Here is a 55,645-nt window from a genome sequence, read left to right as displayed (position 1 = left end):
TGGCCAGCTCGGCGCTGAGCAGGTCGAACACGACGGCACCGGTCGGCAGCGGCGCGTCGCGAGGGACGAGATCGAGGGAGCGCAGGCTGTCCCAGCGGGCGAACACGACCGGTTCGAGCCTGCGGATATCCACGTCGGGGGGTTGGAACCGGGCCGCTGCGGCGAGCTCGCCGATGTCGAAACCCGGGAAGAACGGGAGAGCGTGCCTGAGAGCGCCGATCGCGTCCCGTGCGATCAGCTTCTCGGCGCGCAGCATGGCCCGCAGCGCCGCGCGCACCTCGTCGGGGCGGTCCCGCAGGAACCTCGCCGAGGCGACGAGGACGGTGTCGGGGAACGGGTCGCCCCACAGCTCGGTCCCGTCGGAGAGCGTCCGGGCACCCTCGCCGCGCAGCCGGTTGGCGAACGGCTCCGCGAGCGTCAGTGCGGCCAGATGCCCGGAACGCCAGGCACTGACAGCTTCGTCGAGTATGTCGAAGTAGCGCAGATCCACGTCCTGCATACGCATGCCGGCCGCGGCCAGGGCGTCGTGCAGCAGGACCTCCATCGGGTCGGTCCGAAAGGTGCCGACGGGCCGTCCGGCGAGTGCTGCGACGTCGGGGATCTCCGGCGCCGCGAGCACCGCGATGCCCATCAGGCCGCTCCCGCCGACGAGCACCGGCGGATCGGGGCGGAACGCGTCGATGAGCGGCTGGGTGAACGCCGCCGTCCCGAGATCGGCGGCACCGGTGGCGAGCAGCTCCGCGGTCGAGGTGATGTCGTTGAAGTAGGGGGCCTCGACCTGGAGGCCCTCGTCGGCGAACAGCCCCTCGCCCACCGCGACGAAGAGCGGCAGGTTGGACAGCGAACAGCCGTGCGTCAGGACGAGCGGCTCGCTCATGCGGCCCACCCGGCCGGATGGTCATGGACCACGCCTGGCCGTAGCGGAACCGACGCCACCCCGTCGGCGACGACCCGCCAGCCGTCGGACGCCCGGACGGCATCCTCGGCCCGGGAGCTGGGCTCCGCCAGCACCGCGATGGTCCGGACGAGCAGCCGGTCGCCGCCCGCGGCCTGGAGCAACACGGCGGCGTCGGCGAGGGTGATCGCGACGGCCCCACCGTCGCCGAGATCCGCGCTGCCGGTGACGCGGATGTCGACGCCCGGCATGGCGATCCAGCCGCCTACCAGCTCGCCGAGTGCACTCCCAGCGATCGCCCCACCGGGAACCAGCTCCCGCAGGGCGGCACGCGCGCGGCCGGGCAAGGACGGGTCGGTGCGCGCGACGCTGACGAGCGCGACCGCAGCCGGGTCACAGCAGCGATGCGCCCGATCGCCCACCTCGATGGTCAGGCGGCACGCGACGAGCGATGGGAGCGCCGCAACGGCGGTGTCGGGGGCGAGGCCCTCCCACTCGAGTGCCGTGAACTGCGGCCGCCGCTCAATTGTGTCCTGTACACATTGCACGCGGCTCATCAGATAGGCGGCGGATGTCGTCGACGTTAAGCCGGTGAACCGCGTCTGTAACCGGCCGACGCGAGAATCCGACATACCGGGCCACCGCCATCACCCGGCCATGGCGAGAGGTACCGCGGCGAGAGGCAGGAGCTGGTCGACTTGGCGGCGACGCCGCGCACGCACTACTGCAAGCACTGCTGATGTCCCGGCTGCTCCCGAACGGGTTCGTCAACCGCGACCTACGCCGCCTGCACCACGCCTCAGCAAGCTAGGACAGGCCTGGCAATTCGAGATGTGACTCCGCCCCCTCGGCATGCGCGTGAACGCGAGCACAGGACCGATGTCGGTCTCCGAGCAGCCGCCACTCCCGGTTCAGAGGCCCAGGATCACGGACGGGGGGCGCGGCGGGAGCGGCGTTCCTCGAGCTCCTCGGGACTCACCGGGATGAGCATCGGCTGGCCGGGGACGGCGAACATGGTCACGACGAATCGGGTCTGGGCGTCGGCGAGGTTGTTGCCGTCCTGGTAGTGGATCACGTCGCCGCCGGGTTCCCAGAACGTGTCCCCGGCGCGCACGACGCGCTCGGGATCACCCTCCAGTTCGAAGATCATCTCCCCTTCGATCACGTAGCCGAAGGCCGGACCAGAGTGCCGGTGCGGCGGGCTGCCGGCACTGCCCGGGGGCAGGGTGACGAGGAGGGTCATGGCCTCGGACGGGTCGGGTACCGGCGGAGTCGGCACCGACAGGACGACCGCGATCTGCGGCGGAGGTGTCGTCGCGTTCGGGTCCTCGATGTGATGCGAGTGGTGGTCGGCAGTCATGAGTACTCCAAGCTGGTCGGTGCAAAGTTTGGGGTGCCGCCGGCGCCGGGTCGGCCGCCCGGCGACCTACCGGCTTGTGCTCACTGCTGGGCGAGCCACGTGTCGAAGGTGATCTCCCCGAGCTGGGCGTCCGGACCCGGGACCAGCGTTCGGTCGCTGAGCCGCGCGCCGGAATAGCGGGCCTGTTCGTCGGCGACGACCTCGCGCGGGTCGCCCTTCGCCGCGAGGCCCTTGCGCACCAACTCGTCGAGCCGGAACTGCTCCGGGCCGCCGATCTCGCGGATCCCGTTCAGCGGCTCCCCCACCGCAACCCGGCCGACCCCGGCCGCGACGTCGTCGGACGCCATCGGCTGGATCAGCGCCGGGGGGAGGTGGACCTTGCCATCGACCATGCTGAGATCCGCGATGCCCTTGACGAACTCGAAGAACTGAGTGGCGTGCACGATCGAGTACGGCCGGCCCGACTCGCGGATCAGCTTCTCCTGCGCGATCTTCGCCCGGAAGTAGCCCGACTCCGCCAGCCGGTCGGTGCCGACCACCGACAGCGCCACGTAGTGCCCGACCCCCGCCTTCGCGGAGTACTCCAGCAGGTTGGTGGTGGAGGTCCGGAAGAACTCCATCACCGCGTCGTCGGCGAACGACGGGGAGTTCGACACGTCCACCACGACCGCCGCCCCGTCGAGCACTTCCGCGAGCCCCTCACCGGTCAGCGTGTTCACCCCGGTGTTCGGGGCAGCGGGCACCGCGTCGTGGCCGTGCTCGCCCAGCTTGGCCACCAGCTTCGACCCGATCAGCCCTGTCCCACCGATCACAACGACCTTCACGAGGTATCCCTTCATCCGAACGGCCCGGGCCGTCCCCACTGCGTCGCGACCGACAGGTCGATCGGCCGACCACGGTTTCCTTACCGGTGCCCCGGCTCATCACCCGCAACGGGTGAAGTACCGCTCGGCCGCACCGGGTCGAATGCAGAACGCGGTCCCGCCGCCCGCGGTGGTGGGGCGGCGTCGGAAGCGAGAACAAGGCGGCCCGCGGATTTGTGACGGCGGACAGAGAAGGCAGTGACGACCGCCATGTCACGGGGCGGGCGCCCGTCCTGTCCTTCTCGCGACACACCGACGCTTCGCGAGGAGGACACATGGACACGACGTCGCTGGCCAACACGGCGCAGGCCCGCATGGGACACGCGCGGTACGCGGTCCACGGCCGTAGCGTGCGCGGTCGTGACGCAGCCCGGTCCCGGAGTGGCCGAGGGCCATGCGGCGGACGTCATGGGGCCGTTCCTGCGGGTATTCTTCGCCATCTGGTGGGCCTGGATGAACTTCACCTGGTTCGCCTCGTCCTACGACACAGATGATGTGCCATACAGGCTGCTCACCTTGCTGCAACCGGCAAACCCAGCCAGGACGGCAAGTGACGCTGCGTGCGTGACGCGGGACCGACCGCGCCGATCCCCTTGCTCTGGCCGAAACCGTCCTAACATTTACTCGACATGGATGGAGCGAATCACATGGAAACGGATGATCTCAGGAACCGCTGGGCCATTCACGGTGATCCGGCCCGGCTCACGGAAGCGGCCGCAGCGCTGCGCAGCGCCCGAGCTGAGCAGATCTTCGGGGCTAGTTTCCCCGGCGAGTACGTCATGTCGGGAATCGCCCGGCTACTCGATTCCATCGCTCGTGAGATGCACGACAACGACACCCTCAGCCACGATGTGGTGAGGGCGGCAACCGAGATGTCCGGGCACGTACTCGCGTATCTCCCCAGAATCCGGGAAGCAACGATGAGCCGGCCCGCCGCCGCAGGAGCCGATCACGCCCAGCCGCGCGCCGAGCAACCTTCAGATCCGTAGTCGGAACGCCCGCGTCTCCCCAGCTTGCACCGGGCAGAGCAGTGATCGTATGCGCGGCATTGGCGGCAGCGGGTCGGTCAGGCCATGCCGGTAGCGCCAGAGCAGCCGGACCGCGCGGCGGGCGTTCTCGAGATCCGCGCCGCCGCGCACGGCACTGCTATCGGCGCCCGGTCGAGGCGACAGGGACGCCCATCCTGCCGAAGAACTCGACCATGCCTCGGGGGGCGTCGTCGGCGAAACACAGGTCGAGCCCGCGGGCGGACCGCCGGGCCGCGTCGGCGGAGCGCGGGAACATCGCCGTCTCGTACTGGCGCAGCGCGGCCTCGACGTCGTCTCCGTGCTCGATCAGCGCCAGCGCCAGCTCACAGCCGTCGAGCATCGCGGCATTCGCGCCCTCGCCGGCGAACGGCGACATCAGGTGGGCGGCGTCGCCGACCAGGGTCACGCCCGGGGTGCGCGGCCACGAGTGGCCCGTGGGCAGGGCGTAGATCCGGCGGGCCACGATCTCGTCGTCGCAGTGGCGGATCAGGTCGGTCAGCGCCGGGGTCCACTCGGCGAACTCTGCGAGCAGGGCGGTGCGGGTGGCGGCCGGGTCCGCCCAGTCGACGCCGCGTGTGTCGAGCCAGTCCTCGGCGGCCCGCAGCATGGCTCCGAGATGCAGGTCGCGGCCTCCGTGCCCGCCGAGGTTCTTGTTGTCCGACAGGGCGAACAGGCTTCCGGTGCCGACCAGAGCAGCGGAGGCGGGCACCGTGGTCGGCGCATCGGTGAGGTGGAGTTCGAAGTAGCTGATCCCGGCATACTCCGGGGAGGCGTTCGAGAGCAGGGGACGGACTCGCGACCAGGCGCCGTCGGCCCCGACCAGCAGATCGGTGGTCCGGCGCGAGCCGTTGGCGAAGGTGAGCTCGTACCGTCCGTCGCCCAGGCGATGGGCCCGGATGAGCTTGTGGCCCCAGACGACGCGTCCCGGGTGGAGCGAATCCAGCAGCAGAGCGCGCAGTTCCGTCCGGTCGATCTCGGGTCGCCCGCTGTCGCCCGAACTGTCGGGGGAGGCCTGGTCGATGAAGACGGTGCCCGCCTTGTCCATCACCCGCATGGCCTCTGCCTGCGGCCGGGTGAGCCGGCGGAACTGCTCATGCAGTCCCGCTTCGCGCAGGGCCAGCTGGCCGGACTCGACGTGCAGGTCGAGTAGTCCGCCCTGCCTGCGAGCGTCGGCGGTGGCGTCGAGTTCGTAGACGGTGCAGGCGATGTGGTGCTGCTGCAGGATGCGGGCCAGCACCAGCCCGCTGAGACCGCCGCCGACGACGGCGATGGACGGGGAGGACGAAGAGGGCATGTCGACACCTCGAATATGATCGATGGGTTAGACGTGTACGGCGTATGCGTCCAGACATATACACCGTATGCTGCCCGTACGACGAACGCAACCGACGCGAGGAGCGCTGCCGTGGCCGACGAACCGCCGCCCGTCATCTGGGCGCGTCTTTCCAGCCAGGGGCGTGGGCCGGTGCGCACTCTCGACTACGCGGCCATCACCGCGGCCGCGATCGCCCTGGCTGACGAGGACGGGGTCGACGCGGTCTCGATGCGCAAGATCGCCGGGCGGATGGACCACAGCCCGATGTCGCTCTACCGGCACGTCGGCAGCAAGGACGACCTGACCGAGCTGATGTACGACGCGGTGCTGGGCGAGCTGGACCTGACCGGGATCCCGTCCGGGAACTGGCGGGCCGACGTCGCCCGGCTGGCCCGGGAGATCCGCCGGCTCCACCACGCCCACCCCTGGATCGCCCGGTTCGGGCACCGGCCGACCCTCGGACCCAACGCCCGGCGGTTCCTCGAAACCGGTCTGGCCTGCGTGGACGGGCTCGGTCTCGACATCGACGCGATGATGGACCTGCTGTCCACCGCCCTGCAGTTCACCCGGGGCTTCGTCGAACAGGAACTGGGAGAGGTCGAAGCGCAGCGGCGCACCGGCCTGGACTTCGCGGGCTACCAGCGCCAGACCGGGCCGTTCATCTCGCAGTTGCTGCAGGAGGGCGAGCTCCCGTACCTGAAGCGGCTGATCATTGAGGCGGAGGACGCCCCCGATCCGGACGTGGTGTTCGAACGTCGCCTGGCGATGGTGCTGGACGGGTTGACGGCCAGGATCGGCCGTCCGAGCTGACGTGGACACCCAGCTCGATGGCCGGAGACCGGCGCTTGCGCTTGATGCGTTCGCGGGGGTGGTTGGGCCTGCAGATCTACTGTGTCGACCGCGATCGTCCTGGTCATTCGGTGACCGAGGTGCGGCGGCGTGCGTGGCGGTGGTCGGCTGTGACCCGCAGCGCGATGAGGGCCAAGACGGGGGCGCTCATCGCAACGACCGCCCAGGGCAGCGTGAAGCCGGCCGTGGTTGCGGCCGCGACGCCGACGAGGACGGCGCAGGCGGCGAGGACGTAGCCGAGCTTCCGGCAGGGCGCGGCTTCGAGTGGCGCGTGCAGCGCCCACACGAGCAGCAGGAACACACAGACGGGTGTCGCGACCGCGAACCCCACCAACCCGGTGGGTGCGGCGACGGGATGGATGAGCGTCTCGGCCACTACCTCCAAGGCGGCGCCGAGCGCCGCGAGCGCAGCGAAGATGCCGTAGTGGCCGTAGCCCCACCAGAACGAGCGCTCCCGATGCTGGGCGAGCCCGGCGGCGGCAGGAGCCAGGAAGTACAACCACCAGCACCCGAACAGCAGAAGCAGACCACCGCCCCCGACGAGCACGATGTCGAGGTCTACGCCCTCCGCTACGGCCGGGGTGAGCGCGCGGGAGGCGGCGAGCACACACTCGCCCAACACGATGATCGTGAACAGGCCATAGCGTTCGGCAATGTGGTGCGGATGCCAGGTCGTGCCCGTGCGCCGTTCCGCCCATACCGGAACGGCCAGCTCCGCGGCGACCAGGACGAAGAACCCGACGAAGCCGGCCAGCTCCGGTAGCGCCAGCCGGACGAGCCATCCGGCCTGCACCGCCGCGGTGCCAGCGGCGTAGCGATGCGCCGTCGCTCGGCGGACGGGGTCGTTGTGCGCTGCGCGGAGCCACTGCACCAGCATCGCCACGCGCATGATCACGTAGCCGATGGTCACAGCGGTGAAGTTCTGCTCGTTCAGCGCGGCTGGGACACCCGCGGCGAGCACGAGCACTCCGCCCATCTGCAGCAGCGTCAGCAGGCGGTAGGGCGCATCGTCAGGGTCGTAGGCGGAGGCGAACCAGGTGAAGTTCATCCACGCCCACCAGATCGCGAAGAACACCATCAGGTAGCCGAGCAACCCCTGTGCCGCGTGATCCTCCGCGATCGCGTGTGCGAGCTGCGCCGCGGCCGCGGCGACCGCGACGACGAAGGTCAGGTCGAACAACAGCTCCAGCGGCGTCGCCGTCCGGTGGCGCTCGCCGGCGTCCCGGGCCACCATCGGCACCCGCCACTGACGGCCACCGCTACTGGGCAACGCCATGGCTGAACCGTCGCTCATCGTGCACACCGACCTTTCCACCAGCAGGGGCACACCTCCCGCCATCAACCTGTTCCCAGCGAGTGCCAGCACCAGGCGCGATCGGAGGCGGGTTGGCGCGGCTCAAGACTGCACGGGCCATGCGCACTCCGTGGGGGCGCACGGTCAATCCGGCAGGCCGCAGCCCGGTGGCGGACCGGCCTCAGCGGAGCGCTCGTCGAGCGTGGTCCCCCGCTCGCGCAGCAGCGCAGCCAGGTCGCGCTTGCGGATCTTCATCGACGGCGTGCGCGGGAGCTCGTCGAACCCGACGACGGCCACGAGCCGGGGCACCTTGTAGCTCGACAGCCGCTCGCGGAGCGCGGCCCGCACAACGGATAGGTCGAGACGGGCACCGTCCCGCGGCACTATCGCCGCGCCCACGAGTTGCCCGCGCTCGGGATCGGGCACAGCCACCACGTGCGCGGAGGCGACGTCGTCGAGGGCGACGATCTCGCGCTCGACCTCAGCCGGTGCCACGTTCGCGCCCGACGTCTTGATCATATCGCTCAGCCGGCCGAGCATGAGAGCTTCCCGCCCTCGACGACGCCCTCGTCACCGGTGCGGTAGAAACCGTCGAGATCGAACACGTAGGACCGCTCGACTTTCTGCAGGCCCTTGGTGACCGACGGCCCGCGGATGACGATCTCACCAGGCTCACCCTCCGCGCACTCCTCGCCGTCGGGGCCAACGACCTTCACCGCGTAGCCCGGTTCGAATACCTCCAGCGGCACGCAGAGGGGGCGGTCGGCCCGAGGCAGCTCGTATCCCCACGAGTAGACCGCGAACGTCTCGCTCATCCCCAGCCCGGCCCGCAGACCGGTCACGGGTTCGCCGGATGCGGACGGGCGACGGCCCCGATGATGCTGCCCCCCATCGACGTGGCCCGGTTGCCGCACACGACGGTCCCGCCCGCCTCCAGCGTGCACATCAGATCCAGCGCGAAACCGCCGACCCAGAAGAAGGGGCATCGTCGCGGCCTGCCGCACGCCGTCCGGGTTGTGGTACATCGAGGCGAGGTAGTGGAACCTTGCCGATCATTCCCGCGTGGAAGTGGATCACGCCCTTGGGATCGGCGCTCTGGCCCGAGGTGGGTCCTCACCTCGGATGGGATGGCTACGTCGCCTCCTGGAGAGCTCGCGCACCCGGCGAGCACACAACCACCGATCCTGCCGGGCGTGATCACGGTTCACACGCATCACGATGCTGCTTCTGCAGCGCCTGCCATCTCAGAGTGTCAACGCACGCGGGCGTGGTGCGCGGCGTGGTCATCGGCGGACGGTGGATTCCCCGCCGACCGCCTCCACCACATCGACCAGCCCCCACTCCAGCGCCATAACCGCGTCGAGCGGGCGTCCGCTCAAGGCCAGGTACAGGGCGCGCCAGCGCCCGATCCGGCGCGGGATGCTCACCGTCCCGCCCGCACCCGGGATAAGGCCCATACCCACCTCCGGTAGCTGGAACGTCGCATCGCCGCGTGCGACGACACGACCTGCGAACGCCGGCAGCTCGATCCCCGCACCGACGCATCGGCCGTGCACCCTCGCCTCGACGCGCTGCGCCAGCCGGTGCAGCAACCGCCCCGCTCCCCCGCGCGTGCGCACCAGGTGCGCCGTCGCCAGGTCCGGGGCGGTGCCGAACTCGGCGAGATCACCACCCGCCGAGAACAACGGACCGGCACCGTCGAGCACCACCCGGGCCACCCCGGGATCGAACACGGCGATCTCGAGCGCGGCGACCAGGCCGTCTCGCACCTCCCGGCCGTAGGCGTTGCGCCGTTCCGGCCGGTTCAGGGTGATCCGCAGCTCGTCCCCGTCCCGCGCCACCAGTACCGGGTCGGCGGCAGGTGGAGGCGACGCCCGCGGGCCACGCCGCTCCAGCCAGCGCCTGAACTCCCGCCCACCCAGCAGGGTCGAGTACGCCAGGGACTCCGCATCCAGGGCATCCGGCACCCGCAACGATCCCGACCAGCGCAGCAGACCCGCCAGCACCGTGGCCGCCTGCGGGTTCGCCGCCACCGCTGCGTGCAGCTGGGCGGCCGCCGCCACCGGATCCTCCACCTCGACCCGTTCCCGAGGCTCCCCGGCACCCGGCGGCACGAGCGTCAGGTCGAGCGCACCGACCAGGCAGTCCATCGCCGGATCCACGGGACCTCCGGTCGCGACCCCGACGATGATCCCGGCTACGTCGGCCACCGCATCCGCCACCGCAGCCGCCGCCGCAGCCACCGCTGCTGACTCCGCCGGCGCGTCCAACCGCACCAGCAGCACCGGGGCACGGACCGAACCGTCGACGTCCAGCGCACCGACGGGACCGTGATCCGCGAGGTGCCGCACGTCGACCCACGGCAGCGACCCGTCCGTCACCGTCGGGACGATAGCCGCACCCGGCGTCCCGCCCGGCATGTCTCGGTCCGGTGGCTCAGACCCGCGTCGCCGCCTCGATCCCGTCGGCGTGGGCGAGCGTCGTGGCGCGGTCGGCCGCCCCGACGAGCGCGCGGTAGCGCGGCGGCGCCGAGCCCGGCGACGGCCACGAGCGTGTCGCCGGCGAGGTAGCCCACGACCGTGCCCCGGACCGGCCCGCCGTCGAGCCCCGCGCCGTGCAAGGGCACAGTCTCGTCGGCGAGATCAGGCGGCCGACCGAGCACCTGGATCTTGAGTCCGAACTGGTCGGACCACACGTACGCCGCGACGCCCATCGTCCCGACGACGGCCGCCGCCGCCAGCGGTGTCGCCGCGCCCAGCACCAGCGCACCGCCCGCACCGATCTCGACGGCAGCGCTCGCGGTCGCCTGCAGCCGCGGCTGCCGGAAACCGATCGAGCCGAACCAGCCGGCCGTGCCGTCGAGGGTGCGGGGCGTACCTCGAGCTCGGCAAGGCGATGTACGCAAACGACGCGGTCCCTGCGTGGCTGATCTTCGACGACCAGTTCCGGCGCCGCTACCCGTGGGTCCGCAATCTGCCGAAGCTCCGCAACATCCTCTCGGTGCTCCCGGGGCGGATGCCACCGCAGTTGGTGACCAACGGCTGGATCAAGAAGGCCGCGACCGTCGAGGAGTTGGCCCGCCGAATCGGTATCGAGCCGGAGAAACTGTCGGCCACGGTCCGCCGCTTCAACGAGCATGCCACGATGGGCCGGGACCCCGACTTCGGGCGCGGAGAGTCGCAGTACACCCGGCTGCTCGGCGACCCGGGGAACACGCCGAACCAGGCCCTCGGGCCGATCGACACGGGTCCGTAGTACGCCACCGAGATCTATCCCGGTGATGTGGGCACCATCGGCGGCGTCGTCAGCGACGAGCACGCCCGAGTGCTCGACGAGTCGGATGCGCCCATACCCGGCCTCTACGCGACGGGCAACATGGCCGCAACCGTGATGGGCCGTACGTATCCCGGTGCCGGAGCCAGCATCGCGAACACGATGACCTTCGGCTACGTCGCCGCGCGGAATGCCGCCCGAGAGTGATCACGGACAGAACTCTCGGCAAGCTCCGCCCTACCTGGCCAAAGGCACCTTCTGCTATCAGGATCACTTCCACCCGCCACGGCCATGAAGAACCGGAGCTAACGTGTCGGCATGACTGACCTAAGACTCAGGGTAGCCGCGTCATCGTGAGCGGAGGAGGTTCTGAAGTCGGCTTGGCTGTTGCGGCGGCGTTCCTGCGCGAGGGCGCGAAGATCGGAACATCAGTAGGACTGAGCAGACGGTTGAGCGGGCGTTGGCCGGCGCCCTTGCCGACTCTGACGGTCTTGCCTTTGCCACGGTGGCCGACGTCCGCGACGAGAGCAGTTGTCCTGACCCGGAAGGACGAAAATGCCACTCTTTACTGTCACAATGCGTGCCGGGATGACGGCGGAAGAAAAGGATGTGATATCTGCTGCCCTCCATGAGGCAAGCGTCAGTGCAGGTTATTCGGAGGATGACCTCTTCCAGAGGTTCATCTCATTGGGAGAAGCTGATCTTCGCATCAGTCCTCGCTATCCCGATCTGCGAAAGCCGCGCAGCAGGAAAGTCGTGATGATCGAGGCCCTACTGTCGTCAGGGACTGCGGAAGACAGGAAGCGCCTGCTTCTCTCCGCGATGGTGTCTCGGCTACAGGCGGCAGGAACGGACCCAGAGGACGTCATGGTCTTCTTTGGCGAGATCGACCGTTCCAACAGTTCCTTTGGCGGCGGCCGGCTGGCCCCGCCTGTCGACGTGCAGACCACAACGTAAAGGTCGAGAAGTATCCACTCTGTGGATCAGGAGCAGTTGGGCATCGTCGACGTTCAACTGCCTGTCAGGGTCGTAGCGCAAGCCGGACAGGTCCACGATCACCGGCGCAACTCTTGCGGTAGCGAAGCCGAGCCCGAACGGGCGGACGGCCGGTCCGCTCGGTGCCTCATTGTCGGGTTCGACCATGCCGAGGCTGCGGCCGAGCGGCATTAGATCAGCGGCACGAAACAGCGGTTCGAGCCCTGGCGTGTAGCGGTCATGTTCGCGTTCCTTCCCTTCCTCGATATTCCTAGCGCCCGGACGGGCGCAGGTTCAGAAACCGACAGCGGCCTTTGAGGTAGTAGGCGAACGTGTCATGCACGACGCAGGGAACACGGCGGCGCGGCCATACGGAGTTACGCTGGTGGCGACAGGCCACGCATCGCCCCCGATCATCGACCGGGTGTTGGTCAAGGATCTGCGACGCTGCGCCCAGAACGCGCAGCATGTGCTCGGCGAGCACTCGATCACCGAACGACCCGTTCTCCACCGTCGTGGTCAGGGAACGTGTCACCGCGACGAACTCGCGGTGTTCGCGTTCCGGTTCTGACCTGCTCATGGGCTCCGCATCTCCCTCGTCGTCTTCCGTCATGTGCTCTATGTGTTGGTGTCGGCGCTATGTGGACGGGTCAAGCCGGCGGCGGCTCCGGGGCGCAGCACCGCCGGCCCGACCCAGCTATCGAGGAGGTTGGTCACAGCGCCGCCAAGTTGTGCTCGGCTTCGGCGGCTGGCTCGCACGGCCACACGGCGGCACACTGCGCACCACCGTCGTTGGGGTGGGTGTTGAGCGCGGTCACGGCCAGCGCCCGCAACCCCCTCCAACCGGGCCGCAAGCGACTGCGAAACCGATGGGATGGATGTTGGGGGAACGACCATGGCGCCTACCTCCTGGTGACAGCACACGTGCTGATCAAGACGGTAAGGCGATTACTGGCCGGTAACCCGAACTGCCAGTTCGGGTGGTGTGCCGGTTCTGGTTCCCTAGACGGGTAGCCCGATGCGTAGCGCCAGTTGCGAGGCTTCAGCAGCGACGTGCCGGCGCCCTCGGTGCGCAACAGTTCGTAGGACGGCGTGCGCGGCTGGCCGGTACTGCATGTCCTCGGGCGCTTCCCGCTCGGCGGTGGTGAGGAGCGTGAGGGCGCTGGCGAAGTCGCGCCGCTGCTCGTAGCCCTTGGCCTGATCGACAAGGAACGCCACACGGCGTTCGATCGATGGCGAGCGGTCATGGTCGACACGCTCAGCCAGGCGCAGGCCTTCCACGGCCTCACCGGACTCGAACTCGATGCTGACGGCGTACATGGCGACGTTGGTGGGGCCGAACGCCGTCCACATGGTGTTGCGTTCGCCGGTTAGCTTCGCCAGCGGCGCGGCGCGGCGTATCCGGTCGCGGGCGGTCCAGGCATCGCCGTTACGGGCGGCAGCGACCGCCCCCAGCAGAATGACCGAGCCGTACATGGCAGCCATGTCTGCCGTGCCACCTGCCATCAGCGGTTCCATCCGCTCGGCGGCTCTCATCGCCACGGCCTCGGCCGCCTGCGGCTCACCGTCGGCGAGTAGAACCTGAGACATGTTCCAGTGAGCGGCGGCGAGCCGTAGCGGGTCGCCGGCTGCCTCGGCGCAACGGACCGCCCGGTCGGCGGCCAACAGCGACAGATCAACCCGGCCGATGCGCTTGGTCACCGTGCGCAGCAACCCGTACAGGTCAGCAGCACAACCCAAGTGCTCTCGCTGCATATCGGTCTGGCCGGACGCGCTCACGGTACGCACAGCGTGCTCGATGTCGGCGATCAACGCAGGTAACCGCTCGGTGAGCTGGCTGTAGCGGTGCGGCGATGTCTGCCAGGTCGTCCACGCTTCACGCACACGACGCTGCAGAGCGGGCAACGCGACAGGCGCGTCACGGGACTGTGAGCGGCTGGTGAGCGCCTGGTAGATCGCACCACCAGCGGCGGTCTTTCCCCGCGCTGGGTTACGAGCTGGCTGACCGCATAGCAGCTCACCAGCCGGCACCCCGAGCACGTCGGCGAGCTGAGTCAGCACAGCGACCGTGGGGATCTTCTGACCCCGCTCGATCTGATACAGGTAGTCCGGCGTGATCCCCGTCAACCCCGCCACGACCGTCTTAGCGCGCCGGGAAGCTGTCCGATAGAACTGGACCCGCTCTCCGATAGTCCGCGCCAAGTCGTTGTCGGCCATGCCTCCCCGTCCCCCATCGGTCACCAGGAGTGATGCTACGCCGCGACAAGTAGACGATCATGGGCAATGGCAAACTAGCCGGATGCAATCGGCCGAACCTCCCCGCGTGCTGGTGCTGTGGGACATCGACCACACCCTGATCGAGACACGGGGTGTCGGCTTCGCTATCTACCAGCGCGCTTTTCCCACCGCGACGGGTCGGCCACTGGACCAGCTCGCACAGATTGCTGGCCGCACTGAGCTGGACATCATGCGCGAGACCCTGCGTGTCAACGAGATCGAGCCCACCGACGACGCAATCGACTCGCTCGCAGCTGCTCTCATCCAGGGCTACAACGATGCCCGCAACGAACTCGCCACCATCGGACGCGCTCTACCAGGAGCAGCGGCAACGCTACGACAGCTCGCCACCGATCCACGCGTGCACCAAGCCGTGCTCACCGGGAACCTGCGCGACGTCGCCCGCATCAAGCTAGAGACGTACGGACTCGACACCTACCTTGACCTTGACGCCAGCGCCTACGGCGACGACCACGCCGACAGAACACAGCTCGTCGCCATCGCCCAACTCCGAGCAACCGGGCGCACGGGCATCACCTTCGATAACGCGCACACCGTGCTCATCGGCGACACCCCCAACGACATCAAAGCCGCCACCGCAGCCGGCGTACACGTCATCGGTGTAGCCACCGGAAAAAGCACCGCAGACGACCTCATCGCAGCCGGCGCCCCCGTTGCACTCACCGACCTCACCGACCCAGCCCGCACCGCCGGCCTGATCCTCAACCCTCCTGGGGTGGTTTGAGGCACTGAGTTGATCGCCTTACCACAGTCATCTCTCGACGACAATCATGCGGAGAACCGGGTCGACGCAAAGTGTACCCCCACCGCCAGGAACGCCCTCCACGCTACCTGCAGACACAGATGGAGAGGACAATTCCATTGACTCCTTTGGCCTCATTGGGAAATGACAGGGAAAGCGGCGACGCGGGCGCGTCGTCATTCGGCTCAGCATGGCTGCAGCCGCCTCAGGTCGGCGAGGACGATCTTGAAATCACCTCGTGACTGCGTGGCTCCGGCGCCACTGGCAGCCGCGCGGGGACCGGCCGGAGGCCGCACGCCCCGCGCGAGAGCTTGCGGCTGCATCGGACCACAGCGCCGCGCGCCGCCCGGAGGGCGACGCCTTGAACAAGCAGGGAAGTCTGAACGCACCAGGCTCTCAGCGGCTCTCGGCGGCTGTCGGACGCCCCTCGATCGGTAACGCTGGCTCCGCTTGATGGGTGACGCTCCCGCCCCCGGATCTGCTTCCCGCGGCTGCTACGCGTGGGGTGGCTCGGTCTGCTCCGCGATCCAGGCCAAGTAGTAGTCGGGGTTCCCGTCGTAGATCGGGCGGGCACTGATGCCCGGAATTTGGTACGGGTGGCGGTCCTTGGCGTGCTCAACGATGGCAGCGACGAGCTCGCGTCGGGTATGGAGCGAGGCGCGCCCTTCGGTTCGCTCGTGGACCTCGCCCTGCCACCGGTAGATGGAGTGGACCGGAGAGAAGTTGTGGACGCTTGAGCAGAGGCGTCTGTCGACGAGTTCGCGGGTGAAGCGGCGAAGCCAGTCCGAGTCTGGCGCAGGGATCACGACCTCGCAGAGTTCCGTCATCGCGCGGCCTCCCTCTCACGGATGAGATCGGCCCTCGCCTGCTCGGAGTCCTCGCGCGTCTTCCCCATCGTCGCCCAGCCGAAGGATGGAAAGTCTGAACGCACAGCTCCTGGGCGGACCTGGGCGGACCCACAGGTGCAGCTCGTGTGCGGGGGTTGGGAGTGAAGCCCGAGCGGCAGCCCGGCGACTTGAGCGAGCCATCTTCGCGGTGAAGTCCGGGTCGCGGCTGCCCTTCCAGGTCTTGGTGGCCTGCCAGCGGATGTCGGCGTCGCGCAGGATCGCGCGCACCGTCTCGGTGCTGATGACGATCCTGTGGTGCTCGCCCAGGTGTTCCACCAGCTTGGACAGGCTCCAGGTGGTGAACGGGCGGCCCAGCTGCTGAGGCGGGGTCTTGGCCACCCGGCAGACGAGCTCGCGGACGGCGGGGCCGAACCTACGTGGTCGGCCCCCGCTCCATTTTGGGTCCAGCGCCGCGAACCCCTGCTCGTTGAACGCGTGGATCACCTCCCGCGCGTACTGGGCTGTCGCGGCGAACATCGCGGCCGCGTCCGCTGCGCTGCGCCCCTGCACCGAGGTGAGCACGATCCCGGCCCGCCGCAACCGCACCCGATCCTTCGCGGTCCGCGTGATCTTGACCAGACGCTGCGCTTCTTCCGGCTCCAGCGCGCGGACGAACACCTCAGGCTGCCGTGCCATCACCGCCTCCACCGACAGCCTCCCGGCCGCCGAGGCGAGGGATCAAGCAGACACGGTTACGACCGCAACCTTTCTTGACGCGGCACTAGACGTACCACCGCGCGGCATCGTCGCGCTCGACGATCCGCTCCGTCGCGTCCCCGCCGCCGGCGAAGGTCGCGTGCCGCACGTCGCCGACGAGGTGCGACCTCTCGATGGCGGGGACCCAGTCGGCGATGTTCCCAACGTCGCCACCCATCGCCCACACGGCGTCGGGGCTGGCGGCGATGACGACGGACCCGGTGACATTCACGGGTTCTCCTCGGTGAGACGGGTGGTCACTGCTGGGCCGAGAGGATCGTGACCACGCAGGCGTTGCCGTCCATCCCGGCAGCTCCCCCGCCCATGGTCTCCACGAGCCCGACGCGGTGGCGGGCGACCTGCCGGACTCCGGCGCGGCCCCGCAGCTGCCAGGCGAGCTCGGCGAGCTGCGCCGTACCGGTCGCGCCGAGCGGGTGGCCGCGCGAGAGCAGGCCGCCGCTGGGGTTGACCGGCTGCGTACCGTCGCGGGCGGTGTGGCCGGACGGCGCAAGCTCCGCGCCGTTGCCCCGCGGCGCTAGACCGAGGGCCTCCAGCGTGATGATCTCGCCGATGGTGAAGGCGTCGTGCACCTCCAGCACGTCGATCTCCGACGGCGTGCGTCCGGCCTGCGCGAATGCCCTCTCCGCCGCACGGGCGACGCTCGCGTAGCCCCAGACGTCGTCGCTGCGGTGGTCCCACAGCGCCCCGGACACCATCGCCGACGCCTCGACGCGCAGGTCGTCGCCGTTGCCACGGTCCGGTCCAACGATCACCGCCCCCGCGCCGTCACTGGTCGGACAGCACTGCAGCAGCGTCAGGGGCTCGGCGATCATGCGGGAGGCCAGCACCTCCGCGACCGTGGGCGCCGCCGTCCGCAGCTGCGCCCGGGGGTTGTCCAGGCCGTTGCGCTTGTTCTTCACTGCCACGGTGGCGAGCTGCTCGGGCGTCACGCCGAACTCGCTGATGTAGCGCTGGGCCTGCAACGCGTAGAGGCCCGGCAGCGGGAGCGACGACGCCCCCTCGGGGTCCGTGGCCTCCGGAACGATCGCGCCGGAGAACAGCGTGGACATCTGGTCGACGCCCAGCACAAGCACGCACCCGAAACGGCCCAGCCGCACCGCCTCGACGGCTTCGTGATACGCGCTGGTGCCACTGGCACAGGCGTTCTCGACCGTCCACATGGGAACCCCGGGAAGTCCGAGTCCGCGCTGGACCCGGGTGGCCACACCGGGTGGCCCGAACACCGACCCGACCACGATCGCGTCGATCTCCGCAGGCGAGATGCCCGCGTCGCGGACCGCCTCGGCGACGGCCTCCCACGCCAGTGACTCGACGCGGCGCTCGGGGAACAGGCCGTAGTCCGACGTGCCGACACCCCACAGCATCGGCTGATTCATGACTCCCCCTCGGCGACCAGGTCCCCGCCGTCGGTTCCGGTGATCCGCAGCCGCGCGCCGATCGGCAGCACGGCCGGCTCCGCGAGATGCACGAGCACCCGCGGTCCGTCGTCGAGATCGAGGTAGGCCAGCCCGAACGGCGCCCGGCGATCCCCGACCCGGATGCCGACGACGGTCGAGGACCATGCGGCGCCGGTGCGGGCAAAGCGCGCGGCCTCGACGTCGCCGTAGCAGACCGGGCACCAGGGAAGGCCTTGCTGCGCCGCCGGGTACCGGCACGCTGTGCAACGCATCCCGAGAACGGCGTCGCCGTCCAGGACAGGGCGCGAGTCGGCCACCGGCAACCCGCCGACCGCCGATCCAGGCCGACGCTTCGTGGGGCGGCCCACGCCCAGTTCCGTCATCAGTGATCGCCTTCCAGCGTCAGGGAGAAATCGCCCGCCTCGATGTGCAGGTAGGCCCCGACCGAGGTCTCGACCAGCTCGCGGACGAACCGCATCTCCTTCGTCGTCGGGGCGAAGTCCCGGTTGCGCTGCGGGGTGGCGCGCATGATGTCGATCTCGTTGGCGGGCACGAGCAGTCGGAGGATCAGCTCGTCGTCGGAGATCGAGCCGCCGAACCGATCGCGCAGCTCGGCCAGGCTGGGCTGCGGCGGCTGCCAGTCGGTGTAGCTCGCCGCCTTGGGCGAGCTCATGATCGTGTCGAGCACGTTCTGGTCGAGCGGGCCGACGGGGTCGCCATAGAAGCCATGCGCGTAGATCAGCACCTCGTCGGGCACCACCGAGTAGCGCGATCCGCTGACGACGTTGAGCACCGCCTGCGTGCCGACGAGCTGCGAGAACGGCGTGGCCATCACGGGGTAGCCGAGCTCCTCGCGCACCCGTGACATCTCGTCGAGGACCTCCTCGAAGCGCTCCTCCATCCCGCGGGCGCGCAGCTGGTCCTTGAACGTGCCGGCCATCCCGCCGGGCAGCTGGTGACGGTATTGGAACAGCGCGTACTCCGCCGGGGTCCCGACGGGCAGCGCCTCGTACTCGGCCACGCGCAGCAGGTGCTGCTCGACCGGGGAGAGCCGGGACTCGTCGATGTCGACCTCGAAGCCGGCGTAGCGGAGGTTCGCGATCGTGTTCTCGGTGGAGGGCAGCGAGACCCCGGCAGCGAGGGGACGGCTTGCCGTGTGCACGCGGTCCGCGCCGGCGAGCAGCCCGGCCAGGTAGTTCAGCGGGGCAAGCGCGTTATTGCTGTGGAAGTGGATCTCGACGGGCAGCTCGCCTGCTGCGCCCTTGATCGCCGCGACCAGGGTACGGGTGCGCTCGGGGGTCAGCAGGCCGGCGGCATCCTCCAGCTCGATGCCGTCGGCGCCGAGAGCGACCAGCTCACGCGCACGAGCCGCGTAGTACTCGTCGGTGTGGAACGGGCTGTCGGCGTAGAGGATGCACGGGAGCGCCTGCGCGCCCTGGGCCTGGACGGTCTTGACCAGCCGCCCGATCTTGTCGATGTTGAACAGCCCGTCGTAGATCCAGAAGCTGCCGATGCCGTGGGCGCACAAGCGCTGCACCCACAGGTCCATCACGCTGTCGGCGGTGAGCCCGAACGTCACGATGCCGTTGCTGCGGGTGCCGGCGCGGACGATGGTGCGCGGCATGGCCCTGGCGAGCGAGATCAGCTGGTCCCAGGGATCCTCCTTGCAGTGCCGGACCAGCACCTCGAAGATCGAGCTGCCGACCAGGTCGATGGTGTGGAAACCGGTCCGGTCGAGCTCGGCGGCTATGGGCAGGCCCATGTCCTTGCGCAGCCGCATGCCCCACCAGCTCTGCGGGCCGTCTCGCAGGGTCTGGTCGATGATCTCGATCTTCTTGCGACCCCCGCCGGCGGTTCGTGGGGCGCAGTCCAGGTAGTTCATCCGAGCTTCTCCAGGTGGTTGGGCAGGCCGCGGGTGGCGATCCAGTCCGTCGTGACGACGGCGGCGCGGAAGTCGGGATGATCGAGCGCGGCGCGGACGAAGCCAGCGGTCGTGGGAACGCCCTCGACGCGCAGCCGGCCGAGCGCGGAGACCAGTCGGTCCGCCGCGGTGTCGCGGTCGGGGCCGTGGGCGATGATCTTGGCCAACAGCGAGTCGTAGTACGGGCTCACGACGTAGCCGGGCTCGCAGTGACTGTCGACGCGGATGCCCTCCGCCACCGGCGGCTCCCACACCGTGACCGTCCCCGGGTGCGGCACGAAGCCGCGCGCCGGGTCCTCGGTGGTGATCCGGACCTCGATCGCGTGGCCGTCCAGCACGACGTCGTCCTGCGCGAGCCGCAGCGGCTCCCCGGCGGCGGAGCGCAGCTGCTCGGCCACCAGGTCGACGCCGGTGACCATCTCGGTGACCGGGTGCTCCACCTGGATGCGGGCGTTGAACTCCAGGAACGCGTAGGTCTGCCGATCCGCGTCGTAGATGAACTCGACCGTCCCCGCGCTGTCGAGTTCCAGCGCCTCGGCGAATGCGACGCCACTGCGGCGGATGGCGCCGCGCACCGACTCGGACAGCTTCGGCGCGGGCGACTCCTCGACCACCTTCTGGTGACGCCGCTGCAGGGTGCAGTCCCGCTCGCCGAGGTGGATCACGTGCCCGTGCCGGTCGCCGAGCACCTGCACCTCGATGTGGCGCGCGTTGCGGACGAAGCGCTCCACGAATAGCCGCCCGTCGCCGAACGCGGACTGCGCCTCGGTGGCCGCACCGGCCCACCGGGCCAGCATCCCGGCATCGTCCTCGACGACGGACATGCCGCGGCCGCCACCGCCCGCCGCCGCCTTCACCAGCACCGGGTAGCCCAGCTCGCGGGCCGCGGCGACTGCCGCGTCCGCCGACTCGAGAACCGGCGAGCCCGCCAGCACCGGGATCCCGGCCGCGCGGGCCAGCTCCCGTGCCCGCGCCTTGTCCCCGGCCTGCGCGACCGCCTCCGGGCGGGGGCCGACGAAGATCAGGCCCTCCGCGACGCAGGCCCTGGCGAAGTCGGGGTTCTCCGACAGGAACCCGTACCCCGGATGTACGGCGTCGCAGCCGGTGCCGAGCGCGGCGCTCAGCACCGACGAGATGGCGAGGTAGCTCTGGGTGGCCGGGGCCGGACCGATGCAGACGGCCCTGTCGGCCATCCGCGCTGCGAGACCGTCGCGGTCGGCAGTGGAGACCGCCACGACAGTCTCGATCCCCAGCGAGCGGCACGCCCGCACCACGCGGACGGCGATCTCACCGCGGTTGGCGACCAAGACGCGCCGGATCGCGATGGGAGCGACCGCGTCACCCATCGCCGGGCCTGATCAGGAACAGCACCTGGTCGTACTCGACCATCTCCGCGTTGGCCGCGCAGACCTGCACGATCTCCCCGGCCTCGGACGAGACGACCGGGTTCATCAGCTTCATGACCTCGACGATCGCGAGCTGCTCGAACTGCCCGACCGCCTGCCCGACCTCGACGAACGGCGGCTCGCCGGGGCTCGGCGCCACCCAGAACGCCCCGACGGCGGGCGACCGCACCTCGACCAGGCCGGTGGTGTCGAGCGGCGCGGACGGAGTGCGCGGCGGACCGGCCGGCGTCGGGGTCCCGGCGGCCGGTGTCACTCCGGTCGCGGGTGCGCCGCCGGGCCCGGCCGCCGGGGTCGCGGCAGGCGCGTTGCCCGCACGCGCACGGCCGGCGGACGATGACCCGGCCAGCGCGGGCGGCCCTTCCTTGCCGACCGTGATCGTCATCCCGCGCACCTCGAGTCGCATGCCCGTCCATCCGGAGGCGGTGAAGGTCCGCAGGACCTCCTGCACCTCGCGGAACGTCACGCCGGCGGGGATCTCCGAGTTCGTGGTCATGACGTCCCCTCCCGGTGTGCGACGGCAGTGAGCAGGACCGGCAGCCGGTGCGCCGCGACGATCACCTCAACGCCCGCGTCGAGCGCGGCCCGCACGCCGTCCGGGGTGGTGAACAGCGCGCCGCGCACGGTCCGGGTGCCGGCCGGGATGTCGGGCGGGCCCTCCCGCAGCTCCTCGGGCGGGATCTTGTCGGCGTCGAACACCGGCTCGGGAGCGGCCGCGCCGGGCTCGGCCACGGTGACCGCGCCCTGCTGCTCCGCCCACGCGCACAGCCGGCGAAGGTCGTCGTCCTCGGACTCGTCGACGGCCGTGGTCGCGATCTCTCCGGTGTAGACGCGGCCCGCGGTGGCATCGACCGTGACCGTCCGGCCGAGCAGTGCGTCAACGGTGCCCGCGCCGCAGCCGACGACACACGGCGTGTCGAGCGCCCGGCTGACGACGGCGGCGTGCGATGTGGCGCCGCCCTGCTCAGTGACCACCGCTGCGGCGGCGATCATGCCCTGCACGTCGTCGGGGCTGGTGGAGCGGCGGACGAGGATCGCGCCCGGGGTGTGCTGAGCGTCCTCCGGGGTCCCGACGGCGAGGCCGGTCGCGACGCCGGGGCTGGCCGCCACGCCGTGGGCCAACAGCTCCGCCCGGTCTGCCGCGCCGGGTGCGATCTCCGGGCGCAGCAGTGCCCGGACCTGCTCCGCTGTCACGCGCCGGACGGCGTCGGCCGGCGTGATCGCGCCCTCGTCCACCAGCGCCACCGCGATCCGGACGGCGGCGCGGGCCGTGCGCTTCGCCGGGCGGGACTGCAACAGGAACAGCTCGCCGTGCTGCACGGTGAACTCGATGTCCTGCGCGTCGCGGCCCTCGGTGTCGAGTCGTTCCGCCGCCGCCAGCAGCTCGGCGTGCACCGCGGCGTTCCACCCGGCCAGGTGCGTCAGCGGCTGCGGGGTGACCCGGCCGGAGACGACGTCCTCGCCCTGCCCGCGCGGCAGATACTCGCCGTAGGGCTCCCGGGTGCCGTCGACGGGATTGCGGGTGAACAGCACCCCGGTGCCTGAGTCGTCGTCGAGGTTGCCGAAGACCATTGCCTGCACGGTGACCGCGGTGCCCAGGTCGTCGGGGATGCCGTAGTGCTTCCGGTAGGCGATCGCGCGCCGGGAGCGGCTGGACGCGAACACCGCGGCCACAGCGGCGCGCAGCTGCGCCCAAGGATCGGAGGGCACGGTGCCCGCGTCGTCGGCGGCGACGGCGGCCAGCACCGCAGCGGTGTCGGGCAGGTCGTCGAGCTCCTCGGTGCAGCCCATCACGAGCCGCCCATAAGAGCCGGTGAAGCGCCGGTGCACCTCGGCGGCGAACGCCGGATCACCGCTCTCCGCGGCGAGCGCGGCCTCCACGATGTCGTTGCATCCGAGGTTGAGGATTGTGTCCATCATCCCGGGCATGCTGATCGCGGCGCCCGAGCGCACGGAGACGAGCAGCGGGCGTTCGGCGCCGCCGAACGTCCGTCCCAGCTCCGCTTCGAGCAGCCGGATCCCGGCCTCCAGCTCGGCGGCCAGGCCGTCCGGGAGCGCACCCACGGCGAAGTAGGCGGCGCAAGCTTCGGTTGTGACCACGAACGCCGGCGGCACCCGCAGGCCAAGCGACCGCATCCGCCACAGGCTCCAGGCCTTGCCGCCCACCAGCTCCCGGCTCGGCTCGGCGGCCGGATCGTCCGGGACGACGAGCCAGCGGTACCCCGTCGCGGTGTTCATGGCGCCTCCGCGGGAGAAGCCGCGTCATCGCTGCTCACTCGGGCCGCTCCCGCCCAGTCACGCGCAGCAGGTGCTCGTGCATCTGGAACCAGACGGTGTGGAACGAGTCCACCCGGACTCCGCTGACGTAGTCCGTCTCGCCGCCCTCGGCCCGGATCAGCGCGGTTCCGAGGCGGTCGAGGAAGCGGTCGACCAGCGGGTCGGCGTCCGCGATCGGGCGGAGCACCTTCTGGGTCTTCTCGTGCGTGCGTCCCAGCCGGTCCAGGATGCCGGCGTCGTAGTCGGCGTCTGCATGGTCGTTGGGCACGCGGGCTCCGTCGACCTCGACGGTCTGCCAGTCCGTGGTCAGCGACAGCACCCGCTTGTTCACGCCGGTCTCGAAAGCCTCGATTGCCTCGGCCACGGCGGGCGTCGCCCGCAGCCCAGCGAAGGCGTCGGGGTAAGCGGCGTCGAGCAGCTCGCGCCCGGCAGGGCCGATCATGTAGGAGCCTCGGGCGGCGACCACCGCGCCATCGGCCACCGCCTTCTCCAGGCCGGCCTTGACGTCGGCGACCGGCTGCCCGGTGATCTCGGCAAGCTGCTCGGCCGAGGCCAGCTGGCGCAGCGTCAGGGTGTGCAGGGTGAGCTGATAAGGGTCGAGCATCGGAGTCCTCTCGCTTTACGAGGCAGCGTGCGCGACGGGGGCGGCGACCATGCGGTCGCGGACCTCGCGGCGCAGCGACTTGCCGACCGGGCTCGTGGGCAGGTCGGGCCAGATCTCGACGGTCCGTGGGCGCTTGAACCCGGCCAGCCGACCGGCGCAGAAGTCGAGGATCTCGGCCGGGTCGGCCGGCGAGCGCGTGACGACTGCGGCCGCGACGCGCTCGCCCCACGTGTCGTCGGGCAGCCCGACGACGGCCGCCTCCACCACCGCCGGGTGGCTGAGCAGGGCGTCCTCGACCTCGCGGGGGTACACGTTGAACCCGCCGCTGATGATCACGTCGTGGCGGCGGTCAAGCAGGTGCAGGTAGCCCTCGTCGTCCCAGCGGCCGATGTCGCCGGTGTGCAGCCAGCCGTCGGGCTCGATCGTCTCCGCCGTGGCCTCGGGCCGCCGCCAGTAGTGGTGCATCGTGTGCGGGCCGCGGGTGAGCACCTCGCCCACCGCCCCCGCCCCGAGGACCTGCCCGTCGGTGCCGCGCACCTGGACCTCGACGAACGTGTACGGCTTGCCCGCCGAGGTGAGCCGCTCGGGCGTGTGCTCCCAGGGCTGCAGACAGGTAATCGCCAGCGGCGCCTCGGCCTGGCCGTAGAGCTGCGCGAATACCGGGCCGAGGACGTCGATCCCGCGCTGGAGGACGGAGGTGGCGATCGGCGCGCCGCCGTAGCAGAGGCGTTCCAGCGCGAGGTCGGCGCGGGCGGTAGCCGGGTCCTCCAGCAGCATCGCGATCATCGTCGGCACCATGAACGTCGACGTGGCCCGGTGCTTCTGCGCGGCCTCCAGAAATGCCGACGGCGAGAACTTCGGCACGATGACGTTCGGTGCCCCCTTCACCAGGTGCGGCAGAAAGAACGCGCCGCTGCCATGCGTGATCGGCGCCGCGTGCAGCATCACGGAGCCCGGGTGCAGGTTCGGCAGCAGGTCGACGAGGAAGTTCGCCACCTCGGCCAGCTCGCTGCGAGTGGTGAGTACCACCGCCTTGGGCTTGCCCGTGGTGCCGCCGGTGTAGGCCAGGCGCAGCGGCGCGTCGGGGTCGCGGCGTTCGTCGCATGGCCCGGGGGGCGCCCCCGCGATCAGGCCGGGCAGCTCCGCCGCCGTGATCATGAACTCGGTCTCCGCAGGTGGGTCCCCGGCGTGCACGAGCGCCCGGGCCTGCGAGTCGTCGATCTTGTAGGCGTGCTCGTGCGCGGTCTCGCGGGTGTTCAGCGGGACTCGCACGAGCCCCGCCTTGGCCAAGGCGTAGTAGACGACGACGCCGTCGATTCCGTTAGGCAACACCACCGCGACGCGGTCGCCCGGCTCCAGGCCCCGGGCCAGCAGGGCGTGCGCGAGCCGGTCGGTCAGGTCGTCGAACCCCGCGAAGGTCACCATCCGGTCGCCGTAGACCAGGGCCGGGGCCGCACCGAACTGCCGCCCCGCGCGCCGGATCAGGTCCCCGATCTGCATCAGCGGGTGGTGGGCAGGTCGGCGCGCAGCAGGCCCGCCCCTCGGCCCTCGAGGGTGCGCGAACCGCGCTGGGTCAGGCGGTAGAGCTCGTCGGCCCGTGGCGAGGTGTGGTGGCGCTTGACCCACTCCTCGTCGAGGTACCGGAAGTCCTCCGCCTGCACCGCGGGGGTGAACTCGCGGGCCCGGCGGTTGTACTCGTCGAGCTCGAGGCGACCGGCGCTGGTGGTCCACAGGCCCGTCTTCGCGTCCAGGGTGCTGGAGCCCGACAGCCGGTCCCCCGCCGTGGGCGCGAAGTCGTCGTCGGTGAGCACCGAGTACGGCACGCCGGTGAGCATGTTCTGGTTGAGCCCGGAGTAGCGCGCCATCGAGTACTCGCTGGTCTTCTGGTGCGGGAAGCTCAGCAGCCCGACCATCTCGCCGAGGTTGTCGCGGCCGTACTCGTCGTTCATCAGCGGCTTGAAGCGCTGCACGCGGTCGTCGATCTGAAACCAGTCGTCCTGCCTGTAGGTGCCGGCCAGGTGGGCGAAGTCCTTCGCCACGGAGGAGTAGACGAGCGCGCCGGCGTCGATCATCTGCTCGCGCGACCAGCTCGCGATCCGCTTCCAGAGATCCGCCGTCGCCGCGTTCAGGACTTCCCGGTACTGCTCCATCGTCTCGGCGAGCTTCTCGGCGTTTTCCATCCCGACCGGCACGTAGCCGTCGGTCAGCGCGTCGGAGGTGTACATCCCGACCGCCGCGATGTTCGACGCGTCATAGCTGGGCTCCGCCTCGAACGACGCCCAGTCGTCCATGAGGCGGAAGTTCGTGTCCTTGAAGACGATCGGGATCGTCAGGTTGGTGAACGGGAGCTGCGTGGCGATCCCGTCGAGCCACGGGTAGTCACCCTCGGTGAGCTCGAAGAAGTCCCGGACGATCAGCTGCCGGTTGTCGCCGAAGTTGTACGGGCCGCTGTTGTGCAGCCCGATCCGGCACTCGCAGTGGGCGAGGAACGCGTACTGCGACAGCTGCGCCACAAGCTTGGTGGCCGCCGTGTGCAGCCGGTCCCCCGCGACGACGCCGTGAAGGTCGGACTCGAAGACCTGTAGCGTGCGCTCCGGCAGCAACTGGCTGCGGTCACCGAACTCCTTGTTGGTCATGTGGCCGTCGTTGCGGTGGTAGGCGAGGTTGAACCGCCGCGAGAAGTCCAGCACGTCGACGAGGTCCTCAACGGCGTCGGACGGGCCGAGCAGCCCCCAGTTCATCAACATTTCGCGACCGATGAGGTAGAAAGCGGGCATCCCCCACGCGGCGTTGACGGTGTCGGTCTTGAGGCTGACCTCGCGGGCCCGGTCCCCCAGTTCCTCGGCGGAGGTCGCGGCGTCGATCTCGCGGAGCTGCGTGGGCAGGCGGTAGAAGGTGTTGAGGTAACTCAGCAGCATGTAGGGGTTCATCGGGAACAACTTCGACTCCTGCACGGTGCGCGTGATGCACAGCCAGTAGGTCGTGTCGCTCAGCTGCCGGAGGTAGTTATTGGTCTCCAGCAGGGCCCGGTAGTCCAGTTTTGCCATCGCTCAGCCCTCGATCTTCCAGATCCGGGCGTGCCCGGTGTCCCCGGTCTCGTACGAGTCGGCCGCCGGTGGCGCCGCGGTCACCTCGATCTCGACGACGTCCCCGGCGACGAGGGTGTCGATCTTGCAGTTCATCAGCGTCGGCACGTCGTACTCGCGGGCGAGGATGCCCAGGTGCGAGCGAACCGAGCCGCCGAGGCAGATCACGCCGGCGAAGCCCTCGATGATCGGGGCGGTCAGCGTGCCGCCGGAGTCGTCGATCACCGCGACAGTGCCAGCCGGGACCCCGTCGGCGAGGAAGCCCATCACCTGCTCGATCTTGGAGATCAGCGCGACCGGACCGCAGACCGTCGCCTGCTTCCGGATGACGTTGTCACCGACGCCGACTTGCCGGCGCCCGTCCGTCACCGGCCCGTTGGCGAACCCCGAGGCCGCCCGCTCGGGGCGCTTGTACTTGGCGGGCTCGGACTCCAGCGACACCGTCGCGGAGAAGTCGAAGCGGTACCCACTGTCGAGCGCCTCCTGCTCAATGGCGCGGGCGTCGGCCAGGGAGAACAGGTCGAACTGCCGGTCGAACACCACGTCCTTCCACGCCGCGCCGGTCGCGGCCAACCGCTTCGCAGCGAGGGCGCGGACGGCGCCGTTGTAGCGGCGGGGCAGGGGCAGCATCTCGGTCGTGCCCCACTTCGGGGGCGTCACCGCGGAATCGGACATCGTCACCTCTCTGTGATCGTGTCGGCCGGGGACCGCGTCGAGGACCGACCGCCCATGGCTATTCACCTGATCAAAAGGTAGGTAGCCTCGGAGGTGTGACCCAGTCCACGTTGGTGGACAGTCCGGCGTCGACGACGACCGCCACATCCCCGCGCCGCCGGGCTCGTTCCTCGCCGCGATCCACACTGCGCAAGGCCGACTACGAGCGCGCCTTCGACATCCTCGAGTGCTGTGACGGCGCCCCGTCGCTCCCCGACTTCCGGGAACTACTCGTCGACGCGCTGAACCACCACTTCGGGCTGCGGCACGTCTCGTTCTTCGCCGGCGCCACTTTCCACAACACCTTCGGTGACCTCGCGCCCCTGACCGAGGGCCACACGGCACGGATGCTGCCCGAGTACCAGGATCGGTGGTCGCGCTACGACGTGTTCAGCACGCCGGTCGCGATGCGGCAGCTCGTCTCCAGCGGGGTCTCCTCCCTCACCGAGCTGCGGGCGCTGGGAGCGCTGCCGGCGTCGGCCAACGCCTACGTGCGGCACTTCCTGTCCGCGACGTGGGGCATGGAGTCGGCAACGGCGCTGCGCCTGGAGCTGCCCGGCGGCCACACAGCCCTCATCGGCATGTTCGACACCGCGCCGGACTGCATGGGGCCGCAGGACCTGGCGACGCTGCGAGTGCTGTCGCGGCAGCTGTCGGCCATCGCGCGCGGGCTGCCGGTCTCCCGTCCCAAGGCGGCGCTGGCGGGGCTCTCGGAGCGGCAGCGGCAGGTCGTGCACCTCGTCGCCGACGGGCTGTCCAACGCCCAGATCGCCGAGACGCTGTCGCTGGCCGAGGACAGCGTGAAGAAGTACGTCAGCCGGATCCTCAGCGCCACCGGCTGCCAGTCGCGGGTGGAGCTGGCGCTGCTCGCGCGGTCGCGGGCCTGACAGCACGACGAGGGCCGCGGATGCCGTCCGCGGCCCTCGTCGTGTCGGCGCCTACAGAATGGACGTCTCGCGGGTCAGCCCGTAGCGACGGTGCTCGCCGATCACCATCGACTCGAAGATCCCGTACCCGACGGCGTCGCCCTCGCGACAGCGGATCACGCAGTCCCTGAGCTGGTGGATCTCTTTAACCGTGGCCGGCGAGGACGCATCCGCGTAGCGCTCACCGTCGAGGTGCTGCGGCCCGTGCCACTGCCCATGGCGGTGGCCCTTGAATCCGAAGTAGAGGCCGGTGCCGAGGTGGAAACCGGTGTCGCTGATCGGTTCGATCTCCAGCGTGCGGGTCTGCCCCCAGCCGGCGTCGAAGGTCAGCTTCCCGCCGAGCAGCCGCCGGTTCACCGGGTCGTACTTCAGGTCGTCCTGCATGCCGTGCAGCGGTACCTGTGTGCCGTCCGGGCGGTTCTCGAAACCGGAGAAGTAGACGACCTCACCGTCGACCCACTGTAGGTAGTGGTGGATCTCGTAGGTGCTGCCGTCCGGACGAAGCAGCCACATCGGGCTCCAGGTCAGGATGAAGTTGCTGTCGAGGCGTTGGGGCTTGAAGACGTCCGGGGCGGGATCGCCCACATCCATCCGCACGCCCCACGAGTGGTCGCGGAAGCCGAACCACTCGTCGTCGCGCACCTCGATGGTCTCGCCGTCGACCCAGACCCGGCCGCTGACCGTCGAGGCTTGGTGGTAGCGCAGCAGGTCGGACTGGATCCGGAAGCCGTGCGGCTCCCGCTGAGCGTCCTTCTGCTCCAGGAACGGTGGGAGCACGCCGGTGACGGTGAGGTCGAACCGGATCGGGAGCATGTGGTTCTCCCGCAGGACGAACCTCACCTTCTTCAGCGGCTCGATCACCTCGTAGTCGACCGGCCCGACCCCGACTCGTTCCGGGTCGAGGTCGAGCTGGCGGCTGGCCCGGACGGTCAGCTGCTCCTTGCCCCGGGAGATCCCCGCGAACATGTCGATGACGTTCCGGTTGTGGTACTTGCCGACCCCGACGTCCACCTGGATCGAGCCGTCCCGGGCGAACAGGGACCCCCAGATCTTCTCCGTCCAGGAGATGTCCGACTGGTGGATCGTCGCGAAGGTCTCGGGCGTCTGGTGGCACAGGAGCTCGTCGGCCGGGACGATCTTCTGTTGGGACTGGCGCACGGTGTGGTGCTCCTCTACGTGTGCGAGCGGGCGTTCACCGGATCGGCGAGAACGAGCCCGGCATGTCGTTGGCCACCACGGCGGTCCCGAAGATCGTCGCGGCCTTGTCGTCGTCGCCGAGCGGGTCCGGGTACAGCGCCGACGTGTCCGGCGAGATCGACCAGTCGATCTGCTCGGTCACGCCCGCAAGCTGGGCGAACGGCCGCAGACCCGAGGTGTACATCCTGGTCGCCGCGAAGATCCGCTGCTCGCGGTCCATGCCGGCGAACTCCTGGTAAAGCTCCATGTGGGTACGGCTCAGGTCGGTCATGACCTCCGCCCACTGCTCCGGGCCCAGTTGCTCGGTGCTGCCGTCGGCTCGGTGACCGACGACGGTGGCGTCCGTGACCGCACCGAGAAGCTGGTCGGGCTCGGTGAACGTCGTGCCCCAGTCGTTGATCTCGAAGCTGGTGAAGGCCGCGGGATCGAAGTTGAGCGCCATCGTCAGGCCGACGTAGGGCGGGTCGAGCCGCTCCGCCCACGGGTAGGCCCAGGAACTGCGGCCGAGCGAGAGGTAGTCGCGGACGATCGTGTGCCGCCCATCAGGCCGCGGATACGGCCCGGAGTCGCAGATCCCCACGCGTGAGTCGCAGAAGTACAGGAACGAGTAGCCCGACACCGTCGCGTTGAGCCGCTTGAGCGCCTTCGCCGCCGCAGGGTCGAGCGCCTCGCTCGACGCCACGAGCCCGTCGACGACCTCGGACGGCAGGTAGCGGTTGGTGAACCCCGCGTCCTTGTAGTCGAGGGTGCCGTCGCCGCGGTGGGCGAGGGTGAGCCTGCGCCAGAAGTCGACGACCGTCCGGACCTCCTCGATCCGCTCGTCCCGCCGCAGCTTCCCCATCTGGATCAGGCATTCGCGTCCGGTCAGGTAGTGGTAGCCGACCATCCAGATCCACAGCGGGCTCACCTGGCCCGGCCGGTCCCGCAGCCGGCGACCGATCTCCTGTGCGGGCAGAGCGGCGTCGATCACGGCGACCCGCTCGGCGTAGGTGTGGAAGTCGTCGATCACCGACAGCGACATGTAGGGCAGCATCGGGAACAGCTCGGACGTGAATCCGGAGCGGCGGGTGATCTCCGGCTTGAATGCGCGTCCCATGTGCTGCACGAGGTCGTCGAGTAGGTCGTCGGTGAGCTCCTCCCCGATCAACCGGTCGAGCGCCTCCGGTGAGACGGTGACGTCGAAGTCCTTCACCGCGATCTCGTCGCCGACCCTGCGGATGTAAGCCCACCAGGCACCCGAGACGTCGGTGGGCGCAGCGGTCGGAGCAGTGGGCGCCGTCTGGTCCTCGCCCCGCACGCGGACGACGCCGGCCCCGTCGACGATGTCGAGGACCACCTCGGTGCCGTCGTCGACGGCCTCGGTCAGGTCCGTCCCGACCAGGCACGGCACCTCGAACTCGCGCGAGACGATCGCCAGGTGCGAGCGCAGGGTGCCGTCCCGGCAGACGATGCCCCCGAGCCTGCCGAGGATTGGCGACAGGAACGTCGTTCCGCCGGACTCGACCAGCGCGATCGTCGACTCCAGGTCGCTGTCGAGGGACGCGATGACGTCGGATGGCGACTGGAACGTCCGCACCGTGCCGGTGACCCGGCCGAACGTGTAGGACGGCACGCCTTTTCCGATGACAGGCATGGCGGTTCCCTTCAGCCGAGCGGACGGAAGCAGCTGTCGCGGTCCTGGGGTACGAACACCCCACCGATGAGCTGCAGTGCGAGGTTGGGGTCCTGGAACTTCTCGTAGGACTGTGCGATCCGCGGGGTCACCGTCCAGTCGATCTCGTCGTAGCAGCCGGCAAGCCTGCCCCACGCCTTGAGCTTCCAGGCGTACATCTGCGTGGCGTAGAGATTGCGCTCTTCCGGGTCGGTCTCGGCGAGTCGCTGGTAGAGGGCACGGTGCGCCTTGCGAATCGCGCCGGTCGCCGCATCGACGTCCGCGGCATCGAGCGGGCGCAGCGTGCCGTCGTCGGTGCAGAAGACACGGGTCTCGATGATGTCGGCCTGGTAGTCGCTGGGGGTGAACCAAGCGGTGCCCCACACGTTGTTGTCCATCTTGATGGACGCAGGCAGCCGGTACGCGATCACGAAGTGGTGGAACGGCAGCGACTCGCGGATCCCGTCCAGCCACGGAAAGTCGCCGTCGCCGTCGGCACAGGTCTCGCGCAGCGCGAGGAACGAGCCGTCGTCGAGTTGGTAGGGGCCGGTGTCGCAGACCGCGGTACGGGCGTCGCAGTTCTCCAGGAACGCGTACGCGGTGAGGCGTGCGCCGAACTTCCGGATACCCGTCCGGACCGCGTCGTCGGCCGGCACCAGGTTCGCGCGGATCTCCTCCATCAACGCGTCGCCGACCACGTGCGAGCTGTTTTTCGGATCGGCGTGCATGTTGAACAGCACGCTGTCGGTGCGCATGGCGATGGTTGCCTCGCGCCAGAACCGCATGACGGCGAGCTGCTCGTCCAGGCCGTCGGCGAGGGTGTTCTCACCGAGGTCGACGAACAGCTCGCGGCCGGTCAGGTAGTGCAGCGGCATCGCAGCGAGGTTGATGAAGCTGCGCTTGTTCCCGATCGGCAGCGCGCGGCGCACCAGCTCGGTCGGGGTGGCGTGCTGCTGAATCGTCGCGATGCGCTCGGGGACGCGGAGGTAGTCCTCCATCATCGACATCAGGATGTAGGTGTTCATCCCGAACAGCTCCGACTCGAACACGCCGCGGGCCGACAGCTCCGTCTTGTACGCCGCGCCCGCCTCGTGGACGAGCCAGTTCCACTCGTCGAGCGTCGGTTCGTAGGAGGCGTCGGTGTAGAGCGCCTTGAGGTCGGACGGGGTGCCGATCTGGACGGTCACGCCGACACCGCCCCCGCCGCAACCGCGATTCGCGCCGTCTCCGCGTCGGAGAGGTCCAGCACCACCGAGTCGCCGTCGGCGACGTCGCCGGTCATCTGCGCCACGAGCACGCACGGGACATCGGACTCGCGGGAGAGGATCGCCAGGTGCGACTCCCGGCTCCCGGCCGTGCAGACGATCGCCTTGAGGTCGGGCAGGATCGGCGACAGGAACGTCATACCGCCCTTATTCACGAACGCGATGGTGTCTTCAAGGTCGTCGTCGCCGATCGACAGCACGTCGGACGTGTCGTTGAACCACCGGGCCGTTCCACGTACCTCCCCCGCCGTGAACAGGTTCAGGCCGGCCCCGACCTCGTTCAGGTCCTCGCTCATCATCGCTGCTCCGTCCCACCCCGGCACTGGGGCGATCACCTCGACTCGAACGCATGTGCGCTGGTCGGACGGTAGGAGCGTGGGCGGGGTGTGACCCAGTGCACTTAGGGGGACACTGCTGGTCAGCCCCATTCCCATCTTTGGGTGCCCCGCCCACGACGCCCCCGGCAAGCGCCGTTCCGTCAGGTGCCAGGACGAGCACGCATGTCATCGGCCGTCGGATCGTCCGCCGAGCGGCAGGACCGCCAGTCCGGCCGCGACCAGCGGGGCCACCGCCTCCCCGGCGGTCTCGAACCCGGTGCCCACTGTCATGCCACCCACGTGCCGCGCGTGGATGCCCTCCGCGATCACGGCGGCCTTGAAGTAGCCCAGTGCGACGTAGAAATGCAGTGCCTCGACGTCGCGACCGGACACTTCGGCGTAGTGCGCCGCGAGGCCGTCGGCGGAGGGCAGGCGAGGGCTGGTCGAGGCAGCGGACCCGCCGAGCACCGGGTCGAACGCGGGATCGGAGTAGGCCAGGTGCAGTCCCAGGTCAGCGAGCGGGTCACCTAGCGCGGCCATCTCCCAGTCGACGAGGGCGCGCACCACGCCGGCGTCGGCCGCGTCCAGGATTACGTTGTCGATGCGGAAGTCGCCGTGCACGATCGCGGTCCCGCTCTCGACCGGGCAGGTTGCCGCCAGCCGCTCGTACAGCGAGTGGACGCCAACCAGCGGGCGGGTCGCGACCCTCTGCCACTGGTCGTTCCAGCGGCGGATCTGCCGGGCGAGGTAGCCCTCTGCTCGTCCGAACCCGGCAAGCCCGACCGCGGCCGGGTCGACGGCGTGCAGCCGCGCCAGCACCTCGACAAGCCCGAGCGCGCACCGGGCGACTTCGGCGTCAGTGAGCGCATCGAGCTGCTCCCGGTTCCGTATCGCCCGGCCGTCGACGTACTCGACCACCGCGAACGGGGCACCGATGACCGAGACGTCGTCGGTCTGGGCGACCGCCCGCGCCACCGGTACACCGCTGTCACGCAGCGCCGCGACCACTCGATACTCCCGCGCCATGTCGTGCGCGGACGGAGTCAGCCCGCCGAGCGGCGGCCGCCGCAGGACCCAGACGGAGCGGCCGTCGGTGACGCGGTAGGTCAGGTTCGATCTGCCGCCGTGCAGAAGCTCGGCCTGCAGCTGCCCGCAGCCGGGCACCTCGGCTTCGAAGAACGCCTGCAGCGCCGCTAGATGCCGCAAGCGTGGTCCGAACCGTCATCGCGCGGCCGCGCGGGCGACGCGCTGGGCGATGGCCCAGCGGTGGGTCTCGGACGGTCCGTCGTAGATCCGGAACGGGCGTACCTCGCGCAAATACCGGCCGAGCAGTACATCGCCGGACACCCCGAGCGCACCGCAGATCTGCAGCGCCCGGTCCACGACCCGCCACACCGCCTCGGCCGTGAACGTCTTCGCGATCGCGGTCGACTGCGCGCCGGACCGGCCCAGGTCGAGCTCCCAGCACGCCTGCAGGATGAGCGCCCTGCTCGCCGCAATGTCGATCTCGTTGTCGGCGATCATGGCCTGCACCATGCCGAGGTCGGCGAGCCTCGAACCGAAGATCTCCCGCTGGTTCGCCCGTGCAACGGCGATGTCCTGCGATCGGCGGGCGATCCCCAGCCATCGCATGCAGTGCGTCATCCGCGCCGGTCCCAGCCGCACCTGCGCGTAACGGAACCCCTCGTCAACCTCGCCGAGCACCGCGCTGTCGGGCACGACGCAACCGTCGAACAGCACCTCGAGATGCCCCCCGTACAGGCTCTCGTCGAGCGTCTCGATGTGCCGCACCAACTTCATGCGCGGGTTGTCGGCGTCGACGAGGAACATGGTGGCGCCGCCGCGATCGCCGGGACGGCCGGACGTCCGCGCCATGCAGATGGTGAACGCCGCACCGTCGGCTCCGGTGATGAACCACTTCCGGCCGTCGATTCGCCAGCCACCGGGCACCCGCTCCGCCCGCGTCGCGAGGGCCGCCGGATCCGACCCGGCACCCGGAGCTGGCTCGGTCATCGCGAAGGAGGAACGGACAGCCCCCGCAGCGAGTGGCCGAAGGTACCTCTCCTTCTGTTCCGGCGCCGCGATGATCTCCAGCAGGTGCATGTTGCCCTCGTCCGGCGCGGCGATGTTGAGCGCCAGCGGACCGAGCAGCGAGTAGCCGGCCTCCTCGAACACCACGGCGCGTCCACGCATGTCCAGCCCGTGCCCGCCGTACTCGGGGGCCACGTGCGGGGCGAACACCCCGGCATCGACGGCAGCGCGCTGCAGGTTCGTCCGCACGGACTCGGAACGCGCGACCCCACCGTGCCTCTCCTCGACAGGCACCACGACCTCGCGCACGAACGTCGCCGTGCGACGCGCGAGCGTGTCGACGGCAGGGTCAGGGGCAAGGTCGACGGACACAGCACCTCCATGGCTAACTGGCATTAGCCGTGATGGGACCTGATCGACGAGCGTTCGTCAAGAGCCGGCGATGGGGCGTCACGCAGGCGGCTATGCTCGGGTAGCTCGAGTTGGGGGGGCCCGCATGACTACGGCGACGGCGCGGACGGCCGAGATCCGCGCAGCGGCATTGGAGCTGTTCACGAAGCTGGGCTACGAGGGCACCACGATGGGCGACATCGGCGGCGCGGTGGGCATCCGGGGCCCCAGCCTGTACAAGCACGTCGCGTCCAAACAGGACCTGCTCGTGCAGATCATGACCGACACGATGGACGCGCTGCTCGACGCCCACCGCACCGCCGTCGCCACCACCCGCGACCCCGTCGAGCGGCTGCGCCGGGCCGTCGATGCGCACGTCCGCTACCACGCACGACATCGCCTCGAGGCCTTCGTGGGCAACCGCGAGATCCGCAGCCTCGTCGAGCCGCACCGCAGCGCGGTGCTCGCGCAGCGCACCGAGTACGAGAACGGCTTCCGCGACCTGGTCACCGAAGGCGTCGCGGCCGGCCGCTTCTCCGTCGCCTCGGCCCGCCTGACCTCGTACGCGCTGCTCGACCTCGGCATGGGCATCTCCGCCTGGTACCGCGAGGACGGCGAGCTCAGCGAGAACGAGCTGGCCTGGCAGTACACGGAGTTCGCACTGCGACTCGTCGGCGTCGCCTGAGCGCGCTCGACCTCGTCCTCGAAGACCCGATCGACGAACCCAGCCATCAATGGTTAGCCGTGTGCGTGCTCTCTAACTGGACTGTTGACGCCAAGGTGCTCCGATTCCTACTGTCGGCTAACCATCATTCGCTTCGGAGGAAGCTATGGCAGGGCTCTTGGACCGGTTCTCGCTGGCGGGCCGCGTCGCTGTCGTGACCGGAGCGTCCTCCGGCCTCGGAGTCGCGTTCGCACATGGCCTCGCCGAAGCCGGAGCCGACCTCGTGCTCGGTGCGCGCCGCGCGGACCGCCTCAACGACACACGCAAGCTCGTCGAGGACGCCGGGAGGCGCGCGATCGCCGTGCTCACGGACGTGTCCAGCCCCCGCGACTGCGAAGCACTCGTCGACGCCGCGACGGCCGAGTTCGGGCGGGTCGACATCCTTGTGAACAACGCCGGCATCGGAACGGCGGTGCCGGCCATCCGCGAAACGCCCGAGCAGTTCGAACGCGTCATCGACGTCAACCTGAACGGCTGCTTCTGGATGGCCCAGGCCTGCGGCCGGGTCATGCTGCCGGGCAGCAGCATCATCAACATCTCGAGCGTGCTCGGGCTCACGACGGCCGGCCTGCCGCAGGCCGCGTACGCCGCGAGCAAAGCGGGGTTGATCGGCCTGACCCGCGACCTCGCCCAACAATGGAGCGGGCGCAGGGGCATCCGCGTCAACGCGCTGGCTCCCGGCTTCTTCGCCTCCGAGATGACCGACCAGTACAAGCCCGGCTACCTCGATCAACGACTCCAGCGGGTCCCGCTCGGACGCCTCGGTGATCCCACCGAGCTCGCCGCCGCCGTCGTGTTCCTTGCCAGCGACGCGGCCGGCTACGTCACCGGGCAGACCCTCGCCGTCGACGGCGGAATGACGATCGCCTGACCCTGCTCCACACCGCGAGTCTCACACGTCTCCCGCCGACGCCCGCTCGGCGGCGCCACGGCCATCCAGTCGCTGCGGTGCGTCGTCACGCTGGCCGAGGAGCCGCACTTCGACCGCGCGGCGGCGCGGCACTACATCGCTTCCCAGGCCGGCCACGTGCCGCCGTCGATGGCCCGGCGCGCGGCCCGGGACGGCCAGGTCGATGTCGGCGGGGGTCCCGAGCTCCGCGGTGCCGAAGCGGGTCTGGCGGCTGATGCGCGCCGCCAGCCCGCAAAAGACGCCATCCGCGCGCCTGGAAGAGAGCTGAACGACCAATGCCCATGCTGCCCCGAATGACCACTGGACCCGAACGTCTCATGTTGGAGTACATGCTCGACCGCAACCGGCAAGCGCTCATCGACACCGCGCGAGTCGAGGCCGAACGGGTCCTCGACCTCGACGACCTCCGTGCCGACCGCGGAGTGATGGACGTCGTCGTGACAGACGACGGGCCATGCTTTCGTGGCGTGCCCTTCGCTGACGCGTTCGTCTGCGACGACCCGCTGTTCCGTCACGTCCGCACACGGGTGAGGAGCCCACAGACCAACGGCGTAGTCGAGCGGTTCTTCGACACGCTGAAGTACGAACATCTCTACCGCGCCACCATCGGCGGCGGCAACGCCCTCGCCGCCGAAGTCAAACTGTTCCGCCACACCTACAACACTCTGCGACCCCAAGCCCCCGACGAACGCACACCTCGGGAGGCTTACATCGCCGTCGAACACTGCGATTAGCGTGTGGCCTGTGGCGGACCCGCTACTTTGACTGGGAGGTCCTGACATGACCAGTAAGTTCACCGAGCTTGCGATCGACTGTGCCGATCCCAACGGTCTCGCCCGGTTCTGGTGCTCGGTCCTTGGCTACGAGGTGCAAGACGAAGACGACGGAATTGTCACAATTGGCTCCCCTATGGCGCCTGAAGGCAAGAACCACCTTGGCCCAGTGCCACCGACGTTGACATTCGCGCACGTGCCCGAGGGCAAGACCGTCAAGAACAGGCTCCACCTCGACGTCAACCCAACCGACAGGGAGCAAGACGAAGAGGTCCGTCGCCTGCTCGACCTAGGTGCTCGGCACGCCGATGTCGGCCAAGGCGATCAGAGCTGGGTCGTACTTGCCGACCCAGAGGGGAACGAGTTCTGCGTCCTTGCGGACCGCCGCCCCTGATCGGAGGACGCACACTGCGCCAGACCTACTTCCGGTCGCCTACCCACGCTCACGCGAACGACGATGAGGACCTCCAACGGCACGGTGGCCGGCTTCGGTCACCGCCGGATGCACGTGCGTGCATCGGCGTGCTCACCGCACTCCCGCTCGCGCTCACCTTGCTTGGGTTGGGCGCACGGACCGGCGCTCGCGGCCCCGGCGCTGACACGAATATCAGCAGGTCGCATGACGTGAGCCGAATTTCAGGCACCCACAGTCTCAGCGGGCACTGGCGGATCCGCTCCTGGGTGACCCGTATACCCGGCCGACCTCGGCCAGCGTGCGCGGCTGACTGGTGAGCCCGAAGCGCAGCCGGACCACGCCGGCCTCCCGCGCCGACAACGTCGCCAGCACGGTCTGCAACTGGTCCTGCGGCAGCGTGAACGACACCGCGTCCACGGCCACCACGGCGTCGGCGTCCTCGATGAACTCGCCGAGCTGGCTGTCGCCTCCTCGCCGATGAGCTGGTCGAGGCTGATCGGCTCCCGGACGTACAGGACGAGCCTGCGCGGCGCCCGTGATCAGATGCGGAGGCGGGCCTGGTGGTGAGTAACTTGCTCGAGGCCCTCGGCGGCCGCGTCGAGCACATGATGGCTCAGCTCGGACAAAGCTCGGGCTGTGGCGAGCTCGTCACCGATTTCCGGCACGTCCGGATCGGCCGGGTTGAGCCGGGCCAGCCCGACACCCACAAGCGGATCAGTCTCGCCCATATGCAGCCGGGCGACCGCTCGGGTGCGGCCATCCTGCTCGTCGATATCGATGACGATGTTCCAGCGCTTGGTCTCGTGCATCTCGCAACCTCATTCTCACGTGCTACCCCTCGAGTGTCGCGAGTCACACGGTCAACCGCACTACCCCGACCGCGATGGTCGGGCGGGCGCCTGCCAGGGCCGAATCCAACCCGCCCGTCCATCAGTCGCGGGACCTTGCGAATCCCGTCGTGATGGAAGTTCTGAGGCGCTACCCTGTCGCCCCGTGCGGCGGTGGGCGGGTCGGAGAACTGATGCGTCAGTTGGACGCGTCGCTCCGGTGATTCCCGTGTATGTGTCGATCAGATACGGCATGAGCTGGCCGAGCGCAGGCCCATCCTCATCGACGACACGTTTCGAGCACGAGGTCTACAACACCAGCACCGGCACCCGCACGATGTTGATCATTGACGTCCGGCGGCCGCTGAACCAGGTGCTCGACCGCCTCAACCGACTCTGCCTGAGGCTCAAACGTCGCTGGTCGGCGCAGATGATCGCCGATGCAGACGGAGACATCTAGTGGATCGCCCAGTCGTGCTGGTGACCGGTGGGAGCCGGGGCATCGGCGCCGCCGTCGCACGGCTCGCGTCGCGCGCCGGTTATGCCGTGGTCATCGGGTACCACAGCGACGACGCCGCCGCGGAGAAGGTGCTCGCCGAGCTGGACGGCCCCGGCACCACGATCAGGGCCGACGTCGGTTCCGAGGCCGCGGTCGAGCAGATGTTCACCGAGGTCGACCGACGCTTCGGACGGCTCGAAGCGCTGGTCAACAACGCCGGGGTGCTGGAGGGCGGCAGCCGGGTCGACCAGATCGACGAGCGACGGCTGCGTCGCGTGCTCGACGCCAACGTGGTCGGCCCGTTCCTCTGCGCCCGGGAGGCCGTGCGGCGGATGTCCACCGCGCACGGAGGCCACGGCGGCGCGATCGTCAACGTGTCGTCGGCGGCGTCGCGGCTGGGTTCGGCTGGCGAGTACGTCGACTACGCGGCGACCAAGGGCGCGCTCGACACGCTGACCATCGGGCTGTCCCTCGAGGTCGCGGGCGAGGGCATCCGGGTCAACGCGGTGCGGCCCGGCTTCATCAGGACCGGCATCCACGCCCGCGGTGGCGATCCCGAGCGGCTGACCCGGTTGGCCTCCGCGATCCCGCTCGGACGCCCGGGCGAGCCCGAGGAGGTGGCCGAGGCGGTCCTGTGGCTGCTCTCGGACAAGGCGTCGTACGTGACCGGCGCCTTCATCGACATTGCGGGAGGGCGCTGAGTGAGCGGGGGGAACGCGGCGACCGACATCCGACACACCGACGGCTTCGACTTCCGAGTCGCCCCGGGGCCCGCTCTGCGGGCCGCGCTGGTCGGGCCGTAGCCCGACGACGCCACCGTCGCGGTGGCCGGGGCCGAGCTGCGGCAGATCGTGCGCAGCCACACTCTCTAAGACGTACGAATCCGGGCACAGCCGCCACCTGCGGCGTTCGCGTTCGCACACGCTCTGACCTGCGCGAACGCGCTCCTACCTGCTCAGCATCTCGCGCGGCGTCGCCTATATCAGTACGTCCGCGGCGGGGTGATACCCGCGGAGCGGTGGGCCGGCGCTGGCTGATACCGGGCAAGCGTTTCCACGCCTGGCTCGACGGACAGGCGGCCGCATAATGGCCGGCGGGATCCGCAAGACGCCGGCGGGTACCTGGCGCGCCTACTGGCAAGAGTCGAGCGGGCGCCAGGCGTCCAAGACGTTCAGCACCAAGCGCGACGACAGTGTTCCTCGCCCAGGTATCGGCAGCCGCCAGCACTACGTGTCCCGGCACGCGGGGCGGGTGCTGTTCGGGGACCACGCCCGGTCCGGGAGGCGGTGTCGGATCGGGGCAGAGGTGTTCGTAGCAGAGTGAGAGGCCTCCCACGAGGGTGCGCCGAACCGCAGGAGATGATCCGAGATGCAATACCTGGTTTCCGTGATCGACGACAAGACCGGCTCCGCCACCCCGACCGAGATGGCTGCATCAACGCGTTCAACGACCGGCTCGAGGCTGAGTGTCTCGTCGGCTGCGGGCGATACTGGGATCAAACCAGTGACCGCTTCGGTGTGAACTCGTGGCGGTCCGGTCGTCTGAGGCATCGAGCGAGGTCATCGGTCGGGCGATGAGTGCCGGGGGCGGCGGCCGACTGCCTGCGTTGCTGTACTTCGCTGCTGTATCGGGGCCCTACGAAACTGGTAGGTACGGCAGTTCGTGAGGCGAGCCTGGCGCTTGTATGCCGGCTGCGCGGCTATCTTCGACGGGTGGACACCACCGCTATCGAGCCACGAGTCTTGCTGATCGGGCTCGACCCATACCGGGTGCCCGGGCCCTGGGACCCCGCACCCGTGGCCGACGCGATTGCCGTCGGCATGGCTCGTTTCACCGATGCCGGGGTCGGGGTCGAAAGCTGCTTGTTCGGGCTCGACGGGAGTGACGACGTCGAGGCAGTCGTGACCGAGGCACTCGACAGCCGGTCGTGGGAGGTGATCGTGGTCGGCGGTGGCGTCCGCAAGTCCGAGGACCAGCTCGACCTGTTCGAACGCATCGTCAACCTTGTGCACCGGCATGCACCCGATGCCGCGATCGCCTTCAACAGCACGCCCGGGGATACCTTCGACGCTGCGGCACGCTGGCTGGACCCACCGGGATGAGCAGGGCGCATACCTGATCACGCGAAGCAGGAGGCCGGGGTCCGGAGCTCCTCGACGGCCTGCGCCACGTCGAGCAAGAGCGGGTCGCCGAACCGCGGGGCGAGAGCCTGCAGGCCGACCGGCAGGCCCGCGGCCGTGCGGCCGGCCGGGATGCTCGCCGCCGGCTGGCCGGTGAGGTTGGCGAGGAAGGCGAACGGCGACCACTGCCGTCCGTCCGCGATGCCGCACTCGCCGTCGCGGGGGAAACGGAGGCCCGCCGGGAACGCCGTCGCCGCGGTCGCCGGGGTCAACAGGAGGTCGAACGGCGCCGAGAACCCGTGGACGGCGTCGTGGACCGCGCGGCGGGCCACGCGCGCGCGGTCGAACTCGTGTGCGGTCCAGTCGCGGTCCACCAGTTCGCGGATGTCGGCCGACACGGGTACCTCGTCGGCGAGCCGACGCAGCGCCGAGCGGTCGGTGTCCATCGCGACGGTCGCGAGGAACGTCTCGCGGAGCTCGGGCAGTGCGGGCAGCCGGGGCGAGACGACCGTGAGGTCCCAGTCGAGCGCGGCGGCCGCGGCCGTGACCGCGGCGCGGACGACCCCGGCGACCTCGGGGGCGACCTCGGCGATGCCGAGGTCCGGGCTGTAGGCCACCCGCAGCCCGCGGGCCCGCTCGGCGTCCGGCACGCCCCAGGTAACGGAGCCGGGCGCGGCGGAGTGCCGGTCCTGCGCGTCGAAGCCCGCGATCACCTCCAGCACCAGCGCGCTGTCGGCGACCGTGCGCGACATCGGACCGATGCACTCCAGCGACTCCCAGCTGTCGAGGCCCACTCGGAGCGGAGCCCGGCAGGAGGGGTACAGCGGCACCACCCCGAATGTCGGCTTGATCGAGAACACCCCGCACACCGCCGCCGGCACGCGCAGCGAACCCCCGCCGTCGCTGCCGAGCGCCAGCGACCCCATGCCTGCGGCAACGGCCGCCGCGGCGCCGCCCGATGACCCGGCCGCAGTCAGGCGCGGGTCCCACGGGTTGCGGGTGCTCCCGAAGAGCGCGTTGTCGGTGACCACCCCGTAGCCCAGCTCGCGGGCGTTGGTCTTGCCGACGAGCACGGCGCCCGCGGCCCGGAGCCGGGCGACGGCGATCTCGTCCTCGGCGGGCACCCAGTCGCGGTGCGCCACGCTGCCGAGCGTCGTGCGGACCCCGGCCGTCGGGATGAGGTCCTTGACCGAGAACGGCACCCCGTGGAGAGGGCCGAGCGGCTCGCCGACCCGGCGGGCCGTGTCCGCCCGGCGGGCGGCGTCGAGTGCGCTGTCGTCGAGGGTGCAGTAGGCCCGCAGATCCGGGTCTGCCTGGGCGATGCGGTCGAGGACCGACCGCATCACCTCCTCCGCCGACCACTCGCCCGCCCGGATCCCGCGGGCCTGCTCGGCGGCCGGGAGGCGCCAGAGGCTCATGCCGGGTGTGATACCGGGGGGAGGCCGCCCAGGTCCTCGGGTCGCCGCGGGAGGAACGTGCCGTACCCGGGCTCCTGCACGAGCTCACCGTCAGCGAGGACGGCGCGCCCACGCACGAACGTGCGCGTCGGGGTCGCCGCCACCGTCCGGCCCTCGTACAGCGAGTATGTCGCCCGCGTGTGCTGGCCGGCCGCGCGGATCACGGTGGGCCTCGCCGGGTCGACGACGACGATGTCGGCGTCCGAGCCCACCTGCAGCACGCCCTTGCGCGGGTACAGGCCGTAGATCTTCGCGGGATTGGTCGCGAGGACCGCGGCCAGCTCGGTGAGCGGCCGGCCGCGGCGCACGACCATCTCGTCGTAGATCACTGGGAGCATCTCGCACCACGGCTCTACGCGCACGCCGCCGCCGCGCGGCGCGGGCGGCCAGGCCGGGGCCGATCTCGGCGATCGTCTCCGCGGTTGAGTTCTCAAACTCCGTTACTGATCACAGGTCTCAGCGGTGGAGCATGCAATACGGGCGGGCGGCTCGGCAGAGGATCAACGACCCACCGGTCACTCCCGGACGACCAGCACGGTCTTCCCTGGGCGGCGTCTCCGGACGGCGCCGCTCTCGTAGGCGGCCCGGCCTTCGGCCAGCGGGAACGTCGCGGCGACGCCGACCTTCAGCTTGCCGGTGTCGATCATGTCGGCCATCGGTTCCAAGCCGTCCCGCTCCGCCGCCACGACGAAGAAGAGGGCCGTGACGCCGTACTTGTCGGCCAACTCCCGCGAGGGAGGCTCCTGGAGGGTGATCAGGCGCCCGCCACGACGCAGCGCCGCGAACAGGGCTTCCGGTACGTCCCGACCGACGGCGTCGATCACGACGTCGAAGACCCCCGTCTCCGCGTCGAGCGACTCCTGGTCGGTGTTGATCACGCGCTCGGCGCCCAGGGCGAGGACGTATCCCACGTCGGGGGCGTGCACCGTGCTCGTGACGCTGGCTCCCACAGCTGTCGCCAGCTGGGTGAGGAAGGAGCCGACACCGCCGGCGCCTCCGTGTACCAGCACGCGCTGGCCCGGTTGGACTGCCGCATGCTCGACGAGGGCCTCCCATGCGGTCAGCGCCGGGAGCACGGCGGCCGCCGCGACGACGTGCGACACCGTGCGGGGCCGGGCGGCTAGGCTCATCGCGGGCACGCTGACGTACTCTGCCGCGGCGCCGTCCCGGTCGAACGGGACCAGTCCGTACACCTCGTCACCGACGGACAATCCGGTGACGCCGTCGCCGACCTCGGCCACGACGCCGGAGAACTCGTGGGACGGGATGACCGGAGTGCGGTCAACACCGCCGGAGGCCCACGTCTCCGGCCAGGTCAATTCGTCGAACGTGATCGCCGCCGCGTGGACGGCGACCAGTACCTCGCCGTCCCCCGGGGTCGGCCGGGGCGCGGATTCATACACCAGAACTTCGGGGCCACCCCGGGTGTGCCCCCGCAACGCCATCATGCTTCCCATAAACATCAGCCCTCCTCGTGTCGTTGGTCGCCGTCATCAAGATCGTCGCCTCCTCGGCGAGCATCTTGAGCATGAGACGGCCCAAGAGTTCTGTATCTCGGCGGCGGTGTGCGCCGCCGAGGCGCGCGGTCATCCGATACGCCGCGCAGCGATTTTCATGTGTCTGACGTCAGTGCGTGCGGACCGCGGGCATTCTGCTCGGAGAACGGGCCGTGCAGCACCGTACGATCGCCGTCCGGCGAAGCGGTTCCCTCGAAGCCGCGCAGGCCCGACGGACCCGCCGCGGAGACCTCGAGCCGCCGGTCTCGCCGACACCGCAGATGCTGCGATCCAGGGCGCCGGTGGCCGATCTCACCGGGCGGCGCCTTCGAGTTCGAGCAGCGACGCCGAATCCTGGTCGAGGTACAGGTGCGCCTGCGGCTGGCCCTGCCGGATGGAGGCCGGGCACATCGGCGTGATCGGGCCCTCGAGCGCCGCCTTGACGGCGTCCGCCTTCCGCGCCTCCGGGGTCAGCACCAACACGACGGGGGCACTTCGCCTCCCTGACGGAGACCCCGCGGCAGGCGCTCTTCCTCGACGGATGCCGCGTCGCCCTCGAGCCCGTAGAAGGCCTTCGGGTGAACCACCTGAACCAGGTTCTCCTTCATCCAGCGACGGAAACTGGCGGGGTGGTCCTCGGACATGCCGAGGTATTCGTCCAGGTGCAGGATCGAGATCTTCGACCAGTCGATGTCGTCACGCTGACGGACCGCGCGAACGAAGCTCAGTTGTGAGTTGCCGGTGGCCAGGACGACGGCGATCTCGTCCCGGTCTGCAGTGCCGATCGCACCGCCTCGGCGAAACGCTCGCTCGCCGCGACGCCGAGCGCGTCATTCGATTCGGCGATCGAGACGCCGAGTTTGTCGAAAGTCAATTCCTGCATGACAATCCTTCCGTTTCTCCGCCTGAGTCGATGGCGTGCACAAAGCATATTTGTGGACAAGCGGATCTGACGAACATCAGTTCGTTGCGAGTGGCTCCGGCTCTGCCTGCCACTGGCCGCCGACGGCGACGGCGACCGGCCGGAGCCGCCACGACGGGCCACGCCGCCGCGGGTAGCACCCGGTGCGTCACCGCTCCGCGGGCGCGCGCAACTCGCCGAGCACCACCGCGAACGACGCCGCGGCGGCCGTCAGCTCGTAGCCGGGGAGCACCCCGGGGCCGCACGACGCGCTGCCGATCCCGTGCTGTGCAACGTCGAGGTTGACGAACAGACACCCCTCGTCGGTCAGCTCGACGGTGTGCCTGGCGGCATCGAGTTGCTCGGTGCTCCATCGCCGGACGGTCAAGTCAACCGTCGGCACGCCCTCGATGCGGAGACCGGCGCCGGCCGCGTCGGTCAGCGTGGCCCAGCGAACCCCGGCCCGGTTGCCGTTCTCCTGGGGGTGGACGTACGGCGTCTGCATGGCGTCGACGCCCGCGCGGAATCGGCCGACCCAGGTGCCGTAGCCGGTGTCGGCGTACGCCTCCCCCGGCCCGCGGCCGAACCACTCCACCCGATCGAGGTGCCGCGGCAGCCTCAGGCGCAGTCCGAGGCGCGGCAGCGGGCAGGGCAGCTCGCGCTGCGGCTCCACGTCGACGTCCAGCCGCAGTGCCTCGCCGTGCCCGGACCAGCGGAAGGTCACCGCGAATCCGATGTCGGTGCCCGCGGGCGCGACCCGTTCGCGCACCATGAGCGCATCGTCGGTCACCTCGACGGCGACGAGACGGTGCTGCAGACGATCGAACCCGAGGCCCCGCCAGGTGGGCACCAGCCAGTGCGAGGCGGCGCCGGAGTCGTTGTCCGTGGGCGCGCGCCACAGGTCCAGCTGGGGGGACCCGAGCAGCTCGACGGCACCGACGCGCAGGAGTCTGCCGCTGGCGGCGTCGAATGTGCCGGCACCGAACGTGACGTCCGGCCCGACACGCGTGAGCCCCGATCCGCCCACCGGTTCCGCGCGGGGCCGAGCACCAAGGTCGACCTGCCCGCGCGACAGGACGTGGCCCGCCGGCGCCCACGGCTCGTCATGCGCCAGCTCGGCGGTCACCGTCACCCAACACTCCCCCGCGGAGTTCGCGGGCACCCGGGTCGCCTCGGCCGGCAGCGGCACCAACGCGGACTCCCCTGGCCCCAGCGTCGGCACGGTAAGTACCCCGCGGGCAATCCCGAGGCCGTCGATCTCGAGGGCCCAGCGGACGGTGATCCCGCCGAGGTCGCGCACGTCGAACCGGTTGCTGATCCGGACACCCCCGTCGTCGGGCTCGATCCGGACCTGCGCGATCACCGCGGCGAAGTCGTGCAGGCTGGGCGAGGGCGTGCGGTCGGGGAAGAGCAGGCCGTCTGCTACGAAGTTCCCGTCGTGCAGCGGCTCGCTGAAGTCGCCGCCGTAGGCGAACCGCTCCCGCCCGTCAGGGTCGCGCTGGCGCAGGCCGTGGTCGATCCACTCCCACACGAACCCGCCCATGCAGCGTGGCGACGACTCAAACAGCTCCTGGTACTCCACCAAGCCGCCCGGTCCGTTACCCATCGCGTGGGCGTACTCGCACTGGACGAACGGCATGCCGCGCCGCCGCGCGTCCAGCGCCGCGTCCGCCAGCGGCTCCTCTGACCGGGTCGCGATCGCGGCGACCTCGGTGTGCGAGGCGTACATGCGGCTGTAGACGTCCACGTCCGGGCACGACCAGTCATGCTCGTAATGGATCGGCCGTGACCCGTCCCTCTCACGGACCCACGCCGCCATCGCCGCGAGGTTCTTACCCGTGCCGCTCTCGTTGCCCAACGACCAGAGGATCACGCTTGGGTGGTTCTTGTCGCGCTCGACGGTGCGCCGCATCCGGTCGGCCAAAGCCTCGGCCCAGAGTGGGTCGTCCGACGGGTTGTTGCGCCAGTCGACGACGTTGAACCCGTGCGTCTCCAGGTCGCACTCGTCGAGAACCCACAGGCCGTACTCGTCGCACAGATCCAGGAACGCCGGGTGCGGCGGGTAGTGGCTCGTGCGGACGGCGTTGATGTTGTGTCGCTTCATCAGCAGCACATCGGTGAGCATCTCGTCCCGGGTGACGGCGCGACCGCGGTCGGGCGAGAACTCGTGGCGGTTGACGCCGCGGAGCGTAATCGGCCGGCCGTTGACGGTGAAGACGCCGTCGACGATCGCGACCGCGCGGAAGCCGACGCGCAGCCGCACGCGCTCCACGTCCGTCACCACCTCGGCGTCGTACAACCGCGGTACCTCCGCGGACCAGGGCTCGACGTGCGACACCCCGATCTCGGTGCCCGTGGCCGCGTCGATGCCGAGCTCCGGCACGAGCACCCGCGCCAGCACCGAGGTGTCGATCCGCAGAGTGCCTGCGCCGTCGGAGTATCCGGCGTGCACGAAGACGTCGTCGAGCCCGCCGGCGGGACGCGACAGCAGCCGCACCTCGCGGAAGATCCCTGACAGCCACCACATGTCCTGGTCCTCGAGGTAGCTGCCCGACGACCACTGGTGCACCCGCACCGCCAGCACGTTCTCCCTGTCGTCCGCCAGCAGGTCGGTGACGTCGAACTCGTCGGGCAGGCGGCTGCCCACCGACGTCCCGACCGCGCTCCCGTTGACCCAGACCTTCAGCGCCGAGTCGACCCCCTCGAACCGCAGCACGGCCCGCGAACCGGCGAGGAAGCCGACAGGCAGCCGGAACGTCCGCCGGTAGTCACCAGTCGGGTTATCGTCCGGGACGAACGGCGGGTCGACCGGGAACGGGTAGCGGACGTTGGTGTAGGCCGGGGCTCCGTAGCCGTGCAGCTGCCAGTGAGCCGGAACCGGGAGCGTGTCCCAGGCGGTGTCGTCATGGCCCGGGGCGACGAAGTGCTCGGCCAGGTCGGCGCGCCGTGAGTAGCGGAACCGCCACGAGCCCGACAGATCGAGCGCCGGCGCGTCCGACTGAAGCCATGCCCGAGCCGGACGGACTCCTCGGATCGGGTAGCGGTCTTCGAACCACTGGACACGGGCTTCGCGACTCACAGACGGACTCTCCTCGATCAGGGGCGGAGACCCTTCGGTAAGCGGCGCTAGATTCGCCTAGTGCGCGCACGGCTCGGTGCTCCCGAGCTCCGGTGACAGTCGTCCACGGTCACCGACCTGGCCTCAGCCCGCCGGGCCGAACGCGCGCAGCACGCCGCCATGTCCTCGGCTCCATGCCCTTCTCCAGCCTGCACCGCGTAGATCCGGTGCAGCAAGGACATCAAGCCATCGGCGCCACCCGAAGGTCCGTCCACTCTCCGCGAGACGGATCACGGTGTTGGTGTCAAGCGGCTGAGGTACGGGTCTCATCCGGCGATGGGGCGACCCGCACGGCTAAGGGGGATGAGAGCGGGCTGCGGCGCGTCGAGCCTGTGGTGCAGCAGCCAGGTGCCACGTGCGGTGATGAGCGCGATCGAGCCGATGAGGACGAGGGCAGCGAGGCACTCGCCGGCAAGCAGGGCGGGAGAGCTGTCGATCTGCTCGCCCAACCAGCCCGCGCCGATGAGGACGCCGACCACCGGATCGACGCTGGTGATCACGGCCACGGCCGGTGCCACCAGCTGTCCTTGCTGGAAGGTGTTCTGGCTCAGCAGGAACCCGATCGGGCCGATCACGCAGACGACGTAGAGGACCGGGTGTCGGAAGGGCTCGTCCAGCCCCACCCGCAGCTGGCTGGTGATGATCTTCGTCAGCCCGGCGGTGACCCCGTAGAGCACGCCGGTCGCCAGCGCCAGGGCCAGCACCCGCGACGAGTGCTGGACGGCAGCGGCGTACGCCAGGCAGCCAATCACGAGGACGGTCAGGAAAACCGTCAACGGCAGGGCCGCCAGCAGGTCGAACTGGTCGTGGGCCGGGCCCACGGTGGGCCGGGCGAGCAGGAGGAACGCCGAGAGGCCTGCGGTACAGCACAGCGCACCGAGCAGGATCAGGGGGTCGGGGTGCCGGCCCTGCAATATCGCCGAGAACACTGCGGCGAACGCCACCCCGGTGACGAGCACGGGTTGCACCACGGCGAGCGGACCGAAGGCCAGCGCGACGATCTGCAGGGCGAGGGCAACGACGGTGGCCACCAACCCGAGCAACCACATCGGCCGCGCCAACAGCTCGACGATCAGCCGCGGGCTCAGGGTCGGGGTGACCGCCACCTCCTTGGTCGCCCGTTGCTGGGCGGCGCTGGCCAATCCGAATCCGGCGGCACCGAGCACGGCAGCAGGCACCGCGATCACCAGCGCCGTTCCCGTATCCATCGCCACCTCCAACCCGGATCGAGAACAGTCGTATCCGCGGCCGGTGTCGGAACGCTGCTACTGCTGGGTGTCGGCACGGCGCTGCTGGCGCACACCACGAGTTGCGTGCTTTTCTTCGGCTTCGGGGTCGCGGTGGGCGGCTTGGTGGTGCTGCCCCGCCGCATCCGGCGCGTGACGCCCGTCGAGGAGCGGACCCAGGCCCACCTGCTCATCAGTGTGCTGCTGGTGGCTGCCTTCGTGGTCGTGCTCGCGAACATCACGCTGCTGTCGTCGATCGGCTGGATCGGCCTGACCCTCGTCGAACCGACGGCGCAGCCAGGCAACGGGAGACCGATCGCGCTGCTGTTCGGGTGCTCCCGGCCGGCCTGCGTCGCGATCGCCGCAGTGCTCGCCTTGACCGGCCAGGGCGCATCTCTTTCGCCCGCAATGAATGTCATTTGCCGACGGTGCATCATGTCGATCGGCCGCGGGATGGGTCAAGGCGTCGGAGTAGGAGACCGCTGACGACGATCATCGCGAGGGTGAGCCCGGCGAGGATGCCCATGTCTACGGCCCAGGTAGTGGCGTTGTGGTTCCACAGCGGGTCACCGGTGGTCAGGGGGGCCGCCGACGACAACGTGGTGGGGGCGCGGCCGAGGTCGAGGGTGGCGGAGCCGATGGCGTAGCCCCAGCGGGCGGGGACGAGCCAGGACAACTGTTCTAGAACCGCTCGCCCCTTCATGGGGAACAAGCCGCCGCAGAGCATGAGTTGGCACATGATCAGCAGAACGAGAAGGGGCATACCGCGGTCGGCGTTGTCGATGACAGCGGAGATCAGCAGCCCGAGGGCCGTGGCGGCCCAGGTGACACCGATGATGGCCAGCATGATCTCGATGGTTCCGGAGGCGACGACAAGTGGTTGGTCGGGGCCGGCAACACCGACTAGGGCGAGGGTCGTGAATAGCGCGGCTTGGATGCCGGTCAGCAAGCCGAGTACGGCGACTTTCGAGCTGAGGTAGGCGGCCAGGGAAAGGCCGGTCGCGCGTTCTCGCCGGTAGATGGCGCGTTCCTTGACCAGTTCGCGGACCGCCGCCGACGACCCCATCAGGATTCCGCCCATAACCAGGACGAGGAGAAGTTGGGGTGGTTGCTGGCCCCCCGCCGCGGTGGAGAGCCCGCCGCCGCCGGGCATGGCGCGGGCGAGCAGGCTCAGGAGGACTGGGAGTACGGCGAGGGAGGCGAGGTAGGGGCGGTCGGCGGCGATGACGGCGAAGTAGCGGCGGCACAGGATCGAGAACTGGCTGAGGGGGGACTGCTGGCGTGGCGCCGGACCGGGCGATGCGGTCTTGGGGGAGACGCGCTGCGGCGCGCGGCTGGCTTCAACACGCTGCGGCGCGCGGCTGGCTTCAACGTTGCGGTAGTAGAAGGGGGACTGTCGGAAGCGAGCGGCCCAGTCGGTGTTGGCTTCGTGTTCGAGGAGGAGAAACACCTCGGCGAAGTCGGGTTGGTCGAAGTAGGCGAGTGCTTCGGCGGGTGGACCGAAGTAGGCGACCTGACCGCCCGGGGCGAGGATCAGCAGCCGGTCGCACAGCTCGAGGTTCGCGACGCTGTGGGTGACCACGACGACGGTACGTCCGTCATCGGCCAGGTCCCGCAAATTGTGCATGACCTGCTTGTCCAGTCCGGGGTCCAGCCCGGATGTGGGTTCGTCGAGGAACAGCAGCGACGGTTTGGTGAGCAGCTCAAGTGCGACGCTGGTGCGTTTGCGCTGGCCGCCGGAGAGCTTGGAGATCCTCAGCTCGGCGCGGTCTTGTAGGCCGAGCTCGACCAGTACCTCGTCAATGCGTTCTTCCCGGTCGTGGTCGGACACTTCGGTGGGGAACCGTAGCCGTGCGGCGTAGGACAGGGCCCGGCGGACGGTGAGTTGCGGATGCAGGATGTCGTCCTGGGGAACCGATCCGATGCGTTGGCGGAGCTCGTCGAAGTTTGCGTAGAGGTCTTGGCCGTCGTAGCGGACGCGGCCGGCGTCGGCGGGGCTAAACCCGGTGAGTGCGCGCAGCAGGGTGGACTTCCCGGCGCCACTGGGTCCGATCACGGCGAGCAGGCTGCTGCGGCCGGGCAGGGAGAAGCTGGCCCCATCCACCAGGGTGCGGCCATCCTTGATCACGGTCAGGTCGTCGGCCTCCATAGCGACGTCGCCGGTGTCGAGGTACTTGACGAGAGTCCCGTTGACCAGTTGCAGCAGGTTGTGGCCGATCCCTACCAGGTCCCGTTCGGTGACGGCCGTTTCGGTGATGCGGTGGCCATTGACGAAGGTGCTGTTGGGGCTGGCAAGGTCGGTCAGCCGCCCGATGTCCGCCAGCACCTCGGCGAGGTTCTTCTCAGTGCCGGTCGTCGGATCGGCATACCTCCCCTGAGTGGCCGAAGGTTCAGCCAGATCGGAGATCTCGGCCATGGGCTGGACCATCTCGGGAACCTGCAGCAGCATCGACTCGATCTCGGCCAGCTCGTTCCGGTAGCCGCGCACATTGCCCTGCCGGTCGATCCGTCCGTGGTACTCGATCTCCCCGTCGATGTTGACCCGGCCCAGGTCACCGGTGCGATAGATCCGGCCTGACGGGTTCGAGGGAATGCCCAGGAAGTCCGGGATGAACGCCTCGTCGGTGAGGTCGTCGCGGTTCAGGTACCCGCAGGCAAGCCCGATCCCGGCGATCCCGATCTCGCCGATCTCCCCGTGCGGCAGCGCGTGGGACGGGTCCTCGACGTCCAGGATGACCGTGCTGTAGGTGGGCAGCGGGATCCCGATCGTCGCTGGTTTGTCCGGGTGCAGCTCGGTCCAGGTGGCGGTCACCGTCGCCTCCGACGGGCCGTAGACGTTGAGGAACCGCCGGCCGGGGCGGTGCCAGCGCGTGATCAGTTCCCGCGGGCAGGAGTCGCCGGCCACCAGCAGGAACCGCAGGTCGGGCAGATCGTCCTCGATCGTGGCCAGCACGGTCGGAACGCTGCACATCGCCGTCACGCGGCGCTCGCTGAGAAACGCGTGCAGGTCAGCACCCAGCAGACTCCCGCCGGACGGCCTGGGCACCAGGGTGGCGCCGCACGACCACGGCACCCAGATCTCCTCGACCGAGAAGTCGAACGCGATCGACAGCCCCTGGTAGACCCGGTCTTGAGCTCGGAGGCCGTACACCTCGGCGGCGACCTTGACGAAGTTGCAGATGCTGGGGTGGTCGACCGCCACTCCCCGTAGTCGACCGTTGGAGCCGGACGTGTAGATGATGTAGGCGAGCTGGTCGTCCAGGATGCCCCGCTCGGCGTCGATGAGCCGGCGCGAGTTCTGCTCGTCGATCAGGCGCGCGGCCAGGTCGAGGCACACCAGCTCGGTACCGCGGACGGTCAGCAGCTCGATCTGTTCCACCCGCTGGGCCACGCCCGACGCCGACAGCACCATGCGGACGCGGGCGTCCTCGATGATGTAGGCCAGCCGATCCGTCGGGAAGCTGACGTTCAGGGGGACGTACGCGGCGCCGATCTTCAGCACTGCCAGCATCGCGATGTAGGAGTCGGCCGGGCGGTCGAACAGCAGCCCGATCCGGTCGCCGGCGCTGGCACCGCGCAGACGCAGGTACCGGGCCAGCTGGTTGGCCCTGGCGTCCAGCTCGTCGTAGGTGAGCGACAGCTCGTCGGAGTCCACCGCGAGCTGGCCGGCCCGGCCGTACCTCTGGTACCAGTCACAGCGCGTCTCGAACAGGTGGTCCAGGCGCTCGTCCCCGCGGACTCGCCAGCCCTGCGCCTCGTGCTGGTCAACAAGGACCAGCTCGGGTATCGGCACGAGCGGCAGGGTGTGCGGCTGCTCACCGAGCCGGGTCGCGTGCTGGCGGTGCTCCCGCCGGGTCAGCAGCTCCACCGAGCGTGGGCCCAGCGGTTCGCCGGTGACGTGCGGGTGGGCGGGCTGTCTCAGTGGGTTCATCCCGTCCTCTTTGTGATCGCGGTGCAGTGGAGATGGGGCGTCAGGTGGCCGGATCGCGACTATCGGATCGCCGGTGTCCGGCGGCCTTCTTGGTCAGGAAGGATCCGCCCTCGGCAGCGGTCCGGACCATCGAGCGGTCCCCCCACTTGTCGGTGTGCACCCCCGAGTACAGGTAGGGACTGGTCCCGGCTGCTGGCCCGGTGACCGCGTCGGTGGCACGGGTCAGGTGCCCGGGAACCGGCGGTCAGCTCGCTAGAACTGCGCACGTCCTCGCCGGGGCGTGAGCAGGCGCAGTCGGGCGGTGAGGTTCACGGCAGCGTCCACCCGGTCGAGAGCGACGACCGGCGGCATCGGCCACGTCGGCGCGGTGGGGTCGGGTGGACTGGAGAAGTCGAGCACTTCGGCGATGTTGCGGGCTGCGCTGTCACAGGGCGTCAGCGGCGGGAGGTTCCAGCGCCAGTCGACGGCCTTGAGCACCTCGTACTCGTCGTGAGCGACGGGGCCGCGCCACCACCGTGCGGTCGCCGAGGGGTAGACATCTCGACTCCGGACGGGCGCGCGACCGCGGCCGCCACGAACGTCGTACCGAGATCGACTCCGAGGATATGCGTCACGGGTGCCGCTCGATGTCACGGGCCTCCCGGAAAGTCCCTACCCTAGCGCCATGAATACCTCCGATCGAGAAAAGTCCGGAGCGGATTCAGGATCTGCGACAGGCGCGTGGCCGAGTTGTCTCGACTCACGGGTCCAGAATGATCGAATCGCCCCGGACCCCGATCTCTCGTGGGCTCAACGCCCGCATCGCGGGACCATTGACGACCGCGCCGTCGGTGATCGCGAATCGTCTCCCGGTTGATTGTCGCGTCGGCGACCGTGGCGAGCATGCATCCGTCATCGGTACAGATCGCGGTGAAGGCCCTCGACTGTCCTGCCGCGGCCCAGGTGACGACGAGCCGGTACTCCGGCAAGATCCTCCCGCCGCCGACGGGGATGTCCGACGTCGCTGTGAGCGCCGGCGCGATACCACCGGGATCGGCGGGAGCCGGGAGCGTCCGGGACCGCGGCGGGGCTCGCCGCCGGGGGCGTCCAGAACGACGAGGCGGCGATTCCTCTCGCGCCACGCATGCGGCAACCCATCAGCCACGCCTCGTAGTCCCGGGCATCCGGGGCACTAACCCTGAACAACATCAACCTTAAGGACTTGTCATGCGCATACTGCGATGGATCGTCCCCACGCTCGTGGCAGTTGCGGCCTTGCTACTCGTTCCGGGCTGGGCGTTCGCGTCCACCGTGTCCACCGATCAGGTCAACGGGTTGGAGTACTCGGCGACCTCGACGGTCGGGAAGTTTGCCGGGACGGCGACCGGTGATCTTCCCGGCGCCTTCACTGCGACCGTCGCGCACGCTCCGCTCGATCCCCGGCCGGGTATGTCAGTGCCCATCACCGGTGGCTCCTTCACTCTCTACAGCCGCCGCATCATCACCGGCAGCTTCAGCGGAGGGGCGGTCACTTTGCTGGCGAGCCCGTCGAACTGCAGGGACGAAACCTACGAGGTCACAGGGACACTCAACG

General features: G+C 69.8%; 58 protein-coding genes and 3 pseudogenes (2 of these 61 running past the window's edge). 17 read left to right on the top strand and 44 right to left on the bottom strand.

Annotated elements, in window-relative coordinates:
* The 4 genes from ABD143_RS18955 to ABD143_RS18940 all read right to left on the bottom strand — a co-directional run.
* A protein-coding gene (locus ABD143_RS18955) for an ABC transporter substrate-binding protein (RefSeq protein WP_343979789.1) crosses the window boundary here: on the bottom strand, nt 1-877 show its 5' portion. The gene continues 65 nt to the left of window position 1, outside the view; only the first 877 of its 942 coding nucleotides appear in the window; the start codon lies at nt 875-877; the stop codon falls past the left edge of the window.
* Entirely contained in the window at nt 874-1,443 is a 570-nt protein-coding gene (locus tag ABD143_RS18950; RefSeq protein WP_343979785.1) for a hypothetical protein, read from the bottom strand. Before ABD143_RS18950 ends, ABD143_RS18955 begins: the two co-directional genes overlap by 4 nt.
* Before the next feature lie 377 nt (nt 1,444-1,820).
* Nucleotides 1,821-2,255 carry a cupin domain-containing protein gene (locus tag ABD143_RS18945; protein WP_343979782.1) on the bottom strand — a complete coding sequence of 145 codons (435 nt, stop codon included), beginning with the start codon at nt 2,253-2,255 and terminating at the stop codon, nt 1,821-1,823.
* Between the two features lie 80 nt (nt 2,256-2,335).
* Nucleotides 2,336-3,079, bottom strand: a complete 744-nt coding sequence (locus ABD143_RS18940; RefSeq protein ID WP_343979779.1) for an SDR family oxidoreductase — start codon at nt 3,077-3,079, stop codon at nt 2,336-2,338.
* Nucleotides 3,080-3,463: 384 nt separating this feature from the next.
* Here ABD143_RS18940 and ABD143_RS38255 point away from each other — a divergent pair.
* Nucleotides 3,464-3,649 (top strand): annotated as a pseudogene (locus ABD143_RS38255) (low temperature requirement protein A); the annotation flags it as partial.
* A gap of 116 nt (nt 3,650-3,765) precedes the next feature.
* On the top strand, nt 3,766-4,107 hold the full coding sequence (locus tag ABD143_RS18930; RefSeq protein WP_343980304.1) for a hypothetical protein: 342 nt from the start codon (nt 3,766-3,768) through the stop codon (nt 4,105-4,107).
* 157 nt (nt 4,108-4,264) lie between these two features.
* Here ABD143_RS18930 and ABD143_RS18925 read toward each other — a convergent pair whose 3' ends face one another.
* On the bottom strand, nt 4,265-5,440 hold the full coding sequence (locus ABD143_RS18925) for an FAD-dependent oxidoreductase (RefSeq protein ID WP_343979776.1): 1,176 nt from the start codon (nt 5,438-5,440) through the stop codon (nt 4,265-4,267).
* A gap of 111 nt (nt 5,441-5,551) precedes the next feature.
* On the opposite strand from ABD143_RS18925, the gene ABD143_RS18920 reads away from it, so the two are divergent.
* The gene (locus ABD143_RS18920; protein ID WP_343979773.1) at nt 5,552-6,271 is read left to right on the top strand and encodes a TetR/AcrR family transcriptional regulator; all 720 of its coding nucleotides are present in this window, start codon (nt 5,552-5,554) and stop codon (nt 6,269-6,271) included.
* Between the two features lie 103 nt (nt 6,272-6,374).
* Here ABD143_RS18920 and ABD143_RS18915 read toward each other — a convergent pair whose 3' ends face one another.
* The 5 genes from ABD143_RS18915 to ABD143_RS18895 all read right to left on the bottom strand — a co-directional run bounded on the left by ABD143_RS18915 (nt 6,375) and on the right by ABD143_RS18895 (nt 10,509).
* On the bottom strand, nt 6,375-7,586 hold the full coding sequence (locus ABD143_RS18915; protein WP_343979770.1) for a low temperature requirement protein A: 1,212 nt from the start codon (nt 7,584-7,586) through the stop codon (nt 6,375-6,377).
* 162 nt (nt 7,587-7,748) lie between these two features.
* Nucleotides 7,749-8,123, bottom strand: a complete 375-nt coding sequence (locus ABD143_RS18910) for an AMP-binding enzyme (RefSeq protein ID WP_343979767.1) — start codon at nt 8,121-8,123, stop codon at nt 7,749-7,751.
* Nucleotides 8,124-8,128: 5 nt separating this feature from the next.
* The gene (locus ABD143_RS18905) at nt 8,129-8,446 is read right to left on the bottom strand and encodes an AMP-binding protein (protein ID WP_343979764.1); all 318 of its coding nucleotides are present in this window, start codon (nt 8,444-8,446) and stop codon (nt 8,129-8,131) included.
* 441 nt (nt 8,447-8,887) lie between these two features.
* Nucleotides 8,888-9,985, bottom strand: coding sequence for an enoyl-CoA hydratase/isomerase family protein (locus tag ABD143_RS18900; protein WP_343979762.1), 1,098 nt, complete (start codon nt 9,983-9,985; stop codon nt 8,888-8,890).
* On the bottom strand, nt 9,982-10,509 hold the full coding sequence (locus tag ABD143_RS18895; RefSeq protein WP_343979760.1) for a DoxX family protein: 528 nt from the start codon (nt 10,507-10,509) through the stop codon (nt 9,982-9,984). The genes ABD143_RS18900 and ABD143_RS18895 overlap by 4 nt, the downstream gene beginning before the upstream one ends.
* Between ABD143_RS18895 and ABD143_RS18890 the strand changes: the two genes are divergently transcribed.
* From ABD143_RS18890 to ABD143_RS18880, 3 genes are all read left to right on the top strand, one after another.
* Nucleotides 10,500-10,859: a hypothetical protein gene (locus tag ABD143_RS18890; RefSeq protein WP_343979757.1), complete on the top strand. Its 360-nt coding sequence runs from the start codon at nt 10,500-10,502 to the stop codon at nt 10,857-10,859. The two genes, ABD143_RS18895 and ABD143_RS18890, sit on opposite strands and share 10 nt — an antisense overlap.
* Before the next feature lie 12 nt (nt 10,860-10,871).
* Nucleotides 10,872-11,084 carry an FAD-binding protein gene (locus tag ABD143_RS18885; RefSeq protein ID WP_343980294.1) on the top strand — a complete coding sequence of 71 codons (213 nt, stop codon included), beginning with the start codon at nt 10,872-10,874 and terminating at the stop codon, nt 11,082-11,084.
* 381 nt (nt 11,085-11,465) lie between these two features.
* Nucleotides 11,466-11,834, top strand: coding sequence for a tautomerase family protein (locus ABD143_RS18880; RefSeq protein ID WP_343979755.1), 369 nt, complete (start codon nt 11,466-11,468; stop codon nt 11,832-11,834).
* A 27-nt stretch (nt 11,835-11,861) separates the two neighbouring features.
* Here ABD143_RS18880 and tgmA read toward each other — a convergent pair.
* The 3 genes and pseudogenes from tgmA to ABD143_RS18870 all read right to left on the bottom strand — a co-directional run.
* Nucleotides 11,862-12,020: pseudogene (gene tgmA / locus ABD143_RS38250) on the bottom strand (putative ATP-grasp-modified RiPP); the annotation flags it as partial.
* A 103-nt stretch (nt 12,021-12,123) separates the two neighbouring features.
* Complete coding sequence (locus tag ABD143_RS18875; RefSeq protein ID WP_343979752.1) at nt 12,124-12,465, bottom strand: hypothetical protein; 342 nt, start codon at nt 12,463-12,465, stop codon at nt 12,124-12,126.
* A gap of 389 nt (nt 12,466-12,854) precedes the next feature.
* Entirely contained in the window at nt 12,855-14,069 is a 1,215-nt protein-coding gene (locus tag ABD143_RS18870; protein WP_343979749.1) for a helix-turn-helix domain-containing protein, read from the bottom strand.
* Nucleotides 14,070-14,175: 106 nt separating this feature from the next.
* Here ABD143_RS18870 and ABD143_RS18865 point away from each other — a divergent pair, with 106 nt between their 5' ends.
* A complete protein-coding gene (locus ABD143_RS18865) occupies nt 14,176-14,874 on the top strand; it encodes a haloacid dehalogenase-like hydrolase (protein ID WP_343979746.1) in 699 nt (232 codons plus the stop codon).
* Nucleotides 14,875-15,386: 512 nt separating this feature from the next.
* On the opposite strand, the gene cutA is transcribed toward ABD143_RS18865, so the two are convergent.
* From cutA to ABD143_RS18800, 13 genes are all read right to left on the bottom strand, one after another.
* Complete coding sequence (cutA, locus tag ABD143_RS18860) at nt 15,387-15,719, bottom strand: divalent-cation tolerance protein CutA (protein WP_343979743.1); 333 nt, start codon at nt 15,717-15,719, stop codon at nt 15,387-15,389.
* A gap of 15 nt (nt 15,720-15,734) precedes the next feature.
* Nucleotides 15,735-16,415: a helix-turn-helix domain-containing protein gene (locus ABD143_RS18855; RefSeq protein WP_343979740.1), complete on the bottom strand. Its 681-nt coding sequence runs from the start codon at nt 16,413-16,415 to the stop codon at nt 15,735-15,737.
* Nucleotides 16,416-16,500: 85 nt separating this feature from the next.
* Nucleotides 16,501-16,707 (bottom strand): SRPBCC family protein, encoded by a 207-nt coding sequence (locus ABD143_RS18850; protein WP_343979737.1) that lies wholly within the window; start codon nt 16,705-16,707, stop codon nt 16,501-16,503.
* A 25-nt stretch (nt 16,708-16,732) separates the two neighbouring features.
* The gene (locus ABD143_RS18845) at nt 16,733-17,872 is read right to left on the bottom strand and encodes a thiolase family protein (RefSeq protein ID WP_343979734.1); all 1,140 of its coding nucleotides are present in this window, start codon (nt 17,870-17,872) and stop codon (nt 16,733-16,735) included.
* The gene (locus tag ABD143_RS18840; protein WP_343979731.1) at nt 17,869-18,276 is read right to left on the bottom strand and encodes a Zn-ribbon domain-containing OB-fold protein; all 408 of its coding nucleotides are present in this window, start codon (nt 18,274-18,276) and stop codon (nt 17,869-17,871) included. The genes ABD143_RS18845 and ABD143_RS18840 overlap by 4 nt, the downstream gene beginning before the upstream one ends.
* Complete coding sequence (locus ABD143_RS18835; RefSeq protein ID WP_343979728.1) at nt 18,276-19,775, bottom strand: carboxyltransferase; 1,500 nt, start codon at nt 19,773-19,775, stop codon at nt 18,276-18,278. Before ABD143_RS18835 ends, ABD143_RS18840 begins: the two co-directional genes overlap by 1 nt.
* Complete coding sequence (locus tag ABD143_RS18830) at nt 19,772-21,160, bottom strand: acetyl-CoA carboxylase biotin carboxylase subunit (RefSeq protein ID WP_343979724.1); 1,389 nt, start codon at nt 21,158-21,160, stop codon at nt 19,772-19,774. Before ABD143_RS18830 ends, ABD143_RS18835 begins: the two co-directional genes overlap by 4 nt.
* Complete coding sequence (locus ABD143_RS18825; protein WP_343979721.1) at nt 21,153-21,713, bottom strand: acetyl-CoA carboxylase biotin carboxyl carrier protein; 561 nt, start codon at nt 21,711-21,713, stop codon at nt 21,153-21,155. The genes ABD143_RS18830 and ABD143_RS18825 overlap by 8 nt, the downstream gene beginning before the upstream one ends.
* Nucleotides 21,710-23,455, bottom strand: coding sequence for a pyruvate, phosphate dikinase (locus ABD143_RS18820; protein ID WP_343979718.1), 1,746 nt, complete (start codon nt 23,453-23,455; stop codon nt 21,710-21,712). The genes ABD143_RS18825 and ABD143_RS18820 overlap by 4 nt, the downstream gene beginning before the upstream one ends.
* A 34-nt stretch (nt 23,456-23,489) precedes the next feature.
* Nucleotides 23,490-24,098: a hypothetical protein gene (locus ABD143_RS18815; RefSeq protein WP_343979715.1), complete on the bottom strand. Its 609-nt coding sequence runs from the start codon at nt 24,096-24,098 to the stop codon at nt 23,490-23,492.
* Between the two features lie 15 nt (nt 24,099-24,113).
* Nucleotides 24,114-25,598 (bottom strand): class I adenylate-forming enzyme family protein, encoded by a 1,485-nt coding sequence (locus ABD143_RS18810; RefSeq protein ID WP_343979712.1) that lies wholly within the window; start codon nt 25,596-25,598, stop codon nt 24,114-24,116.
* On the bottom strand, nt 25,598-27,145 hold the full coding sequence (locus ABD143_RS18805; protein ID WP_343979709.1) for a hypothetical protein: 1,548 nt from the start codon (nt 27,143-27,145) through the stop codon (nt 25,598-25,600). Before ABD143_RS18805 ends, ABD143_RS18810 begins: the two co-directional genes overlap by 1 nt.
* A gap of 3 nt (nt 27,146-27,148) precedes the next feature.
* On the bottom strand, nt 27,149-27,859 hold the full coding sequence (locus ABD143_RS18800) for a PEP-utilizing enzyme (RefSeq protein ID WP_343979706.1): 711 nt from the start codon (nt 27,857-27,859) through the stop codon (nt 27,149-27,151).
* 95 nt (nt 27,860-27,954) lie between these two features.
* On the opposite strand from ABD143_RS18800, the gene ABD143_RS18795 reads away from it, so the two are divergent.
* Entirely contained in the window at nt 27,955-28,785 is an 831-nt protein-coding gene (locus ABD143_RS18795) for a helix-turn-helix transcriptional regulator (protein WP_343979703.1), read from the top strand.
* Between the two features lie 51 nt (nt 28,786-28,836).
* On the opposite strand, the gene ABD143_RS18790 is transcribed toward ABD143_RS18795, so the two are convergent.
* The 6 genes from ABD143_RS18790 to ABD143_RS18765 all read right to left on the bottom strand — a co-directional run bounded on the left by ABD143_RS18790 (nt 28,837) and on the right by ABD143_RS18765 (nt 35,657).
* A complete protein-coding gene (locus ABD143_RS18790) occupies nt 28,837-29,982 on the bottom strand; it encodes an Rv3169 family protein (RefSeq protein ID WP_343979701.1) in 1,146 nt (381 codons plus the stop codon).
* Nucleotides 29,983-30,016: 34 nt separating this feature from the next.
* Nucleotides 30,017-31,654 carry a PEP-utilizing enzyme gene (locus ABD143_RS18785; RefSeq protein ID WP_343979697.1) on the bottom strand — a complete coding sequence of 546 codons (1,638 nt, stop codon included), beginning with the start codon at nt 31,652-31,654 and terminating at the stop codon, nt 30,017-30,019.
* Nucleotides 31,655-31,665: 11 nt separating this feature from the next.
* Nucleotides 31,666-32,859 carry a hypothetical protein gene (locus ABD143_RS18780; protein ID WP_343979694.1) on the bottom strand — a complete coding sequence of 398 codons (1,194 nt, stop codon included), beginning with the start codon at nt 32,857-32,859 and terminating at the stop codon, nt 31,666-31,668.
* A complete protein-coding gene (locus ABD143_RS18775; protein ID WP_343979691.1) occupies nt 32,856-33,236 on the bottom strand; it encodes a PEP-utilizing enzyme in 381 nt (126 codons plus the stop codon). The genes ABD143_RS18780 and ABD143_RS18775 overlap by 4 nt, the downstream gene beginning before the upstream one ends.
* Nucleotides 33,237-33,440: 204 nt before the next feature.
* Nucleotides 33,441-34,460 (bottom strand): phosphotransferase family protein, encoded by a 1,020-nt coding sequence (locus tag ABD143_RS18770; protein WP_343979688.1) that lies wholly within the window; start codon nt 34,458-34,460, stop codon nt 33,441-33,443.
* A 15-nt stretch (nt 34,461-34,475) separates the two neighbouring features.
* The gene (locus ABD143_RS18765) at nt 34,476-35,657 is read right to left on the bottom strand and encodes an acyl-CoA dehydrogenase family protein (RefSeq protein WP_343979684.1); all 1,182 of its coding nucleotides are present in this window, start codon (nt 35,655-35,657) and stop codon (nt 34,476-34,478) included.
* A 124-nt stretch (nt 35,658-35,781) separates the two neighbouring features.
* Between ABD143_RS18765 and ABD143_RS18760 the strand changes: the two genes are divergently transcribed.
* Nucleotides 35,782-36,360, top strand: coding sequence for a TetR/AcrR family transcriptional regulator (locus ABD143_RS18760; protein WP_343979681.1), 579 nt, complete (start codon nt 35,782-35,784; stop codon nt 36,358-36,360).
* 145 nt (nt 36,361-36,505) lie between these two features.
* Complete coding sequence (locus ABD143_RS18755; RefSeq protein ID WP_343979677.1) at nt 36,506-37,270, top strand: SDR family NAD(P)-dependent oxidoreductase; 765 nt, start codon at nt 36,506-36,508, stop codon at nt 37,268-37,270.
* Nucleotides 37,271-37,291: 21 nt separating this feature from the next.
* Here ABD143_RS18755 and ABD143_RS18750 read toward each other — a convergent pair whose 3' ends face one another.
* Nucleotides 37,292-37,585 carry a hypothetical protein gene (locus ABD143_RS18750; RefSeq protein WP_343979674.1) on the bottom strand — a complete coding sequence of 98 codons (294 nt, stop codon included), beginning with the start codon at nt 37,583-37,585 and terminating at the stop codon, nt 37,292-37,294.
* 17 nt (nt 37,586-37,602) lie between these two features.
* On the opposite strand from ABD143_RS18750, the gene ABD143_RS18745 reads away from it, so the two are divergent.
* Nucleotides 37,603-38,043 (top strand): integrase core domain-containing protein, encoded by a 441-nt coding sequence (locus tag ABD143_RS18745; protein ID WP_343979671.1) that lies wholly within the window; start codon nt 37,603-37,605, stop codon nt 38,041-38,043.
* A gap of 46 nt (nt 38,044-38,089) precedes the next feature.
* Nucleotides 38,090-38,476, top strand: coding sequence for a VOC family protein (locus ABD143_RS18740; protein WP_343979668.1), 387 nt, complete (start codon nt 38,090-38,092; stop codon nt 38,474-38,476).
* 268 nt (nt 38,477-38,744) lie between these two features.
* Here the strand turns inward: ABD143_RS18740 and ABD143_RS18735 are convergent.
* Together ABD143_RS18735 and ABD143_RS18730 are read right to left on the bottom strand one after the other, a co-directional pair.
* Nucleotides 38,745-39,009 (bottom strand): annotated as a pseudogene (locus ABD143_RS18735) (sigma factor-like helix-turn-helix DNA-binding protein); the annotation flags it as partial.
* 27 nt (nt 39,010-39,036) lie between these two features.
* The gene (locus ABD143_RS18730; RefSeq protein WP_343979665.1) at nt 39,037-39,306 is read right to left on the bottom strand and encodes a DUF1876 domain-containing protein; all 270 of its coding nucleotides are present in this window, start codon (nt 39,304-39,306) and stop codon (nt 39,037-39,039) included.
* 247 nt (nt 39,307-39,553) lie between these two features.
* Between ABD143_RS18730 and ABD143_RS18725 the strand changes: the two genes are divergently transcribed.
* The 3 genes from ABD143_RS18725 (at nt 39,554) to ABD143_RS18715 (ending at nt 41,925) form a co-directional block, all read left to right on the top strand.
* The gene (locus ABD143_RS18725) at nt 39,554-39,784 is read left to right on the top strand and encodes a hypothetical protein (protein ID WP_343979662.1); all 231 of its coding nucleotides are present in this window, start codon (nt 39,554-39,556) and stop codon (nt 39,782-39,784) included.
* The gene (locus tag ABD143_RS18720) at nt 39,784-40,524 is read left to right on the top strand and encodes an SDR family oxidoreductase (RefSeq protein WP_343979660.1); all 741 of its coding nucleotides are present in this window, start codon (nt 39,784-39,786) and stop codon (nt 40,522-40,524) included. Before ABD143_RS18725 ends, ABD143_RS18720 begins: the two co-directional genes overlap by 1 nt.
* Before the next feature lie 1,011 nt (nt 40,525-41,535).
* Nucleotides 41,536-41,925 carry a hypothetical protein gene (locus ABD143_RS18715; RefSeq protein WP_343979657.1) on the top strand — a complete coding sequence of 130 codons (390 nt, stop codon included), beginning with the start codon at nt 41,536-41,538 and terminating at the stop codon, nt 41,923-41,925.
* A 17-nt stretch (nt 41,926-41,942) separates the two neighbouring features.
* On the opposite strand, the gene ABD143_RS18710 is transcribed toward ABD143_RS18715, so the two are convergent.
* The 7 genes from ABD143_RS18710 to ABD143_RS18680 form a co-directional block, all read right to left on the bottom strand.
* Complete coding sequence (locus ABD143_RS18710; RefSeq protein ID WP_343979654.1) at nt 41,943-43,361, bottom strand: amidase; 1,419 nt, start codon at nt 43,359-43,361, stop codon at nt 41,943-41,945.
* On the bottom strand, nt 43,358-43,738 hold the full coding sequence (locus ABD143_RS18705) for an amidohydrolase family protein (RefSeq protein WP_343979652.1): 381 nt from the start codon (nt 43,736-43,738) through the stop codon (nt 43,358-43,360). Before ABD143_RS18705 ends, ABD143_RS18710 begins: the two co-directional genes overlap by 4 nt.
* 177 nt (nt 43,739-43,915) lie before the next feature.
* Complete coding sequence (locus ABD143_RS18700; protein ID WP_343979649.1) at nt 43,916-44,863, bottom strand: NADP-dependent oxidoreductase; 948 nt, start codon at nt 44,861-44,863, stop codon at nt 43,916-43,918.
* Nucleotides 44,864-45,208: 345 nt separating this feature from the next.
* Nucleotides 45,209-45,379 carry a sugar phosphate isomerase family gene (locus tag ABD143_RS18695; RefSeq protein ID WP_343979645.1) on the bottom strand — a complete coding sequence of 57 codons (171 nt, stop codon included), beginning with the start codon at nt 45,377-45,379 and terminating at the stop codon, nt 45,209-45,211.
* Nucleotides 45,380-45,620: 241 nt separating this feature from the next.
* Nucleotides 45,621-45,779 carry a hypothetical protein gene (locus ABD143_RS18690; RefSeq protein WP_343979642.1) on the bottom strand — a complete coding sequence of 53 codons (159 nt, stop codon included), beginning with the start codon at nt 45,777-45,779 and terminating at the stop codon, nt 45,621-45,623.
* A 187-nt stretch (nt 45,780-45,966) separates the two neighbouring features.
* The gene (locus ABD143_RS18685; RefSeq protein WP_343979639.1) at nt 45,967-48,876 is read right to left on the bottom strand and encodes a glycoside hydrolase family 2 TIM barrel-domain containing protein; all 2,910 of its coding nucleotides are present in this window, start codon (nt 48,874-48,876) and stop codon (nt 45,967-45,969) included.
* Between the two features lie 305 nt (nt 48,877-49,181).
* Nucleotides 49,182-50,123 (bottom strand): DMT family transporter, encoded by a 942-nt coding sequence (locus ABD143_RS18680; protein ID WP_343979636.1) that lies wholly within the window; start codon nt 50,121-50,123, stop codon nt 49,182-49,184.
* A 105-nt stretch (nt 50,124-50,228) separates the two neighbouring features.
* On the opposite strand from ABD143_RS18680, the gene ABD143_RS18675 reads away from it, so the two are divergent.
* Nucleotides 50,229-50,627, top strand: a complete 399-nt coding sequence (locus ABD143_RS18675; protein WP_343979634.1) for a hypothetical protein — start codon at nt 50,229-50,231, stop codon at nt 50,625-50,627.
* Here the strand turns inward: ABD143_RS18675 and ABD143_RS18670 are convergent.
* Together ABD143_RS18670 and ABD143_RS18665 are read right to left on the bottom strand one after the other, a co-directional pair.
* Nucleotides 50,575-54,072 carry an amino acid adenylation domain-containing protein gene (locus ABD143_RS18670; RefSeq protein ID WP_343979631.1) on the bottom strand — a complete coding sequence of 1,166 codons (3,498 nt, stop codon included), beginning with the start codon at nt 54,070-54,072 and terminating at the stop codon, nt 50,575-50,577. The two genes, ABD143_RS18675 and ABD143_RS18670, sit on opposite strands and share 53 nt — an antisense overlap.
* Before the next feature lie 252 nt (nt 54,073-54,324).
* Nucleotides 54,325-54,549, bottom strand: a complete 225-nt coding sequence (locus tag ABD143_RS18665; protein ID WP_343979629.1) for a hypothetical protein — start codon at nt 54,547-54,549, stop codon at nt 54,325-54,327.
* 729 nt (nt 54,550-55,278) lie between these two features.
* Here ABD143_RS18665 and ABD143_RS18660 point away from each other — a divergent pair.
* On the top strand, nt 55,279-55,645 hold the 5' portion of the coding sequence (locus tag ABD143_RS18660) for a hypothetical protein (protein WP_343979627.1). Its footprint extends 149 nt past the window's final position; 367 of the gene's 516 nt are visible here — the first part of the coding sequence; the start codon lies at nt 55,279-55,281; the stop codon falls past the right edge of the window.

Source organism: Pseudonocardia aurantiaca (assembly GCF_039526725.1).
Classification (GTDB): domain Bacteria; phylum Actinomycetota; class Actinomycetes; order Mycobacteriales; family Pseudonocardiaceae; genus Pseudonocardia; species Pseudonocardia aurantiaca.
This window is presented reverse-complemented; position numbering and strand designations above follow the sequence as displayed.

Bases quoted from the DNA above. Each gene is read 5' to 3' on its own strand.
- ABD143_RS18945 (WP_343979782.1), bottom strand. From the start codon at position 2,255: ATGACTGCCGACCACCACTCGCATCACATCGAGGACCCGAACGCGACG.
- ABD143_RS18930 (WP_343980304.1), top strand. From the start codon at position 3,766: ATGGAAACGGATGATCTCAGGAACCGCTGGGCCATTCACGGTGATCCG.
- ABD143_RS18925 (WP_343979776.1), bottom strand. From the start codon at position 5,440: ATGCCCTCTTCGTCCTCCCCGTCCATCGCCGTCGTCGGCGGCGGTCTC.
- ABD143_RS18915 (WP_343979770.1), bottom strand. From the start codon at position 7,586: ATGGCGTTGCCCAGTAGCGGTGGCCGTCAGTGGCGGGTGCCGATGGTG.
- ABD143_RS18910 (WP_343979767.1), bottom strand. From the start codon at position 8,123: ATGATCAAGACGTCGGGCGCGAACGTGGCACCGGCTGAGGTCGAGCGC.
- ABD143_RS18890 (WP_343979757.1), top strand. From the start codon at position 10,500: ATGTACGCAAACGACGCGGTCCCTGCGTGGCTGATCTTCGACGACCAG.
- ABD143_RS18880 (WP_343979755.1), top strand. From the start codon at position 11,466: ATGACGGCGGAAGAAAAGGATGTGATATCTGCTGCCCTCCATGAGGCA.
- ABD143_RS18875 (WP_343979752.1), bottom strand. From the start codon at position 12,465: ATGACGGAAGACGACGAGGGAGATGCGGAGCCCATGAGCAGGTCAGAA.
- ABD143_RS18870 (WP_343979749.1), bottom strand. From the start codon at position 14,069: ATGGCCGACAACGACTTGGCGCGGACTATCGGAGAGCGGGTCCAGTTC.
- cutA (WP_343979743.1), bottom strand. From the start codon at position 15,719: ATGACGGAACTCTGCGAGGTCGTGATCCCTGCGCCAGACTCGGACTGG.
- ABD143_RS18855 (WP_343979740.1), bottom strand. From the start codon at position 16,415: ATGGCACGGCAGCCTGAGGTGTTCGTCCGCGCGCTGGAGCCGGAAGAA.
- ABD143_RS18845 (WP_343979734.1), bottom strand. From the start codon at position 17,872: ATGAATCAGCCGATGCTGTGGGGTGTCGGCACGTCGGACTACGGCCTG.
- ABD143_RS18840 (WP_343979731.1), bottom strand. From the start codon at position 18,276: ATGACGGAACTGGGCGTGGGCCGCCCCACGAAGCGTCGGCCTGGATCG.
- ABD143_RS18835 (WP_343979728.1), bottom strand. From the start codon at position 19,775: ATGAACTACCTGGACTGCGCCCCACGAACCGCCGGCGGGGGTCGCAAG.
- ABD143_RS18830 (WP_343979724.1), bottom strand. From the start codon at position 21,160: ATGGGTGACGCGGTCGCTCCCATCGCGATCCGGCGCGTCTTGGTCGCC.
- ABD143_RS18825 (WP_343979721.1), bottom strand. From the start codon at position 21,713: ATGACCACGAACTCGGAGATCCCCGCCGGCGTGACGTTCCGCGAGGTG.
- ABD143_RS18820 (WP_343979718.1), bottom strand. From the start codon at position 23,455: ATGAACACCGCGACGGGGTACCGCTGGCTCGTCGTCCCGGACGATCCG.
- ABD143_RS18815 (WP_343979715.1), bottom strand. From the start codon at position 24,098: ATGCTCGACCCTTATCAGCTCACCCTGCACACCCTGACGCTGCGCCAG.
- ABD143_RS18810 (WP_343979712.1), bottom strand. From the start codon at position 25,598: ATGCAGATCGGGGACCTGATCCGGCGCGCGGGGCGGCAGTTCGGTGCG.
- ABD143_RS18805 (WP_343979709.1), bottom strand. From the start codon at position 27,145: ATGGCAAAACTGGACTACCGGGCCCTGCTGGAGACCAATAACTACCTC.
- ABD143_RS18800 (WP_343979706.1), bottom strand. From the start codon at position 27,859: ATGTCCGATTCCGCGGTGACGCCCCCGAAGTGGGGCACGACCGAGATG.
- ABD143_RS18785 (WP_343979697.1), bottom strand. From the start codon at position 31,654: ATGCCTGTCATCGGAAAAGGCGTGCCGTCCTACACGTTCGGCCGGGTC.
- ABD143_RS18775 (WP_343979691.1), bottom strand. From the start codon at position 33,236: ATGATGAGCGAGGACCTGAACGAGGTCGGGGCCGGCCTGAACCTGTTC.
- ABD143_RS18760 (WP_343979681.1), top strand. From the start codon at position 35,782: ATGACTACGGCGACGGCGCGGACGGCCGAGATCCGCGCAGCGGCATTG.
- ABD143_RS18755 (WP_343979677.1), top strand. From the start codon at position 36,506: ATGGCAGGGCTCTTGGACCGGTTCTCGCTGGCGGGCCGCGTCGCTGTC.
- ABD143_RS18745 (WP_343979671.1), top strand. From the start codon at position 37,603: ATGACCACTGGACCCGAACGTCTCATGTTGGAGTACATGCTCGACCGC.
- ABD143_RS18740 (WP_343979668.1), top strand. From the start codon at position 38,090: ATGACCAGTAAGTTCACCGAGCTTGCGATCGACTGTGCCGATCCCAAC.
- ABD143_RS18730 (WP_343979665.1), bottom strand. From the start codon at position 39,306: ATGCACGAGACCAAGCGCTGGAACATCGTCATCGATATCGACGAGCAG.
- ABD143_RS18710 (WP_343979654.1), bottom strand. From the start codon at position 43,361: ATGAGCCTCTGGCGCCTCCCGGCCGCCGAGCAGGCCCGCGGGATCCGG.
- ABD143_RS18705 (WP_343979652.1), bottom strand. From the start codon at position 43,738: ATGCTCCCAGTGATCTACGACGAGATGGTCGTGCGCCGCGGCCGGCCG.
- ABD143_RS18700 (WP_343979649.1), bottom strand. From the start codon at position 44,863: ATGTTTATGGGAAGCATGATGGCGTTGCGGGGGCACACCCGGGGTGGC.
- ABD143_RS18690 (WP_343979642.1), bottom strand. From the start codon at position 45,779: ATGCAGGAATTGACTTTCGACAAACTCGGCGTCTCGATCGCCGAATCG.
- ABD143_RS18680 (WP_343979636.1), bottom strand. From the start codon at position 50,123: ATGGATACGGGAACGGCGCTGGTGATCGCGGTGCCTGCTGCCGTGCTC.
- ABD143_RS18670 (WP_343979631.1), bottom strand. From the start codon at position 54,072: ATGAACCCACTGAGACAGCCCGCCCACCCGCACGTCACCGGCGAACCG.